The sequence below is a fragment of the Candidatus Syntrophocurvum alkaliphilum genome (assembly GCF_009734445.1).
Taxonomy (GTDB): domain Bacteria; phylum Bacillota; class Syntrophomonadia; order Syntrophomonadales; family Syntrophomonadaceae; genus Syntrophocurvum; species Syntrophocurvum alkaliphilum.
On sequence record NZ_CP046457.1, the window covers coordinates 461,372 to 519,042 of the forward strand.

Consider the following 57,671-nt stretch of genomic DNA (forward strand, 5'->3'; position numbering starts at 1 on the left):
GTAGATGTCAAGAAAACTGTCCAGCATATAATACAGGAAAAGCATTAAATCCAAAACTAACTCTAATACAAAAAATGAGAGAGCATATGCACGAAAAAGCTCCATATGTAATAGCGAATCAAGGTCATGAAGAAGATGTTGAAATGATGGCTATGACAGATGAGGCAGAAGAAGCAGTTAGCCCAATGGAACAGAGCTTACTATATGATGTAGTAACAACTGATGTGATATGGGATTGTACTAACTGTCGTGCATGTATGGAACATTGCCCAATGTTTATTGAGCATATTCCAAAGATTGTTGAAATGCGCAGAAACCTTGTTATGTGGCAAGGAGATATGCCTAATGAAGCACAAATGGCCTTTACAAATATGGAACGTAACTATAACCCATGGGGTGTAGGTTGGGCAAACCGTGCTGATTGGTTGAATGAAAGAGAAGTAAGAGATTTAGTTAATCTTGTACCTGAAGATGGTAAAGAATTTGAATATCTTCTTTATGCTGGTTGTGCAGTTTCATTCGACGACAGATTCAAGAAGGTTGGAGAATCATTAGTAAGACTACTTGATCAAGCTGGAGTATCCTTTGGATATTTAGGAACTGAAGAATATTGCTGTGGAGACTCAGCTAGAAGACTTGGTAATGAATATCTATACCAAATCTTAGCACAACAAAATATTGATTCCTTTAATAATTATGGTGTTAAAAAGATAATAGTTGTTTGTCCACATGGATATACTACTCTTAAGAATGAATATCCTCAAATGGATGGAAACTATGAAGTATATCATTACACTGAAATACTTGCTCAATTAGTTGCAGAAGGCAAACTAAGTGGAGGAAAATCATTAGGAATTAACCTAACCTATCATGATTCATGTTTCTTAGGCAGACACAATAACATTTATGATGCTCCAAGAAATGTGCTTAAAGCTGCAGGCGGTAATGTAATAGAAATAGATCAAGGTAAAGATTTAGGCTTCTGCTGTGGAGCCGGTGGAGGACGCATGTGGATGGAAGAAGATGCAGTTGAAGGATTTAAGCGTATCAATGATACTAGAACTGATCAACTTCTAAAACCTGCCCCTGAAATGATAGTTACCAACTGTCCGTTCTGCTTAACAATGATAGATGATGGTGTAAAAGGTGCAGAAGAAGAAGCACAAACTAAGGTACTTGACGTTGCTGAAGTGCTTTGGGATTCAATGAAAAAAGAATAATTTAAGTTAAAAAAAGACCCACTTTACAGTGGGTCTTTTTTTTTGTGTCTAAAAAATCAATAATAAGAAATATATGTAAAAAAGAAGGAATTTTATAACAAATAAAGAATAGATTGTAATATAATTAAATTACGCTTATAGTGAACGAATTTTGTCAGAACTTATTATAAATGTGATGTTCTGACTACGGGAGGTGGATAAACGTTAATAACGAGAGTTAATATTGAATAATTAATATAAAAATATATTAGGGGGTTAATTTAAATGACTAAAGAAGTAGTTTTGGTTGGTGCATGTAGAACACCTGTAGGATCATTTGGTGGCACATTAAAAGACGTAAGTGCTGTAGAACTAGGAAAAGTAGTAATGGAAGACAGTTTAAAACGAGTTGGATTAAAACCAGATCAATTAGATGAAGTAATATTCGGATGTGTATTACAAGCTGGTCAAGGTCAGAACGTGGCTCGTCAAGCCTCTATTCATGCTGGTATACCGGAAACCGTTCCAGCATATACAATCAATAAAGTTTGTGGTTCAGGACTAAAGTCAATTAGTATAGCTGCACAAGCTATAAAAGCAGGTGATGCAGATGTTATTCTTGCAGGTGGAACTGAGAATATGTCACTTGCTCCTTATGCACTAGAAAAGGCACGTTATGGATATAGAATGGGACCTGGAAAAATAGAAGACTTAATGATAAAAGATGGTTTATGGGAAGCTTTTAATAATTATCATATGGGAATAACTGCAGAAAATATAGTAGACGAGTGGAATATATCTCGTGAAGAACAAGATGCTTTTGCTTTTAGAAGTCAAGATCTTGCTGCTAAAGCGATAGAGGAAGATAAATTTAAAGATGAAATAGTACCAGTGGTAATTAAGACTAGAAAAGGTGAAACAGTTTTTGACAAAGATGAACATCCTAACTTAGCACCACAGGAGAAGTTAGCCAAAATGAGACCAGCCTTTAAAAAAGATGGTTCTGTTACAGCTGGAAATGCCTCTGGAATAAACGATGGTGCAGCAGCAGTAATAGTTATGTCTAAAGAAAAAGCAGACGAACTTGGCTTAGAGCCTTTAGCTACAATTTCAAGTTATGCATCAGGTGGTATTGATCCTAAGATTATGGGTATTGGACCTGTTCCTGCTACTAAAAAGGCTTTAGATAAAGCAGGATTAAATATAGAAGATATAGATCTTATAGAAGCTAACGAAGCATTTGCAGCACAGTCTTTAGGAGTATCAAAAGAACTTGGTTTAGAAAAGGTTATGGATAGAGTAAACGTAAATGGTGGAGCAATAGCAATTGGACATCCAATCGGAGCATCAGGAACCAGAATATTAGTTTCACTTCTTTACGAAATGCAAAAGCGTGATTCAAAAACAGGTTTAGCTACTCTCTGTATTGGTGGAGGACAGGGTATAGCTATGGTAGTTTCAAGATAAACATAAAATGAGGAGGATTTATAAATGAATTTTAGATTATCAGAAGAACATGAAATGTTTAGAAAAACATTTAGAGATTTTGCAGAAGGAGAAATAGAACCATCAGCTGCTGAACGTGATGAAGAAGAAAGATTTGATATGGATCTATTCCGCAAAATGGCTGATTTAGGCATGTGTGGATTACCGTGGGGAGAAGAGTACGGAGGAGTAGGATCTGACTTTCTAACTTATGTATTAGCGGTAGAAGAGCTTTCAAGAGTTTGCGGTTCTATGGGTGTTACTTTATCAGCTCACGTATCACTAGCTTCATGGCCAATTTGGAAATTTGGTACAGAAGAACAGAAACAAAAATATCTAGTGCCATTAGCTGAAGGGACTAAAATGGGGGCATTTGCAATTACTGAACCAACGGCTGGTAGTGATGCAGGTGGAACAAAAACAACTGCAGTACTAGATGGTGATGAATATGTCTTAAATGGAACCAAAGTATTTATAACAAATGCTTATTATGCTGAAACTTATGTTGTAATAGCTAGGACAGGACCTAAGGATCTTGGACATAAGAGTATAAGTGCATTTATAGTTGAAAAAGATACTCCTGGCTTTAGCTTTGGTAAAAAAGAGGATAAGCTAGGTATAAGATCATCAGCTACCTATGAGTTAGTATTCGAAAACTGCCGCATTCCAAAGGAAAACCTTCTTGGTAAAGAAGGAGATGGATTTAAAATTGGTATGATGATCCTAGATGGTGGAAGAAACGGAATTGCTGCTCAAGCAGTTGGAATAGCTCAAGGAGCATATGAATTTGCACTTAACTATTCAAAAGATAGAGTTCAATTTGGAAAACCAATATCTAAACAACAGGCTATCCAATTCAAATTAGCTGATATGGCAACACAAATAGAAGCTGCAAGATTATTAACCTATCAAGCGGCTTGGTTAGAAAGTCAAGGATTGCCATATGGTAAAGAAAGTGCAATGGCAAAACTGTACGCGGGTGATGCTGCAATGGCAGTAACAACAGAAGCAGTACAGGTATTAGGAGGATATGGTTATTCTAGAGAATATCCAGTTGAAAGAATGATGAGAGATGCTAAGATTACACAAATTTATGAAGGTACAAATGAAATTCAACGTGTAGTTATAGCAAGCAATATTTTAAAGTAAACATTACTTTAAATTAAACTAATAAAAAAAAGGTAATATTATCTTTTCATATAGCTGAAAATAAAAACACAGAAGAATATTCTGTGTTTTTATTTTTATTTAAAAAATAATTAAATTGCAGGATAAAACAAAGTTTGAGTAGAATTTTTTTATATTTGATATTGTAATAGATTTAATAAAACCAAAGGGGCGGATGTAATAATGAAAGTAGCAGTGTATCCAGGAAGCTTTGATCCTATAACAAATGGGCATATTGATATTCTTAATAAAACTAGTAAGCTATTTGATAAAATAATTGTTTCAGTTGTACATAATGTTACAAAAAATGCCCTGTTTTCTCTTGAAGAACGGGTTGAAATGATCAAAGAAAGTACAAATCATATGGATAATATTGAAGTAGATTCATTCAATGGATTATTGTCTAATTATTTACAAGAGAAACAAGCTATAGCTATAATTAGAGGTTTGAGAACGGTTAGTGATTTTGAATATGAAATGCATATGTCGATGATGAATAAAATGTTAATTCCTGAGGTAGATACGATATTTATTATGTCTGATAGTAAAAACATTTATGTTAGTTCTAGTGGTATAAAAGAGGCTGCACTACTTGGTGGGGATATTAGTTCATTAGTACCGAAAGCAGTTAATATGAGGCTAGGAGAAAAAATAAAAAAAAATGATTAATATAACATTGTTAGGATAGGGGGGGATAGGGTGAAAAGAATAGTTATTGTAGGTGCAGGTCAAGGAGGAACATCCATACTTAAATCATGCTTAGGAATAGAAAGTATAAAAATCGAAGGGATCTGTGATGCAAATTATGATGCACCTGGAATGGTAATAGCAAGAGAGAATAATGTGAAAACATTTTCAGATGTAGTGCAAGCAATTTCCTTACCTGGGATTAATGTAATTATAGAGGCAACAGGTAATGCTAAAGTAGAAGAAATTATAAATGAAAATAAAAGGGATGAAATTGCAGTAATTGATTCTCATGGTGCTGATGTAATGATGACAGTAGTTGAATCTAGAGAAGCAATGATAGAAACGTTACATAATGAATCAGAGAAGTTAGCTAATATTTCAATTGAACTTGCAGATACTATGGAAAATGTAACTAATAGGATTGAAGAGGTTAATAATTCGGCTAAATTAATGGCATCAAGAGGAAATAATTTAATAGATTCTGCTAATGATGCTACAGAACATCTTAATGAAACAGGGGAAGTTTTAGATTTTATAAATACTATTGCAAAACAAACTAAACTTTTAGGACTAAATGCAGCTATTGAGGCTGCTAGGAGTGGGGAGCACGGAAAAGGTTTTGCTGTTGTAGCGGAGGAAGTACGGAAACTAGCCGAAAACAGCACATTATCAGTTGAAAGAATTTCACAAATACTTAATAATATAGAAGAGTCAGTAAAAGTTATTACAACAGGTGTGAATGAAGCGGCATCAATAGTGGAAAATCAAGCGGAATTGACACAGACAGTTTCAACTAATGTTCAAGAGCTAGAAGCAATGTCTGAAGAATTGTCTTCATTAGCTCAGCATCTTGCCAGCTTAAGCTAAAAAAAACCCATATTTATTTGTTTGCTTAGCCGTATCTTTACATATAAATAAAGGAGTATCGGAATTATGGAGGGAGTATCCATAATTCCGTGTAAATAAAATTTTAGTTTACTGTGTTTTTTTATTTATTAATTTTATCTAATATAGTAACTTCAATATTTTGTATTCCCCAGCGTAGAGCTTCTTCATGAGTTTCAAAACATAGGTCTATTTTATTACCATTAATAGCTCCACCTGTATCAGCTGCTACGCCATATCCGTAACCTTCAACATATAATCTTGTTCCTAATGGGATAACATTTGGATCTACTGCAATAATACCTTTACCTAGTGGTAATCCAATATAGGATGGATAGCCTCCCCAAGGATAATTACATTGGTCACAAGGACAATAAGCAGTTGCAACCATAGTTCTTGTATTTGAGTTTTGAGTAATTTTATTTAAGCCTAAAGATGTCTTAGTTTTATGATCTACTACACCATCAACTGTAAGTTGTGCATCTTTTTGAAACTCCACTACAGCATTATATGTTCTTTCATCAAATACTCCATCAACAGTTCCTACTGCATATCCTTTACTATTTAATATCTGTTGCAGATCACGTACTTCTTGTCCACTTGAACCCCATTGTAATGGAGTAAAAGAATTATTTTTACTGTCCTCATTACTAGTAGCTACTAACCCTAGAGCTTGTCTTGTTTGGGGCCCTACAATTCCATCTACATTTATATTGGTATCTCTTTGAAAACTAACTACTGCATTAAAAGTAAGAGCACCAAAAATTCCGTCTACAGGTCCACATGAATATCCCTTTTCATTTAAAGTTTTTTGCACTAAACTTACTTCTGAACCAGTTGATCCCCATCTTAAGGTTTGTTGGTCTGCATAAATATTATCAACACTTAGTGTTAATAAACCTATTACAAAGAAACACAAAACAAAAAACGATAAGATATTATTTTTTACCATAAATAAAACTCCTTCCCAACAACTAATTACTGCATAGTAATACATTTAAATATAATGTATAGTGTATTCTTCTAACAAATAAAATTCAAACATCATAATGTAGTTTCTATGAGGAGATACTTGTTGGCAAAAAGTTAAGGAATCAAATTCAAAATCAATTATATATTTGATTAATTTTTCATTACCTTGGTATCTACCACCAAAGTTGGATAAATAATAAGAGGCTTATGAAACCATATTTAAGATTTAAGCAATAAGTTACTCCTTAATTAGCTTCAATTCGGTTTGGCAACATGCTGCGAGGTCGTGATAAATATTTACAGCTGCTTTATTATGTATAGCCATGTTATCTGTAACTTCCTTTACAACCTGAGCAGGATTACCCATAGCAAGCTTTTTTTCAGGAATTATCTTTCCTGGAGCTAAAAGGCTACCAGCTGCTAGCATACTACCAAATTCTAATGTACATCCATTACAGATAATAGCTCCCATACCAATAGCTGCCTCATCATTTATTGTACATGGACCATGTACAATTGCTGCATGACCTATTACTACATTATTTCCTATTAAAGCAGAAGTTGTGGGCTCAGTGTGTATTATACTACCTTCTTGTACATTAGTTTTGTTACCGATAACAATATTTCCATAATCGCCTCTTAAAATGCTATAAGCACCAATATAACAGTTATCACCTATCTTAACATCCCCAATAATTACTGCTTGGGGGTGAATAAATGATGATTTTGCTATAATTGGTCTATTGCCTTTGTATTCATAAATTGGCATTATAAGATCCTCCTTAAGTTTTTTGTAGTTATTTTTTGCAGCAAAATCTTAATGATATTTTAATTATAAGATAATAAAAATAAGGGTAACTTATTTGTCAGTGAAACTAAGATTTATTATAGTTTAATGGATTATTTGTATGAAAAAAATATTTATATGACTTATATTTATAAAATTATAAATATGGAAACAATTATATAAATGAAATAATTGCTAATGCACCTACAATTATTATATATTGAATGCTAAAATATTAAAAAATATTGAAAGGATTATTAACTTTGAAAGATTATTTATTATTAGCAACTGACAAAGCAAAGCAAGTAAGGGTATTTATAGCAAAAACAACTAATTTAGTAGATAAAGCTACTAAAAGACATAAAACATCAGCTACTGCATCAGCAGCGCTAGGTAGAGTTATAACAGCTGCTGCTATTATGGGCATTAGTGATCTAAAAAGTGAGAATAGTCGTCTAACTATTAGAGTTAATGGTAATGGCATTGCTGGTGCGGTTTTGGCAACAGCTGACAATAATGGTAATGTTCGTGGTTTAATATCAAACCCTAGTGCAGATTTACCATCTATTTCTCCAGGAAAGTTAAATGTTGGTGGAATTATTGGTAAAGATGGTAAATTAGAGGTAATTAAAGATCTTGGAATGCAACAGCCTTTTGTTGGAAGTGTTGCTCTTGTTAATGGCGAAATAGGTGAAGATTTAGCTCATTATTACTTAATGTCTGAACAACTACCTTCTTTAGTATCCCTTGGTGTACTTGTTGCCCCAGAATTAAGCATACAAGCTGCAGGTGGGTTAATTATACAAGCAATGCCTAATGCAGATGATGAATTATTGCGCACTATTGAAGGCAATGTTCTTAAGATGGGGACTATTAGCAAATTTATAAATGAAAAAGAAGACTTAAAAAGTATACTTGATATAGTACTAGATGGTATTGAATATGAAATAATTATTAAAGATAAACCACTTGCTTTTAGATGTGAGTGCAATAGAGAAAGATTACTATCAATTGTTGCAAGTATGCCTGAAAATGAAATAGAGGAAACATTTGAAGAGCAGGGTAAGCTAGAGATAAGTTGCAATTTTTGTAATGAAACTTACTTATTTACAAAGGATATTATCGAGGAGGCTAAAAAATAAAGAGCCTTAGCATTTTACTACTAAGGCTCTAGCATTTTATATAGCTCTTTGGACTTTGCCTGAACGTAGACAACGTGTGCAAACATAAATTTTCTTAGGTGTTTGTCCAACAACAACTTTGACCCGTTGTATATTTGGTTTCCATTGTCTGTTAGTTCTTATATGCGAATGGCTGTATTGTTTGCCAAATGATACACCTTTTTCACAAATTTCGCATTTTGCCATGGCTTATGCCCCCTCTCTATTACAGTTGACTTTTATATTTTAGCAAATAGGGTATAAAAGGGCAAGAAGAAGGAATAAATACTCTTTGAATAGAATTAAATTATATTAGCAAGGAGGAAATATAATGTTTATAATTAAAAATAATGACCTAGGGGAAATCACTGTAGCTAAAGATGTTATAGAAACTATTGCTGGTTTAGCGACTATTGATTGTTATGGTCTTGTAGGTATGGTATCTCAAAACATTCAGACTGAATTAACGAGTATTTTAGGATTAGAATCTATTCGTAAGGGTGTTTCTGTACGTGATTCAGAGGATGGCTTAATAGTCGATGTATATGTTGTAGTCGGTTATGGTATTAAGATATCAGAAGTAGCCCATAACGTTATGCAAAAAGTAACATATGTACTCGAGAATAATGCAGGAGTATCAGTAGCTTCAGTAAATGTCAATGTTAAAGGGATAAGAGTAATAAAAGAAAATAAGTAGGAGGCAAAAAACTTGAGTTTACAAAATATAACTGGCAACGATCTGGTGAGATTTGTCAAAGCCGGTTGCATAAGGTTAGAACACAATAGAGATGAAATTGATTTACTTAATGTTTTTCCGGTACCAGATGGAGATACAGGTACGAATATGTATTTAACTCTATTGGCAGCTGTAAAAGAAGGTGAAAAGAATAGCACAGCTCCTCTAGGGAAGGTAGCAAAATCCATATCAATGGGTTCACTTATGGGAGCAAGAGGAAACTCAGGAGTTATATTATCTCAAGTATTTCGAGGAATAGTTAAAGTTTTAGAAGGGAAAGAAAAAGCTAATGCTCAAGATTTGGCAAACGCTCTTAAGGTGGGTTCTGAAACAGCCTATAAATCAGTAATGAAGCCAGTAGAAGGGACTATTTTAACTGTAGTTAGGGAAGTTGCTCATGCTTGTGAAAGTTATGCGCGTACAGAATCAGATATAGTAGCTGTTCTTATTAAGGGAGTAGAAGTTGGTTATAAAACTTTGGAAAAAACTCCTCAAATGTTACCGATTTTAAAAGAGGCTGGAGTTGTAGATGCTGGAGGACAAGGATTTTTATACTTTTTAGAGGGTGCAATTGAAGGATTAGCACAAGAAAAAGATATAAAGTTAGATACATATAAAGAAGTTAAAACTGAAGCAAAAGGAGATAATAGCCTAAAAGAAATCGATATTGAATTTCAATACTGTACTGAACTTTTACTTAAAGGAAAAAAATTAAATACAGATGATATAAAAGATCATTTAAATCCCTTAGGTGATTCAATGATGGTTGTTGGCATGGAAGATATAGCTAAGGTTCATATTCATACTAATCATCCAGGTAAAGTTTTAGAAACATGCTTACAATGGGGACAATTAAGTGATATAAAGATAAATAATATGATAGAGGAAGCCCATGAACATTTAAATAATGTAGAATCACAACAACCTGAACCACAACCTATTAATGAGAAGGAAATAGGTATAGTCGCAGTTGGGATAGGTGAGGGTATAGTTCAAATTTTAGAAAGCCTTGGTGTAGATAAAGTTGTACAAGGTGGTCAAACTATGAATCCTAGTACAGAGGATTTACTCAATGCATGCGAACAAATTGAATCTAATAAAATCATAATTCTTCCTAATAACAGTAATATTATATTAGCAGCTGAGCAAGTAAAATACTTAACTGATAAAGAAATTGAAATTATACCTACAAAATCAATAATGCAGGCAATTACAGCTTTAATTGCTTATAACCCAGATGGAAGTATAGATGAAGTTGCGGAAAACATGAAAAAAGAAATTGAAGTTGTAAAATTTGCTGAAATAACTTATGCAGTTCGTGATACAACAATTAATAATCTAGATATAGTAGAAGGAGACATTATTGGCATTATAAATGGTGAAATATCAACAAAGGGTAGCGATATATCACAAACAATAAGTGATGTATTAGCAAAGATTGTAGATGATGAAATCGAACTAATTACTATTATATATGGAGATAGTATAACGGAAGAAGAAGCAATAAAGGAAAAACAACAAATAGAAAGCACATATTCTGATTATGAAATAGAAATGCATTATGGTGGGCAACCTCATTATCCTTTTTTATTAGCAGTAGAATAATTATATCAAGTTTAAAAAAAGCGGGGTTATCCCGCTTTTTATTGTATAAAGGGGAGAAAACAATGGATAGGTTGTTTAGTGATATTCAATTTGTAAAGGGTGTTGGACCGAAGAAAAGTAAAGCATTACATAAATTAAATATAAAAACAGTTTTTGATATATTGTGGTACATGCCAAGGGATTATTTTAATCGCAGTAATGTGGAAAAAATAGTTGAAATTAATAATTATGATAATGTAAACATAAAAGGTTTTGTCAAAAATACAAGCAGTACACGTACTTCACGTGGATTGAGTATTTTCAAAGCAATGATAACCGATAATTCAGGTTCAATTAATGCTATTTGGTTTAATCAGGCACATCTTAGTAAAAAAATTAAATCAGGTGATGAATTATTTCTTAGTGGTAAAATTAAACATACTTATGGAGGTAAAGAGTTATTTGTAAATGAATACGAAATTATTTCAGATAGTGATATGGAAAATAAAATTTTACCTATTTACTCTTTAACAGAAGGGATATATCAAAATTTTTTAAGAAAAATAATATTGCAAGTTCTTAATAATGAATTAAAAAATTATATTGATATATTTGATGAAAATACAAAGAATAAATATAAGCTTTGTGATATTCAATATGCATTTAAAAATATACATTATCCCGAAAGTAGAGAAGCATATATTAAAGCAAGAAGAAGACTAGCGTTTGAAGAATTATTCTTATATCAAGTAGGAATACATTCTTTAAATAAAAAGGCAAAGGTTGAAAATAATTATGTTGTACATAATGAAAAAACTAATTTAGTTAGTAAAGTATTAAATGAGTTGCCTTTTAACCTAACTAATGGTCAAAAAAAGGTTTTAGATCAGATATTTTTAGATATGGAATCTCCCAAAGCAATGAATCGGTTATTACAAGGGGATGTTGGTTCAGGAAAAACTGTTGTAGCTGCTTTAGCCTTAACAAAAGCAGTTGCAAGCGGCTATCAAACAGCAATTATGGCACCTACTGAAATACTTGCAGAACAACACTATAAATCAATATCAATGTTTTTAAGTTCAGATGTAGTAGTTGCATTGCTCACTGGCTCGACTCCTAATAATGAGAAAAAAATGATTTTAGAAGCATTGGATAAAGGTGATATCGATGTATTAATAGGTACACATGCATTAATACAAAATAACGTAAATTTTAAAAATCTTGGATTAGTCATTATAGATGAACAACATAGATTTGGTGTTAAACAAAGAGGGGCTTTGACTAAGAAAGGACAAACTTTAGATGTATTAATTATGACTGCTACACCAATTCCAAGAACTTTGGCATTAACTGTTTATGGGGATTTAGAGGTTTCGATAATTGATGAACTACCACCTGGTCGCAAGCCTATAAAAACCATATATATTAAACGTGAATTTAGGAATCGAGCTTATAACTTTTTAAAAGAACAATTAAAAAAAGGATCTCAGGCATATGTAGTATGTCCACTTGTAGAAGAATCAGAATTACAAGAGTTAAAGGCAGTAACTACTTTATATGAAGAATTAAAAGAAAAATTTAGTGAATATAAAATCGGTTTAATTCACGGAAGAATGCCTAGTAAGGAAAAAGAACTATTTATGAATCAATTTAAAAATGGCAGTTTTAAAATTTTAGTAGCAACAACTGTAATAGAAGTAGGTGTAGATATTCCTAATGCCTCAATAATGCTAATAGAACATGCTGAAAGATTTGGTTTATCACAATTACATCAATTGCGAGGCAGAGTCGGTAGAGGGTCTAAACAATCGTTCTGTATACTGATTGGTGATCCTAAAAATGATGAAGCTTTAAAACGATTAAAAACCATGGAAAAAACTAGCAATGGGTTTGTATTAGCTCAAGAAGATTTGAGCTTAAGAGGTCCAGGTGATTTTCTAGGAGTTAGACAACATGGGTTAAATGACTTAAAAGTTGCTAATCTAATATCAGATACTAAGATAATAGAAATAACTCGCAAACTAGTTAAGGAAAACCTTCAAACATATCAAAATTCAGAGATAATATTAAAAATTATTAAACATAAATTTAAATTTTATGGAGATATAGTAAAAAACTAAAAATTTATATGTTTACATGCCATAAAAGCATCAACTTGTCATAATAAAAAACGCTAAAGAAAGCATCCTAATATTATGAAAGGAGGTGCACTTTTTATGGCTAAAAAACAAAAACAAAATAAAAAGAAAAATCAAGATAATAATATAGAAAACAAACAAAACAATAAAAATAATAATAAAGATAAAAATGAATTGAAATAATTAAAGTAATTATAAATAAAGAACTGCAGGAGTTCCTGCAGTTCTTTTTATAGATGTACTTAGAAAGAACTTAAAACTATTGAAAATACTTCTAGGATATTAGTTTAATATCAGGTAAAAATAAGACTACACAAAAAAAGGAGGTGAAAAAAATGGCTCAACAACAAAACCAAATTTTAGTACCTCAAGCAAAAGCAGCAATGGATCAATTTAAGTATGAAGCAGCTCAAGAAGTTGGAGTAAACCTAAAGCAAGGTTACAATGGTGACTTAACTTCTCGCCAAGCTGGTAGTATTGGTGGACAAATGGTTAAGAAAATGGTTTATGCATATCAGCAAAACCAAGTTGGTGGTCAAGGACAACAAATGCAACAAGATGTAAATCAAATAAAGCAACAAAATCAACAATCTCAACAACAACAAGGCCAAATGCAATAATTCTTAAAAAGTAACATCTAATCATTCTATTAGAGGACAAGCGGATGGGCAACGATATCCGCTTGTTGTCACGTCAACTATAATTTATATTCACCAAATAAGTTAGATTATTAACTTACCATTAATCAGTCACTCACAATCTCTTTTTCACATTTTCAAGAAAAAAATTGATCTGCTGCAAAAAGTAACTAAAACTTAAGGCTGAGCTAACTTGTTTATTTAAGTCCTTAAGTAGCCAGGCATGGTGCATACTCAGCCGATTTCATAGTCTAAGATTAGCTTTTTGCAGTGAAATCAAAATTTTATTAAAATTATTAAATTGCATATAATTCTAGTTGTTCAGTTGAAATACCAGGGAAAAGGAAATGTCCTACCCCCATTGCCATAATTCTAGAGGTGTTTTCTACAATATCATCAATTTCTTTTGGAGTAACGGATAAACTACCGCCAAAATGAGAAAGTGTAGTTTTTATTGCTTCTGTAGATTGGTTTTCATTATACATTGCTCCTGAATCTAAGCAAAAGTTTTTTATAGCTTGATTTGCTATTACAGCTGCATTTACTATTGTTGGACAACCAATTGCAATAACAGGTACCCCTAAGCCTTCTTGATTTAAAGCATGTCTATTATTACCAATACCGGCTCCAGGTTGAATACCTGTATTTGACATTTGTATCGTAGTTCCAATACGGTCAACATTTTGGGCAGCTAGCGCATCAACTACAACTATCATTGCAGGATTTACTTTTTCTACTATGCCTTTAATAACTTCGAATGTTTCTAACCCCGTAACTCCTAATACACCTGGTGCAATACCACAACTTGGACGCATTCCTTCAACTAAAGCTTGGGGAGCGTATTGATGGTAATGTCTAGTTATAGGGCTATATTCAATAAATTTTGGACCGAGTGCATCAGGAGTTGCATGCCAGTTCCCTAAACCAACTAATAGTATGGTACTATCTGGAGCAATATTTGGTACCATGTTAGTTAGACTTTTACTCATAGCCGTAATAATTTCTTCCTTAACATAAGGATTATTAATTTTTAATGGTGGTGATTCTATTGTTACATAAGTACCCATAGGTTTACCCATAACACTTGCAGCTTCTTCATTCATTATTGTTATAGTAGTTATATCTATATTTTCCAAATTTTCTACTTCTTCTTCTACTCCAGATACTTCTATATTACTTTTACCGCGCACTATATCCCTAGCTTCAACTGCTAAGTCAACATTTAAACTAAAATAATTCAAAAAATCATTCATCTTTATTTCCTCCCTTTTTTATTAGTTTATTGTTAAAGGTAACATCCTTTTACAAATTGATCAGCATTTGGATATATTATTAGATTTAGATTAGGATAATATACGCTATATTTTTTAATAAAATTAAAATGGCGACCGAAGTCGCCATTTTGGGGAGAGGAGAATTTTGTAAAGTTGTTGGGGAGGGTTTGTTTACCAGATTTTTATCTGGTAATTATATCATTGCCTGTAGACAAAATTTATATACATTTTTTTAAAAATTTTTTTTTGTTATAATTATATTCAATAAAAGGTAAAAAGATATAATTATAGAAATTTTAAAGGAGAATATAAGCTTGAGAGTTATTGCAGGAAATGCTAAAGGTAGAAAACTAAAATCACCTCCATGTTTTAATACGCGTCCAATTACAGATAGAATAAAGGAAGCATTGTTTAATACATTATCAAACTCGGTTAAAGATGCTTTTTTCCTAGATTTGTTTGCTGGTAGTGGGAGTGTAGGTATAGAAGCTTTAAGTAGAGGTGCAAGTAAAGTTGTGTTTATTGACAATGATATAAATTCTATAAAGATAATTAATAAGAACTTAATTAATTGCAATTTTGTTGATGGATTCGAAGTTTATAGACAAGATGTTTTAAAAGCTATAAAGATTTTATGTAAACGCAATTTACTCTTTGATATTATTTATATTGATCCTCCTTTTACAAATGAAAAAATATTTTCACAAGTAATGAATGAAATTTCGAAATATAATCTACTTAATAAGAATGGTCAAATAATTATTAGAATACCTAAAAGTCTAGTTTTAAGCAGTGAATTTTATAATCTTAAATTATATAGAGAAAAAAACTATGGGGAGTCTACCTTGAAATATTATGAATTAAGTGAAAGTTAGGGAGGAAAAATATGATGGAAATATATAGTATACTTGATGAATTAGAGCATATTATCAAAGAAAGCAAAAAAGTGCCATTTTCTAATTCATTTGTTGTAATTGACAGTAATAATTTTTTAGACAGACTAGATAAAATTAGAGCAGTATTGCCTGAGGAATTAGAAATTGCCAAAAACATTATAACTGAAAAGGATAAAATAGTCGAAGAAGCTTGTGCAGAGGCAGAAACATTTATTGAGGAACATAAGGATAAAGCAGCAAAATTAATAGATAATAATGAGATAACACATAACGCAATGGTAGTTGCTGAAGATGTAGTCAATAAAGCAGAGATAACGGCTACAGAAATCAGAAGAGAGGCTAATGAGTATGCAGACGATGTATTAAAACATATTGAAATAGTTTTACAAAAAGGGTTAGATACAGTAAGTGAAGGTAGAAATGAATTGAAAAATGCTATTGATAATAATGATGTTTAGCGATTTTTTAGTAAGCTAATAAATAAAAGAAGCAAAATAAGAGTAAATCCAATAACAAGACAATATATTGAAAAAGTCCAAGCATCAAATCCATACAAAATTTTATATGTTGGGATAGTAACTGTTGGTACAGGATGAGATGTTAAAAAGAACATATGATATCCAACAAAGGTTATTAAAGCAGAAAAAAACATTTGAAGAATTCGCGAAGTTAAATAAAAAGATAATCTAATAGGGGTGCCATAAAGTATACTCATAATTTGGGTTATAATAGATAAACCACTAAATGCTAATATAATACTAACAATAATTAATTGTGTTAATAAGTCACTAGGGGCTGATACAACTGTTTTAGCCCCTAAAGTAATTTCGAAAAAGCCAATACATATTCCATAAGCAACATTATAAGAAACATTAATTAGCTTAGTTATGAAAATTGCCAATTTATCTAGTATTCCCCAAACAGTTAACATACGTGTTATAACAGAAAAAACCACGATAAATCCTGCTATGGCTAATATATTATTTATACTGTTTTTAATAGCATCACTTAGTGCCTTACCAATACTAATTGTGTCTTTATTATCTGCATATGATAATGTACTTAAAGCTTCTTGTATTAAAAGTTTCGACGAAGTACTCCTCAAACTTTGTTGTTTTACTGCTTTAAACCTCCAAACTATACCCACCATAATATTTGATAGGTAATGAGAGGCTGCTAACAAATAACCAACACTTGAAATACCAAACATACCTATACTTACAGCTCCTAAAATAAACAAAGGACTAGAATTATTAGTGAAAGATACGAGCCTTTCTGCTTCCTCGGCTGTTAGCATTTTCTCTTCATATAACTTCTTAGTTAAAAGAGCTCCAACAGGAAAACCAGATGTAAATCCCATAGTTACAACGAGCGAGCTACATCCTGGTAGTCGAAATAGTGGTCTCATTATAGGTTCTAAAATAACTCCTAAAAAGTGAACAAATCTTAGACTAACAAGTAACTCAGCTACAATAAAAAATGGAAAAAGAGCAGGAAGAATTATGATGTACCATATTTGAAAGCCATTTGATGCTGCTTTCACTGTTTCCTGAGGATTTATAACCATAAATACGGTTATAATCATAGTTATAACAACGAAAAAAAACTTAGAATAATAAGCCAAAAAATACACCTCTATATTTAGACTCTTTTATATATATGTTAAATTATTAAAATAAAGAAGGCTATTTACAGTACTTATTTATACTACAAAACTGACTGAGCTAGTTTTATTGTTTTCATCGGTTGTTAGTTCATATTTAGGCATAGAATTAATCAACTAAAAGGAATAATTTGAGTAAAAGTTGATTAGAGATTACCATTTTTTTTTAAATAGTTTTACGGTGGAGGTGAAAAATGAGCATGAAAGATAAAAAAGTAGCACTTGTCTTAGGTGCAGGTAGTGCTAAAGGTATAGCACATATTGGTGTAATGCAGGTTTTACAAAAACATAATATTAACTATGATTTAATAGTAGGTACTAGTATGGGGGCTATGGTTGGTGGGTTGTATGCTGCTGGTGCAGATTTAAATATAATGGGAAAAATGGCTTCAACAATGAATACTAATATCCTATATGATGTAAAGGTGCCTCGCCTAGGTTTTATTGCTGGAAAGAAAATTACTGATTTTTTAAACCTCTTAACCAAGAATAAAGATTTTAGTGAGTTGAACTTGCCTTTGTATGTTGTTGCAACTGATCTTTTATCTGGAGAAAAAATTATAATTGATGATGGATCTGTTGCAGAAGCAATTAGAGCTAGTATTTCAATACCAGGTATATTTTATCCTGTAAAAAAAGATGGCATGATATTAGTTGATGGAGCAGTAACAAGTAGGTTGCCTGTAGAGGTTGCTAGAGAAAAAGGTGCAGATTTAGTAATAGCTGTTGATGTTACCTTTGGTCAACCTAAAAAGCCAGAAATAACAAATGCTGTAGATGTAATAATGGCATCACTAGATATTTTACAAAAGCAAATTTTTAATGAAGTAAGTAGTCAAGCAGATATATTAATACAACCATCTGTATCCCACTTATCAATTAGAGACTTTGATAAAGCTTCTGAATTTATAAATTTTGGTAAAGTTGCAGCAGAAGAAAAAATTGAAGAAATAAAGGAGAAGCTTATGTAACTATAATGGGAGAGGTAGTAAAATCACCTCTTCCTTTTCTTTGTGTTGAATTAGGATAAAAGATAGAATAAATGTCTGTAGCTAAGATATCAAGTGCAATCATTTTACCTTTAATTGTAGTATTTTCTTTTTCATATATATTTTTCACATCACTGGCACGATTTAGAATACTTACTTCAGAATTATTTTTTATTTCTTGAAGGATTTTGCGACCTTTTGACGAAAAACCTAAAATATGTAAGTATAATGGACCGGATTTATCAAATTCTTCAATTTGTAATTTAGTAAGGTTAAAAAAGGTATATAAAAGCATACGATTAATTTTAGTTAAATTATATCTTTTAGTTTTAATATTTGTTCTTAGTTCTTGAAGTGTTTTGCTAATATATGCGGCTTGTTGAATTCTATATTCTAAGCCTTCTGTTACTTCATATATTGAATTCAATTCTCTAACTGATAAAGAACGCAGTTTTACTAATAATGATTGCTCAAAAGATTCTGGGAGTACTGGAGCTAAACCTAGTTTATAATCTCTTTTTAGTAAAGATAAACAACTTTCAGGTAAGCTATGACTAATTGTTTTAAAATCGTTATTTTTGGTTAAACTATTTCGGATAGCTGTTGCACTAGCATAATTAGAAAGTTGATTACTATGATACCCTGAACCAACCCGGTTAATAGTTATCGGATTAATTAGGCTATTTTCTTCAAGGATAGCCCGTAAGTATTCAATACCTAAAATATTATTAGGCTTATTAAGGAGAGTGATTAGCTCTGAGTCTTCAATTCCTAAAAAATTTTCGAGTGCTTTTGCTCTAGCTGAAGGAAAACTTAATCCTTGAGAAAGATATTCCTGTAAATAAAATTTATATTCTTGGGGTTCTTCGGATATTAATTCGGCTAGTTTCTTTAGCATACTTAGATTACCACTTTCGCTACCAAAAGCTATGTGAGTAGTTACACCGGTACGATTAAGAAGTTGTACTCCTCCTTTAGCAAAGAAATAAGCACTTCTAGTGGCGAAAGAAAAAGGAAGTTCGATGACTAAATCAACACCATTATGTAATGCCATTTCGGCACGAGTCCATTTATTACAAAAAGCAGGTTCACCGCGTTGGAGAAAGTTACCGCTCATTACACAAATTACAGCATCAAATTTATCATATTTTTTGGCTTCTTCAAGCATATGTAAGTGTCCATTATGAAAAGGATTGTATTCAGCTATTATTCCAAGTATTTTCACTAAAAAACTCCTTTTTGTTAATTTTAAATATAATAACATAAATTTTCCCACTACCAAATTATTTGTGCTAGAATATATGCAGTTAGAGGACTATCGGTTAAGATAGCTCAATATAAAAAAAAATGGGAGGTTGAAGAATGAGTCTAATAGCTCAAATCAAAGAAAAAGCGGCCCAAAATCAAAAGAGAATTGTTCTTCCTGAAGGTACAGAGGAAAGAACTCTTCAAGCTGTGAAAGACATTGCTCAAAGCAAAATAGCTGTTCCAGTTTTGATAGGTAATGAAAGCGAAATTAAAGGACAAGCTAGTAAGATTGGTGCAGATTTAACAGGAGCCGAAATAGTCGATCCAGCAAATTCTGATATGCTAGATGATTTTGTACAGGATTTTTATGAAATGAGAAAAAACAAGGGGATTGATCTAGATAAGGCTAAAACTAGTATGTTAAATCCACTTTACTTTGCTTCGATGATGGTTAAAAATGGTAAAGCAGATGGTAAAGTAGCTGGAGCTGAAAATACAACTGGTGATGTACTAAGACCTGCGTTGCAAATAATTAAAACTGAACCAGGCATATCTGCAGTTTCAGGTGCATTTATTATGATAGTACCTAATAGTGAATTCGGGGATAATGGCATATTTGTATTTGCTGATTGCGCGGTAACTCCGAATCCAACTGCAGAACAAATGGCTGAATTTGCTAAAGCCTCTGTCGGTACTGGTGTAGACCTATGTGGAATGAAAGAGCCTAAAATTGGAATGCTATCCTTTTCAACTAAAGGAAGTGCTAGCAATGAATTAGTTGATAAAGTTTCTAAAGCAACTGAGCTAGCTAAAGAAAGATTCCCTGAAATACAAGTTGATGGAGAATTTCAAGCAGATGCTGCAATAGTTCCAAAAGTAGGAGCATCAAAAGCACCTGGAAGTGAAGTTGCTGGACAGTGTAACATTTTAATTTTCCCAGATCTTCAATCAGGAAATATCGGATATAAATTAGTACAAAGATTAGCTAAAGCTGAAGCAATTGGTCCTATACTACAAGGTATTGCAAAACCAGTTAATGATTTATCAAGAGGATGTAGTGTAGAAGACATTATTAACGTTGTTGCAATGACAGCAGTAAGAGCATAGTTAGTGAAAAGAGATAACTCTTTTCAAATAAATTTAATATAAACTAAGGGAGGTATATTTTAAATGAAAATTCTCGTGGTTAACGCTGGTAGTTCATCAATCAAGTATCAAGTTGTTGACATGACTGATGAATCACTTTTAGCAAAAGGTTTAGTAGATCGTGTAGGGATTCCAGGAACAACATTAGAGCATGAGCCTGTAGGCAAGGATGAGGTTGTAATCAAAAAAGATTTACCTGATCATACAGAGGGAATGAAATTAGTTTTAGAGGTTTTAACTAATGAAGAATATGGTGTTGTAAAGAGCATGGATGAAATCGGTGCTGTAGGACATCGTGTTGTACATGGTGGAGAAGATTTTTCTGAGTCAGTAATAATTGATGATAATGTAGTAAAGGCAATCAGAGATTGTTTTGATATTGCTCCTTTACATAATCCTCCAAATTTAATGGGAATAGAAGCATGTCAAAACTTAATGCCTAATGTAAACCATGTGGCTGTTTTTGATACAGCTTTCCATCAAACTATGGAACCTGAAAATTATATGTATGCACTACCTTATGAAGCATATGAAAAATTTAAAGTTAGAAGATATGGTTTCCATGGAACTTCTCATAAATATGTAGCAGACAGAGCTGCTTCAATGCTAGGTAAACCATATGAAGATTGTAAGGTTATAACATTACACTTAGGAAATGGTGCTAGCATGGCTGCGATAGATGGTGGCAATGTGGTTGATACAAGTATGGGCTTTACACCATTACAAGGTCTAGTAATGGGAACTAGATCTGGAGATATAGATCCAGCTATAGTATTTTTCTTAATGGAAAAACTAGGCTTAGATTTTTCAGAAGCAAACAATTATTTCAATAAAAAATCAGGAATGTTAGGAGTATCAGGTGTATCTAATGACCTAAGAGATATCCTTGAAGCAGCTTCATCTGGTAATGAAAGAGCTCAATTAGCATTAGATATTTACTATAACCGAGTAAAATCATACATTGGTTCATATATGGCAAAATTAAATGGATGTGATTGCTTAGTATTTACAGCTGGTGTAGGTGAAAATGGTTATGATATCAGAGAAAATATATGTAAAGATTTAGAGTTCTTAGGAATTAAGATGGATACAGAGAAGAACAAAGTTAGAGGGAAAGAAGTAGATGTAGCAACTGAAGATTCAAAGGTAAGAATTCTAGTCATACCAACTAACGAAGAATTAGTAATTGCAAGAGATACTTATAATTTGTCTAAGTAATCTTAGTAATCTAAATTAATTAAAAAAAAGGCGAGTTTTTGATACTCGCCTTTTTTTATTAATACTAAAATGTTCATTTATTGACAATAATATAATGATAAGATTATAATAAAATCGGTATAATTATGGGAAGTGTTTGTAATGAAGATAAATTTAAGGAATCTAAGTTTACAACCAAGGACTAGTGAAAAATTTACTTTTGAAGAAGAAGGCGACTCAAACTTGATAAAAGATATGGGAGCTAAGTTCGTAGAGACTTTAAAAGTAGAGTTTATAGTTGAAAACACAGGTAGAAGCTATATTGGAAAAGGTAATATAGAAACAAATTTAGAGTTACTTTGTGCACGTTGTTTAGAAAATATAATTTTTTCGGTAGAGTCTGAGTTTTATGTTACAATAGTTGAAGTTGCATATAAAGATAGATTTTTTAGTGAAGAGGAAGATATTGTTTTTATTAATGACTATGATATAGATATCACACCTTTTGTTAATGAAGTTTTATTAATTAGTATTCCCATTAACCTAATATGTAAAGAAGATTGTAAAGGATTATGTTCAAAGTGTGGTATCAACAAAAATAATAGCTATTGTGAATGTGAAGAAAAAGATATTGATCCTAGGTTAGAAAAATTGAAAAAACTGAAATAGGGAGGAGGTTTATATAAATGGCAGTACCCAAAAGAAGACAATCACATTCCCGTAAAAATAAACGTCGTTCTGAGTGGAGAAAGATCGACAAACCTGGACTTGTTGAATGTCCACAATGTCATGAATTAAAAAAGTCTCATAGAGCTTGCTTAAACTGTGGTCATTATAAAGGTAAGAATGTGATGTAATTAATAAAATTATCAAAAAGTAAGGAAGGAGTTCAAATTAGCTCTAGACTTACTTTTTGTTTTTTGTATCTATATATATTTGAACTGGAGGTTTAAAAATGAAGATTGCAGTAGATGTAATGGGTGGAGACCATGCACCACACGAGATTATTTTAGGTGCTATAAAAAAGGCAAAACAAACTGATTCAGAACTTATTTTAGTTGGAGATGAATCGACAATTCAAAAAGAATTAGAAAGATATGTAGTTAGATTAAATAATATATCAATAGTCCATTCAAATGAAGTAGTAGAAATGCAAGAATCTGCTACTGTAGCTTTGAGAAAGAAAAAAGATTCATCCATAGTCGTAGCAAATCAGCTAGTAAAAGAAGGGAAAGCAGATGCTGTTGTATCCTGTGGAAATACAGGTGCACAAATGGCTGCTGCTATATTTATTTTAGGAAGATTAAAAGATATTGATAGACCACCTATAATTGCTTCAGTTCCGACAATAAATGGAGAGGATTCTTTTCTTATAGATGTTGGTGCTAACGTAGATTGTAAGCCTAAACAACTTTTACAGTTTGCTCTATTAGGGCAAGTGTATTCATCTTTAATTAAGGGAAAAAGTGACCCTACTATAGCATTATTAAATAACGGAGAAGAAGAAGGCAAAGGTAATAACCAGCTTATAGAAACATATGAACTGTTTAAAAAGCAAAAAGACTTAAACTTTATAGGTAATATTGAAGGTCGAAATATATTTAATGGAAAAAGTAATGTTATAGTGTGTGATGGGTTTATTGGTAATGTGTTATTAAAAACTATAGAAGAAATGGCGATAATGATGACTGATTTGTTCAAGCAAGAAAATAATAAACTTCCAGAGTTTTTAGAGAGATTAGATTATACAAAAGTGGGGGGAGCACCGCTTTTAGGAATAGATGGGATAAGTATTGTTGGTCATGGTAGTTCAAAACGTGAGGCTGTTTTTAATGCAATTGGAATTGCAGAGGACTGTATTAAAAAAGAAGTAGTAAAAATACAGAACCTAGCATTAGATAATAGTATATAATGTAATGAAACCTTAATGTTAGGAGGCTTAACTATGCAAGAACTTTTTGAATTAGGGGCCAAGATCTTATCTGAACAATTAAATATAGAAGTAGATAATATCACAATGGAAACAGCATTTGAAGATATAAATGCTGATTCTATTGATGTTGTCGAAATGATTATGGCTATAGAAGATGTATATGATGTGGAGTTTCCTGAAAGTGATTTAGAAGACTATCCAACAATGGGTTCATTAATAGAAGCTTTATATACTTTTTTGAAGAGAGAGAAAAATGAGTAGTCAATCAATAATAAAGGAATTTATGCAAAAAAACAATTTAGATTTTGTAGATATTAATGTAATAAAAACTGCCTTAACTCATCCATCATATACACAAGAATACAATAATAATAACAATCAAAGGTTAGAATTTTTGGGGGATGCTGTTCTAAACTTTATAGTAGCTGAATATCTTTATACGCGCTTTTCTGATAAGCCGGAGGGGGATTTAACGAAGATAAGAGCTCGAGTAGTAAGTGAAAAAGCTCTAAATAATTTTGCTAAACAAATAAATATTGGTGCTTACTTACTTCTTGGCAAGGGTGAAGAAATGTCAGGTGGACGAAAAAGAAAATCTATTTTGGCTGATGCAGTTGAAGCAGTAATTGGTGGTATATATTTAGATCAAGGCATGGAAAAAACAAGAAAATTTATTATAGATAATATTGAACATTTTATAATAGAAACTGCAAATGGAAACTACCAAGATTATAAATCTAAGTTACAAGAATTAGTTCAAAGCAAGGGTCAAGATAATGTTAATTATAAAATAATAAAAGAAACTGGACCAGCTCATGCAAAAAGCTTTGTAGCAGGAGTCTATTATCAAAATCGTTTACTAGCCTATGGAGATGGGAAAAGTAAGAAGGAAGCAGAGCAAAATGCAGCTGAAAATCTTTTGAAAAACAACGAACTTCTTGAGGAGATAGGTTAGAGGAAAAATGCGTCACTATAATATACCAATATTTATACCTCATTTAGGTTGTCCGTTTGATTGTATTTTTTGCGATCAAAAAAAAATATCTTCTACACTAGAAATACCTAATGTAGAGAATATAAAGACGATAATTGAAAATCATTTAAAAACCATACCATACAAGGACAGTTATGTTGAGCTAGCTTTTTTTGGAGGAAGTTTTACTGCTATTGATGAAAATTTGCAAAATGATTATTTATTAGCTGTACAAGAGTATTTAGAACAAAAAAAAATAAAAGGTATAAGAATATCAACTAGACCTGATTTTATAGATGAAAGTATATTAAAAAGATTAAAATCTTATGGGGTTATAACTATAGAATTAGGTGTTCAATCATTAGTTGATGATGTTTTGGAAAATTCTGGTCGTGATTATAATAGTGATACTGTTAAAAGAGCTTGTAATATTATAAAAGAATATGGCTTTACATTAGGTGTTCAACTAATGATTGGGTTACCTGGTGATAGTAAAGATTTATCGATTAAAACTGCCAAAGAAGCAGTAACATTAAATCCTGATATGGTCAGATTATATCCTACCATTGTTATTGCCAATACAACCTTAGACGAGATGTTTAAAGAAAAAAAATACAATCCACTAACTGTAAATGAATCAGTAGAAATATGTAAGAAAATGCTGTTGATATTTGAAGTTAATAAAATAAAGGTTATACGCCTAGGACTATATCCAGGAGAGGACCTTAGAACAGAAGGCGTAATATCAGCAGGGCCGTTTCATCCTAGCTTTGGGGAAATAGTAGAACAAGAAATTTACAAAGATCAGCTAGCAATGTTAATTGATATGTTTTTTACAAAATATCACAAATCAAAAATTATTAAAATACATGTAAACCCTAGAAATATTTCTAAATTGGTAGGCAAAAAACGAAGAAATATAACCATATTAATGGAGAGATACAAACTAAAAAATATACTTATTAATCAAAATGAAGATATAGATAATAATACTATAGGAATAGGTTTTCAAGACAAATCAGAACCTTTAATGCAATTAAGTAGGAATGAATTTGTTAATCTTGCTTAGTTTATTAGTTTTCTATTTAGTAATTATTATTTTAAATTAGAAATAAAAGGGTGGAGAAAAAAAGGACTTCACCCTTTTTATGTATAATAAATATTTGTAAATAAATACCACGAAAGGATATAAAAAGAAAGAGAAAATAATGCGTAATAATATATTAAATTACTTTCTAAAGTATTCTAATGAATATATTTCAGGTAGTTACCTTGCAAAACAATTAGGGATTAGTAGAGTAGCAGTATGGAAGCATATTGAAGCTTTAAAAGACGAGGGATATGATATAACTGGTATTAGTGGGAAAGGGTACAAGTTAGCAAACCCCTATAATGTTATATCAGCTGATTACATAATGAAAAATGTGCAAACAAAGCTTTTTGCCAAAAAAACTATGTATTTAAAGATAGTAGATTCTACTAACAATAAAGCAAAAAGATTATTCGAAGAAAAAGTTTTGGAAGAGGGTACTGCAATAATAGCTAAAGAACAAACTAATGGTAAAGGTAGAGTAGGGAGAAAATGGGAGTCACCTAGTGGTGGATTGTGGTTTTCTATAGTACTAATACCTAATTTAACTATACAAGAAATAGCCTTGCTTTCTCTAGTGTTTTCACATGCAGTTTCTAACGCCCTTAACAGTTACTTACCAACCAAATGTAATATTAAGTGGCCAAACGATATTTATTATAATAATAAAAAAATAGCAGGTATATTGCTAGAAATGTCGGGAGAAATAGATGAAATAAACTATTTGATTTGCGGAATTGGTATTAATGTTAATAATAAATCAGAATTACTAAGTGATAATATAAACCGTATTTCAACATCTATTATTGAAGCAACTGATATTCATATAAATTTAAATAATATTTTCCTAGATGTGATTTATTATTTAGAGAAAAATTATTATTTATTTTTAAATTATGGTTTTGAAAGCATAAAAAAAGGATACATTAAAAATTGTTTGCATATAGGGCATGAAATAATAATTGAACAAAAAGGAAGAACAATAAAAGGGAGAAACATTGATATAGATAATATGGGTAACTTAATAATAGATACTGGTAAAAGATTAGAACGAGTAAATACTGGAGATGTTGTACTGTTATAATAGGAGGAAATTCAATGTTATTAAAAAGGCTTGAAATAAAAGGTTTTAAAACTTTTGCTGATACTACTGAGATAAGCCTTAAGCCTGGCATTAATGTAATAGTCGGTCCTAATGGGTGTGGTAAAAGTAATATTGTTGATGCTATTCGTTGGGTTTTAGGAGAATCAAACATAAGAAATTTAAGAGGAGAAAAAAACGAAGATGTAATATTTAATGGTAGTGATAAAAAAAGACCGTTGAGTATGGCTACAGTTCAACTTACCATAGATAATGCTGAAAACTCCCTTCCTATAGACTATACAGAAGTTACAATGGGGAGAAAAGTTTTTCGTTCTGGAGAGAGTGAATTTGCTATAAATAAATCGAAAGTTCGTTTGAAAGATATGAGCAATCTTTTTGCTGGCACAGGATTAGGTAAAAAAGGATATTCTATTATAAGTCAAGGGGAATTAGAGCAGGTTTTAAATGGACAAGGGTTTGATAGAAGACTAATTTTAGAAGAAGCTTCGGGAATTATCAAATATCGTTATCAAAGAGATGAAGCCCAAAAGAGAATTATGTCTACTCAAAATGATATAATAAGGGTTTCTGATATCCTACAAGAGCTGGAAGCAAGAAAGGAAGACTTAGGTCAAAAGGCTGAAAAAGCTAAAACATATATAGAGTTATCTGAAAAACACCAACAATTAGAAAAAAAATTTCTAAGTCACCAGATTAAAAATTCTAAAGAAACATTAAAAGAGAAAAAAGAGTCTTTATTAGTGATAGAAAATACTATAAAAAGTAAATACGATATTTTGCAAGAGCATCAAGAAATGTTGTTAAATATGGAAAAAGATTTAGAAGAGAAACGTAAATCTTTTAATAAAGCTAAGGAAAAAAAGCATGAATTAGAAAACATGATTAATAATTGTAAAGCAGATATTAATTTGAGTAATGAAAGACTTAACAATTCTTGCGAAAGGCAAAATAATGCAGAAGAAGAAAAAACCAAATATTCTGTATTAATTGAAAAAGTAGCTTTGGATTTAGAATCAGCTGAAAATGATTATAGTACTGAGGAACAAAAATATTTTAATTTAAAAAGTAAATTAGATAACCTAACTGAAGAGATAAAGGATTTAGAAATTAAAATAAATAACAAAAATGATAAGTTTGAATACGAAAAAAATCAGGTTTTTGACATCCTTAATAAAGAGACAGAAATAAAAAATAAAATTACTAAAAGTGAGGAAGAAGCTAAAAGACTAAATGATAAAAAACAGAGATTAAAAAAGAATATATATGATTTAGAGGAAAAGCAAAAAAACTTGCTTGAAAGTCAAGAGAATATAAAATCTAAGATAAAAGTAGAAGATCAAAAAAGAGAAAAGGTTAATCAAAACATTATTAAATTGAAATCTTCTAGAGATGAAATAGTTGCTGAATTAAATATTGTAAAAGATACAGAACAAGATTTAAACTCTCAAAATAATAGATTAAATACAAAGCTATTAACATTACAGGATATGGATAAAAATTTTGTTGGGTACTCTGAAGGGGTAAAAGCTATAATAAAAGCTAAAAACAAAAAAGAAATTATAGGATTAATAGATGTAATAGGGAATTTAATTGATGTTCCTAATGGTCTTGAATTAGCTGTTGAAACAGTAGCGGGAAGAAGCTTAGAAAATGTAGTTGCTCAAGATAGTAATGCAGCAAAACAAGCTATAAAGTTTTTAAAAGCAAACAATTCAGGAAGAGTTACGTTTTTACCTTTAGACAACCTAAGAGTACGCCCACTACCTAATGAAGCAATAAAAAAATTAATGAGTTATCCAAAAGTAATAGGCTTAGGTTCTACTCTCATAAAGCATAAAGCTAGCTATGCAAAAGCTATACAATACTTATTTGGTCGTGTTCTTTTTGTTGAAGATATAAACACTGGTATGGATATTTTTAAAAACACAAATTATGCAGTTAAAATCGTTAGCAAGGAAGGTGACTTGATTACTGTAAGTGGAGCTTTAACGGGTGGTAATCATAAAAAGAGTAAAGTTAGTCCTTTTCAACGTAAAAAAGAGCAAAAAGAAATAAATGAATTAATGACTAAATGTAAAGCTCAAATAGAAACAAATAATTCAAAAAAGCAAGAACTGTTAAGCAGATTAAGTGAAATAGATGAAGAGCTAACAAATACAAAAAATAGTATTAATGAAATAGATTTTTTACTAGAAATAAAAAACAATGAAAAACTAAAGTTAAAACAAGATATAAACAATATAGTACAAGATAAACAGGTTAAACTACAAGAACTAAAATCTACACAAAATAATATAAATCATATTACAAAAATTATTGATGAACTTAAAGATGAATATAAGATCAGAATTAATGAAAGCCAAGGACTAACTGAACATATAGAGGAGTTAAAACAAGAAATAAATGATTATAAAAGCAATTATGAAATAATAAAAGAACGGAAGTTATCCTTAGCTGAACAGATAGAGATGAAAAGTAAAGAATTATCTATTCTGCAAAAGAATATTACTCAATACAAAGAACTGAAAAGCTCATATAAACAGTCTATAGAAAAAGCAAATGAAACATATACAAAAAGTACAGATGAAATTAATAAACAAATGGTAAAAATAAATAAACATAATAAAGAATTAAAAGAATATCATGAACACTTAAAACAATATACAGCTTACATAGAAAAACAAGAACAAAACATAAAAAATATTTATAAAACTGTAAATGATAAAAAAGAAGAAATAGATCCATTAAATAAAGAAATTAAATATTACGAAAATCAAAAACAAAATATTAAAATTAAGGTTGCTAAATTAGAAAATGAACTAGAGTATTTAACAAACAACTGGGAAAATAAATTTAAAAATGATATTCCTATACAAGATGGATTAAACGCAAAAGAGATAAAGGAATATAGTTTATTATTAAAAAATTTAGAAATAGAATTAGAAAATCTAGGTTTAGTAGATGTGGCAGCTATAGATGAGTATAAAGAGTTAATAGAACGTTATGATTTTCTTATTAAACAATATAATGATTTAAATAATGCTAAGGATTCACTCAAAAATCTACTCAAAGAAAATGAAAAATTAATGAATAACTCATTTAAACATTTTTTAAAACAAGCTAATGAAAGTTTTAGGCAAACTTTTATAGAAATTTTTAATGGTGGTGATGCCAGTTTAAATATTGATTTAAATGAAAATCTTTTGGAAGCTGGTATTGATATAGTTGTAAAAATGCCAGGTAAAAGAAACCAACCATTAAACTTACTGTCTGGTGGTGAAAGAGCATTAACTTGTATAGCATTTATATTTTCTTTGCTAAGATTAAAACCAGCCCCTTTCTGTTTATTAGATGAGATAGATTCTGCATTAGATGAGACAAACTTATTAAGATTTTCTAATTTTTTGCAGAAAATGTCTACAACAATTCAATTTATTGTTATTACTCATAGACAGGCAACAATAGAAGCAGGAAAAATGATCTATGGTATAACAATGCCTGAAGAGGGGGTATCATCTGTTTATTCTTTAGACATATCTTCTGCACAAGATATTGCAGGATAGATAATCAAAAATGTTGGGATGTGAATATTAGTGTCTTTTTTAGATAGATTTAAAGGCAAAAAGAAAGATAATAGTCAAAACAATGAAAATATGAGTTCTAAACAAACACTAGAGGAAGAATCACTTTCTGGGGCTCCATTGCAAGAACAAGGCATAGAAAACAAAAATGAAGAAAAAGTAGGTTTTTTTGAAAAATTTAAAAAAGGTTTGAGTAAAACAAGAAAAAATTTAGGTGGAAAAATTGATGAGTTAATTAAAAGCAATAAAAAGCTTGATGAAAATTTTTATGAAGAATTAGAAGAAATACTGATTCAAGCAGATATTGGTGTTAATACGTCATTAGAGCTAGTAGAAAATATAAGAAAAAATGCTAAGAAAAGAAAATTAAGTGATTCAAGTCAAGTATATGAATTAATTAAAGAAGAAATAACAAACATTTTAAATAATAATAATGAAGGTATAGATCATATAACTGAAACTAAACCTGAAATTATTTTAGTGGTGGGTGTTAATGGTGCTGGTAAAACTACTTCTATAGCTAAGTTAGCTTATATGTTAAAGAATGAGAATAATAAAGTATTATTAGCAGCAGGTGATACTTTTAGAGCAGCTGCTATAGATCAACTTCAGACTTGGGCAGATAGGATAGGAGTTGAATTAATAAAGCATCAAGAAGGTTCTGACCCCGGTGCAGTTGTTTATGATGCTATTAATGCAGCAAAATCAAGAAAAGCTGATTATTTAATCGTAGATACTGCAGGTAGGCTGCAAAATAAAACTAATTTGATGAAAGAATTAAGCAAAATTAGAAAAGTTATAGAAAGGGAGACACCTGAAGGTGTACAGGATGTATTATTGGTTTTAGATGCTACAACAGGGCAAAATGCAATTAGTCAAGCGAAAATTTTTGAAGAAGCGACTGGAGTGAGTGGAATAATACTTACTAAGCTTGATGGAACTGCCAAGGGTGGAATTGTAATTGCAATAGCCAAAGAATTAAATATACCAGTAAAACTGGTTGGTATTGGTGAAGGACTAGAAGACTTAAAAGAATTTTCAGCATCAATATTTGCTGAAGCACTTTTTGAAAATAAGGAGGAGTAATAATGCCCAAAATAGCTATTATTGGTGGAACAGGAATATATAATCCCAAACTTCTAGATAATGTGAAAGAAGTTGAACAAAAAACGAAGTATGGAGATGTAAAAGTATTAATAGGTGATTATAAAGGAATAGAAATTGCTTTTATTCCTAGACATGGTTCCAAACATAGTGTGCCACCTCATCTTATTAATTACCGTGCTAATATAATGGCTTTACATCACTTGGGAGTTAAAAACATTTTAGCTACAGCAGCAGTTGGGTCGTTAAATTATGAATTTAAACCAGGGCAATTTGTATTAGCTGATCAGTTTATTGATTTTACTAAATCTAGGCAAAATACATTTTTTGAAGGTGGTGATGAAGGAGTAATACATTGTGATATGACAGTACCTTATTGTCCAGATTTAAGGAAAGCAATAAAGCAAGCTGCACATAATAAAAATATAGATATTCAAGATAATGGTGTTTATGTTTGTACAGAAGGCCCACGTTTTGAAACTGCAGCCGAAATTCAAATGTTTAAAATGATGGGTGGTCATTTAATTGGCATGACTAGTGTGCCTGAAGTTTGTTTATCGCGAGAACTGGGTATGTGTTATGCTAATATATCAATTATTACTAATTTTGCAGCCGGTATTTCAACTCAAGCATTGACCCATGCGGAAGTCGTCGATATGATGAGGAGCCGTGTAGCAGACGTAAGACAGTTGGTAATGGAAACTCTTTTATATGTTTTTAATGATAAAAATTGTGATTGTACTAAAATTTTAGATGAAATTGGTGTTAACAAATGATAAAAACCGTTTCCTATGAAAATGGTATTTTAACTATTCTTGATCAAAGCAAATTGCCTGAAAAAGTTGAATATCTTAGATGCCATACTCCAGAAGAAGTTGCTGATGCGATACTTGACCTAAAAGTTAGAGGTGCTCCATTAATTGGAGTAACAGCAGCTTATGCACTTGCATTAGGTATGGTCAATTATCACGGAAATAATAAAATAGAATACTTTGAAAAGATATATAATTTACTAGCTTCAACCAGACCTACTGCAGTAAATTTATTTTGGGCAATAAACCGGATAAAAAAAATCTTTTTAGAAAACAGTTCTTTAGATAATACAAAACTTGCAAATATATTAATTAATGAAGTAAATAAAATGTTTAAAGAAGATATAAATACTAATAAGTTAATAGGGGAACATGGCGAAAAACTATTAAATTTAAATTCTAAAGTTCTTACTATATGTAACGCAGGTGCATTAGCTACATGTGGATATGGTACAGCACTAGGTGTTATTAGGACGGGATTTAGAGAAAATAAAATTAAGAATGTATGGGCATGTGAGACTAGACCTGTACTTCAGGGCTCAAGGCTAACAGTATGGGAACTTTTAGAAGACAATATACCAGTTACACTTATTACTGACAGTATGGCTGCTTATATAATGAGTTTAGAAAAGGTCGATGCTGTAATAGTAGGGGCAGATAGAATAGCAGCAAATGGTGATACAGCAAATAAAATTGGTACTTATTCATTAGCTATTGCTGCACATTATCATTCTATACCTTTTTATGTGGCAGCACCAACCTCCACAATAGATTTAACTTTAACCTCTGGTACTTTGATTCCAATAGAACAACGAAATGCAGATGAAATAAGACAACTAGCTAACTATCCAATTACCCACCAGGATGTAGAAGTTTTTAATCCATCTTTTGATGTTACTCCGAATGAATTTATCACGGCTATAATTTGTGAAAAAGGTATAATTAAAAAGCCCTTTAAACAAGAGATAATTAATTTTATGGGAGAGGAAGAATAATTAATGCAACATCAAAAAGAGCGTGAAAAACTACTGAAAATTGCGCTGGAAATATATGAGAGCAAAATGGTTACTGGTACCTGGGGTAATGTAAGTGTAAGGGTAAATAAAAATAATATGTTGATTACTCCAAGTGGGATGGATTACAGATTACTAAAACCTGATGATATGATTTTATTAGATTTTAACTTAGAAATTATTGAAGGCAATTATAAGCCTTCTATTGAGAGTCCAATGCATAGAGATGTTTATTTAAAACGTGAAGATGTGAATGCGGTTGTTCACGTTCATAGTAATTATGCTTGTGTTTTTGCAGTTGCAGGGGAAAGTATCCCTGTTGTTTTAGAAGAAACAGCACAAATAATAGGTCACCCTATTGAGGTTGCACCATATGCACATTGTGGTTCTAAAGAGCTTGCTAGTAATGTTGCTGACCATATTGCTGATAATAATGCAGTTCTTTTAGCTAATCATGGGTTAGTTGGTGTAGGTAAATCATTAAATCAAGCATTAAAAGTTTGTTATATTGCAGAAAAAACTGCAATGGTGGCATTACATGCGCAACAAATTGGAAAAGTAACTTCATTATCACCAGAACAAATAGATATTTTACGTAAAGATTTACATAAATATGGACAGAGTAAAAACTAAAAACAGGTGTCACTGGCAAAAAAAACTTAGACTACCTACAAACATAAATATGTGTATATCTTTGATTATAGGAGGATTAAAATGAGTATACTTATAAAGAATGTAAGTATAGTTCCATTAACAGAAAACAATAAGATAATAGAAAAAGGTTACATAATAATAGAAAATAATATGATTAAGCAAATAGGGGAGGGGAGTGCACCTGATGATAATTATGTTGAAGTAATAGATGGTACTAATAATATTGCTTTACCTGGATTTATTAATACCCATACTCATGCTGCTATGACTTTATTAAGAGGATATGCAGATGACTTACCATTGATGGAGTGGTTAGAAACTAAAATATGGCCTTTAGAAGCAAAACTAACAGCTGAAGATATATATTGGGGTACAAAGCTTGCTATTGTAGAAATGATAAAATCAGGTACTACAACATTTACAGATATGTATTTTCACATGGATAAAGTAGCAGAAGCTGTTAAAGATTCTGGTATAAGAGCAGTTCTATCTAGAGGTATGATAGGCATAGGACCTGAGAGTGATACTGCTATTGAGCAAACTAGAACTTTAGTTAAGAATTGGCATAACCAAGCTAATGGGAGGATAAAATTTGCTCTTGGACCTCATGCGCCTTATACATGTCCACCAGACTATCTTAAAAAAATTACTTCACTTGCTAATGAATTAAATGTAAGTATAAATATTCACTTAGCTGAAACTAAAGGTGAATTTGAAGATATTAAAAAACAATATGATAAAACTCCAATTGCTCTTATGGAGCAAATAGGACTATTTAATCATCATGTGATAGCAGCCCATTGTGTACATATAACAGAAGAAGATATAGATATTTTAAAAAAATATAATGTTGGTGTGGCACATAATCCAGAAAGTAATATGAAACTAGCTAGTGGTATAGCCCCAGTATCAGAGTTGCTTTCAAAACAAATTGCAGTTGGCTTAGGAACCGATGGGGCTTCTAGTAACAATAACTTAGATATGCTTGAAGAAATGAGATCAGCAGCCTTATTACATAAAGTAAATACAATGAACCCAACAGTTATTCCAGCCTATCAAGCTTTAGAAATGGCTACAATAAACGGGGCCTTAGTTTTAGGTTTAGATGGTGAAATTGGTCAGCTAAGAGAAGGCTTAAAGGCTGATATCATAATGGTTGAAGCAGATAAAGCGCACATGATACCAAGATATGATTTAATTGCAAATTTAGTTTATTCAGCTCAAGGATCAGATGTAAACACAGTCATAATAGATGGGCAAGTGATAATGAAAGATGGTAATATTGTTGTTTTTGATGAACAAGAAGTTCTTAATAAATGTAAAGATGTAGCAGAACGCTTAATGAAGGAGTTTTAAGTGTTTTATGAAAATAATATCATTTGTAGGAAGACATAATTGCGGAAAAACAACATTATTAACTAAAATAATACCTCTTTTAAAAAAAGAAGGTATTAATGTAGCAGTAGTTAAGCATTCTGCAAAGGAAATTCATGAACTGCCGTCTGATAAGGACTCTGATAGACTATTTAACTCAGGCTCTGATGTTGTCTATTTTGTCTCTCCAAAGTTATCTGTGTATTACTCTAAGGATAAAAAGGAAAAATCATTAAATGATGTATTAAACAGTATACCCAATAATATAGATTTAGTCATAATAGAAGGTTACAAAAAAGAAGACTATCCTAAAATTGAAGTTATAAGAAAAGATATAGATGCATTACCTATAAAAGGGCTTACTAACGTTATAGCTAAAGTAACTGACTGTACAATTGACAGCCAGTTACCTGTTTTTAGCTTTAATGATGAGGATTTAATTACTAGGTTTATCATTAAGTGGTTAAGTAAATAAATAGTATTCATATCTAGAGATGCATTAATTAAACACAGTTAGCTCAATCGAGTCTATTGTTTTTATTATATATAGTCTGGTAAATATGAACGGTAACCCCCACTAATATTCTTACAATTATATCCGTTTTGTAATAAAATGCGATTAGCTATATAACTTCTTAGTCCTTGTTGACAGTATACTAATATCTCTTTGTCTGAAGGTAATTCTTTAATTCTATCTCTTAAGCTATCCAGTGGTATATTATAAGATTTTTCTACTGTTCCTGCCTCTACTTCTGAGGTGGTACGCACATCTAAGAGAATTGCTCCTTGAGCTAACTTTTCAGCTACTTCATCCCAATAAACAATTTTAATATTATTTTTAATTATATTAGATGCTACATAACCTAACATATTTACTGGATCTTTTGCTGAAGAAAATGGAGGTGCATAAGAAAGTTCTAGTTCCTGTAAATCAGAAACTGTCATGTTGGCCCTAATAGCTGTTGCAAGAACATCTATACGCTTATCAACTCCATCATAGCCAACTATTTGTGCACCTAGTATTTTACCTTTATCAGGAGTAAATAACAATTTTAAGCTCATATCTGTTGCTCCAGGGTAATAAGTGGCACGCGAGCTAGGATGAGTATGGCATGCTATGAAATCTATTCCTAATTTTTTTAGAGTTTTTTCATTAAGACCAGTTGAGGCAACAACCATATCAAAGATCTTTACTATTGATGTTCCCTGAACTCCTTTGTATTTTATATCCTCATTAACAATATTATTAGCAACTATCCATCCTTGCCTATTAGCAGGTCCGGCTAAAGGTATGTGGGTATCATAACCTGAAACAAAGTCTTTTACTTGGATAGCATCACCAGCGGCATAAATATATGGATTTGATGTTTGCAAATACTCGTTAACCAATATTCCGCCAGTTTCTCCAATTTCTAAATTAGCATCTTTTGCTAACTTACTATTAGGTTTTACCCCCATTCCTAAAACAATAAGGTCTGTATTAATTTCTTGTTCATTTTCTAAGACCACTGTATCAATGTATTCTTGTCCCTTAAATGAAGCTACTTTACTATTTAAATATAAATTTATTCCATTGGAAATAAGGTAACGATTTACTATAGCTGCCATTTCAATATCTAAAGGTTGCATTATTTGAGGAGCAGCTTCGATAACAGACACATTTAATCCAGCAAAATGGAGCATTTCCGCCATTTCTAATCCTATAAAACCTCCACCTATAATAGTGGCATTAGAAGGATTATTATTCTGAATATAAGACTTAATAGTATCACTATCAGGTATGTCTCTTACTGTAAATACATTAGGTTTATCAATACCTGTAATAGGTGGTGTAATAGCTGAGGCACCTGGGGATAAGACTAAATAATCATATTTTTCACGATATTTTTCACCCGTGTTTAAATTTTGTACTTCTACTTCTTTAGCATCTGGTTGTATACTAACAACCTCATTAAAAACTCTAATGTCAATTTTAAATCTACGCATCATAGCGTTAGGAGTTTGAACTAATAGGCGCTTACGTTTTTCTATAACACCACCAACATAATAAGGAAGTCCACAATTAGCAAAGGATATATGTTCACCCTTTTCAAAGACAATAATTTCTGCAAATTCATCTATTCTCCTTAATCTAGCTGCAGCACTTGCTCCTGCTGCAACTCCACCAACAATTAATATTTTTTTTCCCATATTTATCCCGCCTTTTTTAAACAATTAGTAAATTTATATTAGTATAACAAATATGTATATTAATGTAATTATATCTAAATCAATATTTAATATGTTTATAAATTATTTTTATTTTAAGAATAGGTGAAGTTTATTTAGTTAAATGTTATTGTTGTTATACAATAAAAAATATAATCATAAATAATATTATATGTTTTATTAACATAAAAAAATTTTATATCAAAAAACAATATGTTTACTCATAACAAATGGAGTGCCTAATCTCCGTTAATTCGTAATAATTAATATAGTTTAATCATAATCTCAACAACTATGATTTATAATGGCGATTAATAAAAGTTATACTAGAGCTATTTAGCAGGAATTTAGCTACATAAATTGAATTTATATAATGGTATTAAGATATTGATGATGAGCGTGATTAACTTAAATCATAACAATTAAAAAGGGAGGAGGGAAAATATGTCTAACTACAAGGATATTATTGCTAGCAACAAAGATAAAAAAGGAGGGATAATAGAAGCCTTTCATGCAATTCAGCGTGATTATAACTATATACCAGAAGAAGCATTAAAAGAAGCTGCAAAAGTATTTGGTGTTTCTGAAGCTAAAGCATATGGTGTAGCAACATTCTATTCTTATCTTTCAGTTGCCGAAAGAGGGAAGTATATTATTAGAATGTGTGAAAGTGCTCCCTGTCACATAGCTGGTGCAGATGAAGTATTAAAAGCATTTGAAAACATACTAGGTATTAAGGCTGGTGAAACAACCGCTGATGGGAGATTTACTCTTGAATTAGCTGAATGTGTTGGTCAATGTCAAGGTACACCAGTTGTAACAATTAATAGTAAGCCTATATTAAATGTACAACCCAATGATATACCTAATATATTAGAAAACTATAAGTAAAGCGGAAAGGAGGGAACTTAAGATGGCAGAAGAAATGCGCGTATTATTAAAATATGCTGATCAAATAAATCCTGAAAGTGCAGATGATTATATTAAAGTTGGTGGATATAAAGGTTTAGAAAAAGCGCGAAGCATGGATAGAAAAGCGCTTATTGAAGAAGTGAAAAGTGCGAACCTTCGAGGTCGTGGTGGAGCTGGATTTAATGCAGGCTTGAAATGGAGTTTTGTACCAGAAGCTGAAGTTAAATATGTAGTTTGCAACTTAGATGAAGGTGAACCAGGAACGTATAAAGATAGAATTATATGTCAAAAAAATGCTCAGGCTTTACTAGAAGGTATGGCAATATGTGGAGCAGCTATAGGTTCAAACATAGGTTATATCTATTGTAGAGGTGAGTATCCATTTATTGTTGAACTTTTAAATAAAGCTATTGAAAATGCAAAAGCTAGTGGAGCTTTAGGTGAATTTAATATAGAAGTAAGAATGGGTGCAGGAGCATATGTATGTGGAGAGGAAACAGCTCTAATTGAATCATTAGAAGGAAACAGAGGAGAAGCACGTTTTAAGCCACCATTCCCAGGAGTAGAAGGAGCATGGGGTGCACCGACTGTAGTTAATAATGTAGAAACTCTTGCTTATCTACCTTATATACTTACTAATGGTGCTGAGTGGTTTAGAAACTTAGGTGCTGAAAATTATCCTGGAACTAAAATAATAACATTAACAGGTGATATTGAATATGCTTCTTATTTTGAAGTGCCAACAAATTACACATTAAGAGATGTTATTTATAAACTAGGTGGAGGAATAAAGAACGGAAAGAAATTTAAAGCCGTTCAAGTTGGTGGAACCTCAGGTGCATTTATACCTGAATCACAATTAGATACACCTATAGATTTTGATTCAATGTCATCAATTGGTGCAGCGTTAGGTTCTGGTGCTGTCTTAGTCCTAGATGAAACTAGAGATATAGTAGATGTAGTTACTAGAATAGCAAAGTTCTTTGAACATGAATCTTGTGGAAAATGTAATCCCTGTCGTGAAGGAACCTTCCGCCAATATGAGATAATGAAACAAATAAATAGCGGTAAAGGAACAGAGAAAGACTTAGAAAAGTTTTTAAGATTATCTAAAGTAATGCAAAATGCTGCGCTCTGTGGATTAGGACAGGCAGCACCTGTTCCGATAGAATCAACTATAAAACATTTTGAGCATGAGTATAGAAGAAAACTAACTATTTAAGGGAAAGGAGGATAATTGCATGATAAGCCTCACAATTAATGGCAAAGAAATACAAGTGCCAAAGGGCACAATGATTTTAGATGCTTGTCGTCAAGCAGGAGCAGACATACCAACTTTGTGTTATGACCCTGAATTAAAGCTTGCAGGTTCTTGTCGCATGTGTGTAGTAGAAGTAAAAGGACGCTGGAACCTAGTAGCAAGTTGTGTGATGCCTGCTGATAATGGAATGGTTATAGACACTGAAAGTCCAGATGTTATAGAAGCTAGAAAAGTGATTTTAGAACTTTTATTAGCAAGACATGAATTAAAATGTCATACTTGCGAACGTGATGGAGATTGTAAATTACAAGAATATTGCTATAGGTATGGTGTAGAAGATTCTAGTTATATGGGGGAAGGGCCTGATTTTGCTAAAGAAGACCCAAATCCATTTATAAAAAGAGATTACAACAAATGCATAATGTGTACAAAATGTGTACGTGCTTGTGATGAAATTACTGGAGCTCAAGCAATTGATGTTAAAAATAGAGGACACGAGGCAGTTATATCAACTGCTTTTGACGGTAAATTAGCGGATTCTACTTGTGTATTTTGTGGACAATGTATGATGGTTTGTCCTACAGGAGCTCTAACTAGCAAGGTTTCAGCTGGAAAAGGCAAACCATTTGAAACGGAAAATGTTTTAACTACTTGCACATACTGTGGAACCGGTTGCACCCTAGAACTTAATGTTAAAGATGATAAAGTTGTAGGTGTAACTTCTAATAGAGATGAAAAAGTAAGTCCTGTTAATAAAGGTGCACTTTGTGTCAAAGGTCGTTTTGGATGGGACTTCATTGACTCAGAAGACAGACTAACAACACCGTTAATTAGAGAAAATGGTGAATTGCGTCCTGCTACTTGGGATGAAGCTTTAGATTATACTGCTAATAAAATTAAAGCTATTAAAGAAAAAGATGGAGCAGATTCTGTAGCTATGTTTACCTCTGCTAGAATCACTAATGAGGAAAACTATTTAGCACAAAAATTAATGAGAGCTGCACTTGGTACCAACAATGTTGACCATTGTGCTCGCCTCTGACACTCCGTTACTGTCGCCGGTCTGGGGGCAGCATTTGGTAGTGGAGCTATGACAAATAGTATTAATGAGCTAGAAAATGACTCCAAAGCCATATTCTTAATAGGAACTAATACCACAGAAAACCATCCAGTTATTGGTTATAAAATTAAACAAAATGTACGTAATAATGGTGCAAAATTAATTGTCGCCGATCCTCGTAGAATTGAATTAGCTGATATGGCTGATGTATATATGAGATTTAAGCCTGGTACTGATGTAGCACTAATTAATGGCATGATAAACGTAATTATTAATGAAGAATTAATTGATAAGGAATTTATAGATAATAGAACAGAAGGTTATGAGGAGTTGAAAAAATCAATAGAAAAATACACTCCTGAATATGTATCAGAAATAACTAGAGTACCAGCTGAAGATATTAAAAAGGCAGCAAGAATATATGCTGAAGCAGAAGCTGCTGCTGTATGTTACGCAATGGGAGTGACTCAGCATAGTACAGGAACAGATAATGTAAAATCAATAGTCAATTTGGCACTAACAACTGGTAATTTAGGAAAACCAGGTTCAGGTGTTAACCCACTACGTGGTCAAAATAATGTTCAAGGTGCTTGTGACATGGGAGGACTCCCCGTTGTATTTACAGCCTATCAAAAGGTAGTAGATGAAGCAGCTAGAGAAAAATTTGAAAAGGCATGGGGTGTAAAAATACCAGAACAAAATGGATTAACACTTACTGAAGCTATAAATAAGGCTTATGATAAAGAACTAAAAGGTTTAATGGTAATAGGTGAAAATCCAATGGTTAGTGATCCAGATTTAAAACATGCTGATGAAGCTTTAGATAATTTAGAATTTTTAGTAGTTCAGGACATTTTCTTAACAGAAACAGCACAAAAAGCTGATGTTGTGTTACCTGGTGCTTCATTTGCAGAGAAAGATGGTACATTTGTTAATACAGAAAGAAGGGTTCAAAGAGTTAGGGAAGCAATAAGTCCAAGAGGAGATTCTCGCCCTGATTGGGAGATTATAGCTGAATTATCTACCAGATTAGGTTATGAAATGAACTATAACTCTCCAGAAGAAATATTCGAAGAAATTAGAACTGTTACTCCATCTTATGCCGGAATTACCTATGATCGCATTGAGGAAACTGGTTTACATTGGCCATGTCCAACTGAAGATCATCCAGGTACTCCAATTCTGCATACTGAGAAATTTAATCGAGGTTTAGGGTTATTCCATGTGGTAGATTTTATTGGAGCAGCTGAACAACCAGATGAAGAATATCCATTAATTCTAACTACAGGAAGAAATCTATATCATTATCATACTGGTACAATGACTAGAAAATCTAGTGCATTAGATGAATATTCACCTTATAATGAAGTTGAAATTAGCTATAAGTTAGCCGAAAAAATGGGAATAATAGATGGTGAAATGGTTAGGTTAAGTACTAGAAGAGGTAGTATTGAGTTAAGAGCAAAATTAACCGATATAGTAGAAGAGGATGTAGTTTTCACAACATTCCACTATCAAGAAGCAGCAGCTAATATACTAACAGCAGCTGAACCTCTTGATCCAGTTGCAAAAATACCACCTTTTAAAGTATGTTCAGTTAAGTTAGAAAAAATATAACAAACAAAAAAAGCCCGGGATTTTATAAAAATCCCGGGCTTTTAAATTTTTAAGTTCTAGATTACTTTTAATGGAGAAAACTTAATTAGTAGTGGGTGAATTACTGTAACCTTTCTCTTCAGCTAACATATCTAAATATATCGTTTCTATATTAGCAATAAATAAATCTACTTCTCTACCACTAGGTCTTTCATCATAGGTTTTTACATAACAATTACACTTTTCACATATATATAATTGATAGGATTCATCATTTTCTACTGTAAAGTATTTAATTGTTTTAGGCTCATCATTTGTACAGTGGATACAGTAGAGGTAACGGGTTTCCCATTCGGTAAAGCATCTTTCACAAAACATAAATCTACGACCATCACTGGCTCTTAGACGACAAAAATTTGATTTACTACTACATATTGGACATATCCCTGAATTACTCCATGCTTGTAAATCATCTTCACCAATATTTTCATTAAAAGGCTTAGCATAAGCTCTTAAAAATGGTCGCATTGTGTGATCTACTGTAAATATAAGAAAATCTCTAGATACTCCAATATCTTCACTTAATTTATTAAAATATGCGTAATCATCATCAAGCACTTTATTTGCTAAATTTTCAAAATCAATAAGATTAATATTATCAGATATCGCTTTAATTAGAGGGGATACACTTGGCCTTGCTTTATCTAAGAAAGCTAAGAATTCAAGGTAAACATTTTCAAACGTATCTTTATTAATAGTAAAATCTATGATTTTTATAAGAGATTTTTCATTATTTGTGAGTATAGTATTAAGATCAACTTCATCTCTAGAATAAAGCTTATTTAATTTTACCTGTGTTTCATTTTGCCATGTTTCTAAATCTTTATAAAACTCTACATACCCTTCTGGTAATTCTACTGGAACTTTTCTAACCATATAATAATCCCCCTAAAATAATTTTAGTAGTATATATTATACTACTAGTAACAGTATTAGTAAAAGAGAATTAAAAAAGGGGAGTGTTACCCCCCTTTTTTTTGGATAATCTAGTTATTCTTTTTTAGAATCAGCATCTTCTCCGTATTGCTCATCATACCAAACTTTATGGTGATGTTCTGCCCAATCAGCTCTTACAGTACCTTTCCACATTCCCCAGAAGGATTCACCTGAACCAGGATGGAAAGAACCTAGGTATGCATGCATACATACCATACAAGTAGCTATTATAGCAGCAATACCATGAATTGGATAGCTTAATAGAACTATACTTTGTGAAAAGATGTCGGGGAACCACATAATATATCCGGTTAAACCTAATACTATTACTGATGTTGAAGTTACTATTGAGTTCATTTTTTCTCCACCATTGAATTTAGTTTGAGGTGGAATCTTTACATTAACTCCTAAGAACTCTAATGGAAACTTCATTAAGAAAATAATATCATTTTTACCAAAACGGAATAGATCTTTAACCCATCTAATTAGTGATTTAAAACCACAAACAACAAATAGTAAAACAAATATTGTTAAACCTACTGCTCCTATTTTATGAACTAAGTCTGCACCTGAATATCCGCCAAAAATAGCAGCTAACCATGGTGCATCTAAGAAAAACGCAAGCCCAGTAAATAGACATAGCAAGAAGGTCACTGTGTGCCCCCAGTGTGTTAAACGAGCAATATAGCTAAATCTCTCGACCCTTTTAACATCTTCTCTATATTCTGGTAATAATTGCATTATTCATGACCTCCTTCCCCATGATCTCCACTCTTATTTTGTAATAAGCGAGTAGTTACAAAACTTACTGCGGATCCTGCAAGTGCTAATGGCATTAGCCAACCAAAGTATGGTTGAACAATATCTTGCCAGAATCCAACTGTTCCGGATACCGTAGGATTAACTGGTAGATCAAACTTATCTGGTGTATCTGTTAATACATAAAGTTTATTAAGTCCACCTAATTCGTGTCTACCATAGATAGTTGCATTTGGATATCCATTTGCACGTAGATATTTGACTCTTTCTTCTGCTTGCACTAGCAATTTATGACGCTCACCAAATGTTAGTGCACCAGTAGGACAAGTTCTAGAACATGCTGGTGTAGCTCCATTTTCTACACGATCATAACAGTACGTACATTTGGTTACCATATCTTCTCTACCTGAATATTTTGGTACCATAAATGGACATGAATATTCACAATATCGACAGCTAACACATTTTTGGCTGTCTTTAATAACAGCACCCCATTCAGTTATGAAAAATGCATCACTTGGACAAACTTTTTTACATACTGGATCTGAACAGTGCATACATTGATATTTTAGGAAATTCCATTGTATATCTTCAAGTGCATCTTCATGCTCAATAAATTTTACGATTGTATAGGTGTCAGGATCTACATCCTCATGGGTTGAGTAATTTCCTTTGAAAGGCTTAATTACTGCAGGCAACTTATTCCAATCCTTACACGCTACCATACAACCACGGCATGCTGTACATTTACTTACATCATATAAATTTGCCATTCTCGCCATAGTTTAAGCCCTCCTTACGTCGCAGAGAAATGCTTTATATTCAGGACACATTACAGTTGCATCACCAATGTGTGGTGTTAACCAGTTAGCGGTATCACCTTTAGCATAACCATTAAATCCAAAGTGCCAGATTATACCAACTTGATGCACACTTTCGCCACTAACTATCATTGGTTTTATTCTCTTGGTTACACACGCAACTGCTTTCATATCTCCTCTAGTAGTAGTAATAATAACATTGCTGCCATTATTAATACCTTTTTCTCTGGCAAGTTCTTCACTGAGTTCAACAAAAACATCAGGTACTAATTCAGCTAACCATGGCAGTGTTCTTGTCATTATACCAGATTGCCAATGTTCTGTTACACGATAAGTTGTTGCTAATAATGGATATTTATCAGCTTTACCTCGCTTATCAGGCTCCCAAACATATACGGCAGGGTTATATTCAACTTTATTTAAAGTTGATTTAACTGGACTTTCCCATGGCTCATAGTGCTCTGGGAATGGACCATCAACCATATTAGCAAATAGACCACCTACACCAGTAGCTTGCATAATAAATGCATCTCTACCAGTAGGGCTATTTGGATCATTGGTTGGAGCAAAATCAGGTACGTCATTTCCTACCCATCTTTCTCCATCCCACCATATTACTGGTTCATCAGGATTCCATGGCTTACCCTCAGGTGTACAGGAAGCACGGTTGTAAAGTATACGGCGATTGAGAGGCCAACACCAACTCCAATTGGAATAACTCTTTACTGAATTTACTCCTGAATAATGAACGTCAGTGTTATCTCTACGTTTAGTTAAGTTTTTACCTTCTTCTGGATAACTCCCACAATAAATCCACATTCCACATGCTGTTGAACCATCATCTTGCAATTCTCCAAAACCACCAAGTTGTTTTCCTGGTCTACCATTTTCAACACTATAGCCATTAATTTCTTTAGCTATAAAATCTAAGTCAGGATAATCACCTTTTGGACCATAGTCCCAGGTTAAACGGTTAATAGGTTCATTTTCTGGTGTGTCTTTTGATGCATAGTATTCTTTAATACGTAGCATTATTTCATTCATCATAACACTATCAGATTTTGAATCACCTACACCATCTGCGGCTTTCCAACGGTATTGAGCCCATCTTCCACTATTTGATACTGCTCCTTCTTTTTCATATGAACAAACAGCAGGCATGAAAAAGACTTCAGTATCAATATCGCGAGGGGTTTTATTTCCATATGGGTTTACATTATTTGGACGATTCCAGGCATCATAGCTCCAGAATTCTGAAGTTTCAGTTTTCCATATATCAGCTACTACTAACCATTTTAGGTTAGCTAAGCCTGCTAATTCTTTATTAGCATTAGGTCCACCAACTACAGGATTTCCACCCCATACAAAAAGCCCTTCCATTTCACCATTATACATAGCTTCAAACATAGCCATATGAGAATAGTTTTTTCCATCTACACGTTTAGGTAGATAATTATAAGCTTTTTCAGGTGTATCATCCATCCACCATGCCTTTAGAAGACTTGCTAAAAACTTAGGCTTGTTAGTCCAGTAACCACTAGCAGGTGTTTCAACTGCATTATAGGCATCTAGGTCAGGATGTGCTTTTGCTACAGGAGATCCTATATATGCAGGGATGATATGAAATAGCAATGCACTATCAGTAGCACCTTGAACATTACATTCACCACGTAAAGCATTTATTCCACCACCAGCTTGCCCAACATTTCCTAGTAAAAGTTGTATCATACCATAACTTCTTACATTTTGTGCTCCAACAGTATGCTGGGTTGTACCCATTGCGTACAAAATAGTACCAGCTTTACCAGGTTGACCTGTTGCACCAAAAGTTTTACATGTTTCAAGGAATTTGTTTTCTGGTGTTCCAGTTAAATTACAAACTGTTTTTACATCATATCTAGAGTAGTGCTTTTTCAAGAGCTGAAATACACAGCGTGGATGCTGCATATCCATATCTTTCACAAAGTCACCATTTTCTTCTGTTTCAAAAGCCCATTTACTTTGGTCATAAACACGATTGTCCTCATCATATCCTACAAAAAGACCATCATCGAAAGAATAATCTTCATTTACGATAAATGTGGCATTAGTGTACCATTTAACATATTCTTCATTATAAAGATTATTTTCAAGAATATAATTAATCATTCCACCGATAAAGGGTATATCGGTTCCTGATCTCATTCGAGCATAAATATCAGATCGTGCAGAAGTTCTTGTAAAACGTGGATCTACACTAATGATTTTTGCCCCTTTATTTTCTTTAGCTTTAGTAAGCCATTTAAAAGTCATAGGATGATTTTCAGCAGCATTACTTCCGATGATTAAAGCACAATCAGTAAACTCCATATCATTAAAATGATTGGTCATTGCTCCACGACCTACTGTTGGTGCCAGACCGGCAACCGTCGAGGAGTGTCAGATACGGGCTTGGGTTTCAAGATAAACTGTACCAAGCGCTCTCATCATTTTACTTAATATATAGGTTTCTTCAGTATCTAATGCTGATCCCCCCATACTTCCTATGGTTTCACAGCGGTTTACAGTAATACCATTTTCATCTTTGTGTTCGAAGGTTCTATCTCTAGTATCTACTACTCTTTTAGTAATCTCATCGAACATCCAATCCCAATCTTTTTCTTCCCACTTTTCACTACCTGGAGCCCTATATAGTGGCTTTGTAGGTCTTAGTGGATTAATTTTTTGTTCTCCTGTTTTTGGATCATAAATCTCTCTTAAATTAAATAGAGCAGAACCCTTACTGCATGCTGTACCACGATTAATTGGATTATCAGGATCGCCTTGGACACTTATCAAATAAGTTCCGTTGTTATCGGCTTCTTCTCTAGCATAAACAACTAGTCCACATCCGCATCCACAGTATGGGCATATGGTCGGAACCGGTTTTACACCATCGGTGCGTAAACCTTTAACACTACTAGCAGTTGCAGTCATATCAAATCCTAAATCAAGGACTGCAAAACTGGCTGCAGTAGCTCCGGTTACCTTAAGAAATTGTCGACGGGTAACCTTTGCGCTCATCACACACTCTCCTTTCCCCTTAGCTATAAATTTTGTTACGAACCCTCTTAAATAATATTATACCATCAAGGATAAAAGCAAGTGCAAAAAAATTACTATATAAACGCACAGTTTTTTTTGCTCTTAAACTCGATTAACCCTCAGGTTTAAAAGGATTCGTTTGCCACAACATTAAAAACTTTTATGGCTTGCACCATTGGTAAAGTGCTAAATGCACTTTATGTTGCCTTATGTTTAAGGCAACTATTTAAAAATTATTCCTAACATGTTAATTTTCTATATTAATGAGAAAAACCCTTGTATTTTTTTGAATACAAACATAAATAACCCTAAAGTATAAGTTGCATAAAACAAAGTTATTTATTGTTATTTTGATAAATAATATTGCCAGTTATATCTACACCATATCCACCAAAACTATTAACTCGGTTTTTAAACTCATTACTAGAAATAGCTTCTAATAAATACTCTAAATAATGCTTATTCATAAGATCAGATAAAATACATAAATCATAGTTTTCTTCTGCAAGTGGGATGAAATCTAAGTTAAATGCTTTTGCACTTGCATATATGCCCATACCTACATCGCAGGTATCATTTTTCACTGCAGCTGCAACTGAAAGGTGGGTATATTCTTCGCGATTATAACCGTTAATGTTAGCGCTGTCTATATAATTTTGTTTTAATAAATAATCTAATAAAATCCTTGTACCAGATCCACGCTGTCTATTTATAAACCGTATTTTTTTATCTTGTAAATCATTTATGGAGTTTATATTTAATGGATTATTCTTTTTAACAATCAATCCCTGTTCTCTTTTTACAAGGTTTACTAAAAGAAATTTTGTATCTTTAAGATATTTATCTAAAAATTTCACATTATATTTACCAGTTTCTTCATCTAATAAGTGTATACCAGCCATATGAGTTTCTTTTCTCATTAAAGCCATAACTCCTGCCATACTTCCAACATTAGTAGAAGCAAGTCTAATATTGTGATTTTTCTGTAAAAGATCCCAGAGGATATCCATACAAATATCGTGGCTACCTATACTAACTATAGTATTATCTATACTGTTTTTATCTCTATTAATTGAAATTTTCATGGGGGTACTTGGATTTACTCCTTCTGATTCTTTTGCAATTTGCATTAATCCATCAGATTTTACTAAACTAGAGGTTATTCCTGCACCTCTATTAAGTGGATAAGCAATATAAGAATTACCAACCTTAGCTATATTAACATTTATAAATTCATCAACACCCATATTTGAAGCAATTTTTTTTGAAACAAGAGATTCTAATTCCGGTGGGGTAGGAGTAAATAAGCCTTGTTTCTTATATATAAGAGGTTTGGCAAAAAGATTAAATACTAGATTTGCCGAAACGGGATAACCGGGGACTCCTATTATAGGTTTTTTATCAATTATTCCAAGTATTGCGGGTTTCCCTGGCTTAATAGCAACTCCATGTATAATTAATTCTCCGAGTTCTTCAACAATTACAGAAGTATAATCCTCTCTACCTGCTGAAGAGCCTGAACAAACAATAACTAGATCTGCTTTTTCTGTGCTCTTTAAAACAGCTTTCTCTATAAGTTCTTTATTATCGGGAACAATAGGATGAATTATTGTTTCAGCTCCCCATTCTTGGCTTAAATAAGCAAGCATTTTACTATTTGTATCAACTATTTTACCTGGTGGTATTTCTTCATAACCCCTTTCAATTAGCTCTGTGCCGGTAGGAATTATAGCAACAATTGGTTTTTTAACTACGTTTACAGCTTGTATACTAGCACTTAAAATAGAGGCTATTTCATAGGCGCCTAATATATTAAAACTAGGTAAAATTAGTTCATTAGCAACTAAATCTTCACCTATAGAGCGAATATGTTGCCAAGGAACAGCTGGCTTTATTATTTGAGCAATATCATCATAAAAATTAACATCTTCAACCATAATTACAGAATCATATTCAGGTGGTATATAATCACCAGTATCAGCTAGGATATAATCAACATCTTTGTCAAGATTGACAGGATTATTTTCATGGGCACCAATAGTTGATTCAGCTTTTACTGCTATACCATCCATAGCAGAGGCTGGATAATGTGGTACAGATTGTTTTGCTATAACAGGTTCACTTGTAATTCTTCCATAAGCATTTAACAAATCTATTTCTTCAGATGTTACATTAAAATATTCATATTCATTAAGTTTTTTAATAAATGTTTCAATAGCAGCCTCGTAAGGTGTATTTTTTATGTATATATTTCTTTTCATTAATTAATCTCCTTTACAATAACCTTTTCCTTATTTTATAAAAACAAAAGGTAAAAGACAAAAAGATATTGAAAATAACTATGTGATAAAAATGTTTGCTCATCCGATTCCATAGTCTAAGTTAAGCTTATCGCAAAAACCACTATTATTATTTGTTAGTTGTAAGTTTAAAAAGTATAATATGGAAAAATACTTTTGAGGTGAGTTTTATGGGTGAATTTTTAAAAGTAGTTAATTATAAAGATGCAATAAAATTAATAAAAGACAATCTACCACTTAAAAAAACTAAGACAGTAACCTTGCTTGATTCATTAAATCATGTTTTAGCACAGGATGTAGTTAGTACGGAAGATATTCCGGCATTTAATAGGTCTACTGTAGATGGATATGCTGTAAAAGCAGAAGATACATATGGAGGAAGTGAATCTTCTCCACAATTCTTAGATTTTAAAGGTAGTTTACAGATTGACCAGGAAAGTGTTATCAAAATCAATAGTAATGAGTGTCTTTGGATACCTACAGGTGGCATGCTACCTGTAGGGGCTGATGCAGTTGTCATGGTTGAATATACAGAAAAATTAGGAGACGATACTGTATTAATATTTAAACCGGTTAGCCCATCAGAAAATGTAATACAAAAAGGTGAAGATGTAAACAAAAAGCAAACTATATTTACATCAGGCATAAATATAAAACCCCAAGATATAGGAGTTTTAGCCTCAGTAGGTATTACAAGCTTACAAGTATACGAAAAATATAAAATTGGAATTATTTCTACAGGAGATGAAATAGTTCCTATAGAACAAAAGCCAGAATTAGGACAGATAAGAGATATTAATTCCTACACTATTGCGTCAGCTTTAAAAAAGATTGGCAACACACTTAGACTTTATCCAATTGCAAAAGATGATTATAATGAATTAAAATTATCAATAGAAAAAGCTTTATCAGAAAATGACTTATTAATAATGTCTGGTGGAAGTTCAGTAGGTACTATGGATTTAACACTTGATGTATTACTTTCTTTTGAAGAAGCACAAATGTTGTTTCATGGAGTTGCAGTAAAACCAGGTAAACCTACCATGGTTGTAAAAATTGGTGATAAGATTGTTATTGGTTTACCAGGTCACCCAGTATCTGCTTTGATGATGCTTTATATCCTTTGTTTACCTATACTGGGAGTATCATCAATAAATACTATAGAAGCAGTTATAGATATAAATTTACCATCACAAGCAGGAAGAGATGATTTTATACCAGTAAAGCTAATTCAAACAGAAAGTGGTACAACAGCAACCCCTTTAATAGGGAAATCTGGTTTAATGACTTTACTTTCTAATGCAGATGGATATATACATATTGAAGCTGAGCAGCAAGGAGTGATAAAAGGGGAGTTAGTCAAGGTTTATAAATTTAATTAATGAATGAGTGGTGTGATAAACATGTTTGCTCAGCCGATTCCATAGTCTAAGTTTAGCTTTTTTAGTGGAATCAATTAATAGATTAATGATATTTTGTATAATGAATACTGTATTCTACAAATTTATAAGAAAAAACTATAGAGTCATTGATAATAAATAAGTTAAAATAATAATTAAAATATTAAGTATTTTAAACACTTAAAGTTAGGGGATGGAATAAATATGCAGGCTAATTTTAAAGTTGAAAAAAATAATATGCCAAAGCAAAAACCGGATGAAAAGAGTCTAGGTTTTGGACAATATTTTACAGATCATATGTTTGTTATGGATTATACTGAAGGTAAAGGATGGCATGATCCAAGAATTGTACCATACGGAGATATTGCATTAGATCCAGCAACTATGGTTCTACACTATGGACAAGCTATATTTGAAGGTTTAAAAGCGTATAAATCAGATGAAGGAAAAATATTACTATTTAGACCTGAAAAAAACATGGAAAGAGTAAATATTTCTAATGAACGTTTATGTATCCCTCCTATAGATGTTGACTTAACTGTGGAAGCAATTAAAGCGATAGTTGAAATGGACAGTGATTGGGTTCCATCAGCAGAAGATACATCACTGTACATAAGACCATTTATAATTTCTACAGATCCATTTTTGGGGGTAAGACCATCATTTACTTATAAATTTATGATTATACTATCTCCAGTAGGTGCTTATTATCCAGAAGGAATCAACCCTGTTAAAATATATGTAGAAAACAACTATGTAAGAGCGGTAAAAGGTGGAGTTGGTTATGCTAAAACTCCTGGTAACTATGCTGCTAGCTTAAAAGCCCAAATGGAAGCACAAGCTAAAGGTTATACTCAAGTTTTATGGTTAGATGGTCTGGAGAAAAGGTATATAGAAGAAGTTGGTACAATGAATGTATTTTTCAAGATAGATGGTGAGGTAATAACTCCAACATTAGAAGATGGCAGTATACTTGGTGGAATCACTCGTGAATCTACAATTCAACTTCTTAGACATTGGGGAGTAAAAGTAACCGAAAGACGTATAAGTATTGAAGAAATTTATCAAGCTCATGAAGATCAAAAACTTGAAGAAGCATTTGGCACAGGAACAGCTGCAGTAATATCTCCAATTGGAGAATTAAACTGGAATGAAAAAATAATAAAAATCAATGATGGTAAAACAGGAGAATTATCCAAAAAAATATATGAAACTATAACAGGTATTCAATACGGAAAAGTAAAAGATGAATTTGGTTGGATACAAGAAGTTTAAAAAAAAAGTAGAATCAAAACCCGGTTTATTTCTAAAACCGGGTTTTTTGTTTTAAAATAGGTTTAGTAGTTTGTCATGTAATTCCTTTCGAAGGATACTTATGCTGTCAAAATTCATAGCAGGTATATAATAAGCTTCTAAATCATCATGATATTTTTTGGCTTGATTAATAAATTCAATAGCTTCATTCAAGCCTGAGCGAAAACGAGATTCAGCTTTAGCTATATTATTAGTATATTTCTTTATTATTGGTGTTTTAATAAAATTATTAAAATCTAAATATCTTTTATAGTTTATTCCATTTAAGTGTTTTTCATAATCCACTATTAAAGTAGAGATATCAATAACTGCAGTTTTACTATGAGGTACAACTATTATGTCAATATCTTCCGGGTCAAAGGGATTATGGAAAAATTCTGCATATACACCTGTTAACTCTATTAACTCTTGAGTATATTTAAATAATCTTTTACTTCCTATTCCGGGACTTCCCTTAATTGCACAAATACGAAAATCTTTATCAATTAAACTATTTACTTTAGTAACTATACCGTTAGGGGTAATAGCTGCTCCAAATAAATGTCTTGGTTGAATATACGAAGTCTGACTATTTTGAAGTAAAAATTCAGCTAATTCTAAAACATTTCGATGCACTGCATTAATGTCCGTACACTCCTCATAATAACTTTTAAGCTCATTTAAAGCCATTTTACATTCTTTTAACCTGATATAAGCTCTACTAAAACAAAGGCTTTTGCTATTGGTTAGTCTAATGATGTGTTCTTTATTAACTTGTATTTTTTCCTCATACCAATAGTCACCAAGATTAATAATTTCGTCAACTGCGCCAGGATAACGAGGGTCGACTTTATGAGGATCAGTACCATCTAATATACAAATTTCTTGATCACCAAATACTACTGCATCTAGTGATTCATTATCAGCTGAACACCAATGATATTCGAGTTTTTGATTTTGCTGATTCAAATCTTCTGCTAAAGCTTTCATAAAGGTAGATTTTCCTACACCAGGTCCTCCTTTGAGTACAATTTTTTTTCGTGCATTATGTGGAACAATATAATCATAAAAGGAGTAAAAACCATAACAGGTATTACCACCTGGAAACATATGTCTAATTTTTGTCAATTATTACACCTCCAAAAGTAAAAAGCTATTGGCTTTTCTATATAAAATATATATGTTCAACTATTATTAATGCTAACAGGATTAATGTGGAATTATTTGAAAACTTAGTTAATCTGTAATTGCTTAGAACGTCTGGGATAGATAATTAAATAAAAAACAGTCTTTAGAAGATATTAGTTAAATTATATAATAGTTGTGTTGGCATAGAATAATGTCTAAATTTCTTGATTAAGTGGTAAGGCGATAACCCATATATTTGAGTTTGGGAGTAGGAGAAAAAATTGATAAATAATTTTAATATTAAAAGTGATAATTTTAGATATTACATCATGGGGATGTTGTTTGTAATTTGGTTAATTATTTATTTTCAAAGAATAAATGTTAGTATATTGTTGGTTGATCCCATATTTTTAACCGAAATGGATTTAATAGGGCAAAACTCAAAACAAGGGTTATTAATGACTTTGTTTTTGATATCTTATTCTATTACAAACATGATTGCTTCACCTATAGGTGATTGGATTGGTCCTAGAAAAGGGATGATTATTGCACTATCATTGGCTTCAATTTCATTATTATTTGGTGGACTTGCAACAGGTATTATGGGGATATTAGTTGCACGTGTTTTGCTTGGTGTAGGGCAGGGTATTTATTTTCCTAACCAAAGTATAATAATACGTAACTGGTTTCCGCCTATAGAGCGCGGAAAAGCTAATGCTATTTATGCCGTTGGGGGTTGTGTTGGACCAATTATAGCAATGCCATTCTTTGTTTTTATAGTAACACAGTATAATTGGCAGGCTTCTTTTTACATTATAGCTATACTTAGTTTTATGACTTTAATACCATTATTATTTAATATGGTGTCTGATAACCCTATAATTAGTAAATTTTCAACAGAGAAAGAAAAGGAATTTATTATAAGAGAGCAAAATGACATTAAAGTGACAAATAAGGAATCACGTTTTATATTATTTAAAAATCTATTAAGTTCATTAGATTATTGGTTGGTATGTGTTTCATTTATCTGTTTTACAACAATCTGGTGGGGGTTACTAACTTGGCTTCCTAAATATTTAGTAGAGGTAAGATTATTTGATTTAGAAGCATTAGGTTGGGTAGCAACTTTACCATATATGCTTGCTGCTGTAACTGTGATATTAGGAGGAGTATTATCCGACCGGGTAGGAAAAAGAGCTATTTTCGGAATAGTTGCATTTACAGGTGCTGCACTTTCACTTTTAGTAGCACTTTTTGTTCAAAGCAATATAATTTGTCTTGCTTTATTAACCCTTTGTGGAGGCTTTAGTATGCTCTATTATGCTCCTGTATGGGCTCTTTTGCAATCACTATTACCTTCTAACTTAGTTGGAACAGGCTCAGGGGTTATGAATGGTATTTGCAACTTAATTGGGGGAGCTTCTCCATTTATTATCGGATTTTTAATTGATTTAACCACTCATTATTCTATAGGATTTTCATATATGGTTGTTTTTGGTTTCTTAGGTACGATTACTTGTACTATCTTATTAAAACGGTCTCATTAATTAGAAATTATAAAAGGTTGTAGCTTGAACTTTTTACACTACAATCAATTTTTAGTTTATAATTATTTAAAATATTACAACTTGGGGAGTATCTATGAATTTTGAACATATTTGGAATTTAAGAAAAAATAATCGAGATGCTGCAGAAAGCTTAAGCAAAAAACTAAATATTTCATCTACTTTAGCATCATTATTAATTCATAGAGGAATAACAAAAGAAAAAGATGCACAAATGTTTTTATATGGAACCATTGAAAACTTATCAGATCCATTATTATTAAGTGGAATACAAGAAGCAGTAAAAAGAATTGAAAATGCAATAAGAAATAAAGAAAAAGTTGTTATTTATGGTGATTATGATGTTGATGGGGTTTGCAGTATAGTTTTACTCAAGGAATGTTTTAGGCTGTTAGGACATGAAGTGGACTATTATGTTCCTAATAGATTTACAGAAGGGTATGGTTTGAATATTGAAGCCATAAGACATTTAAATGATCAAAAATATGAGCTTATTATAACAGTTGATTGTGGGATTAGCTCTTTACAGGAAGTTGAACTAGCAAATGAATTAGGGATTGATGTTATTATTACAGATCATCACACCCCATCAGAAATACTTCCAGAGGCACTTAGTATAATAAACCCAAAATTAGATAATGAACAAAAAGAGGTGGTTGATTTAGCTGGAGTTGGAGTAGCTTATTATTTGGCTCGAGCACTATGTAAAAACAAGGTATCAGATGAAGAACTTTATAGGTGGCTTGATTTAGTTGCTTTAGCAACAGTTGCAGATATTGTTCCATTATTAAGAGATAATAGACTATTAGTAAAAGCCGGACTAAATGTTATGCAAGACACTAATAGAGTTGGCTTAAAAGCTTTAATTGATAAATGTGGACTTACAGATAAGGTGTTAACTAGTTGGCATATAGGTTTTATACTTGCACCTAGATTAAATTCTGCTGGTAGATTAGAAAATGCTAAAACAAGTATAGAATTGCTATTATGTGATGATTATGAAAAAGCAAAGTTCATAGCGGATAACCTATGTACTATGAATAATAATCGTAAGACCATTGAAGAGCAAATTTATAAAGAGGCAGTATTTCGTATAAATAATAATGTAGATTTAGAAAATGAACCTGCAATAATTTTAGCAGACGATAATTGGCATCATGGGGTTTTGGGCATTGTAGCTTCAAGACTTGTAGATCGCTTCAATCTTCCCACAATACTAATATCTTGGGAAGGAGAGGAAGGGAAAGGGTCTGGTAGAAGTGTAAATAATATAAACTTACATAGCTCACTGGCAATGTGCTCTGAACATTTGGAGAAGTATGGTGGCCATAAGATGGCTGTCGGCCTAAGTATTAAAAAAGTCAAATTTAATGTATTTAAACAAAAAATTTATTCTATTATCGATGAAAGTAGAAGTGAAGATCAAAAATATAAAACAATAGATATAGATGCAGAGTTAAATACAGAGCAAATTACACCCCAGCTTATAGATGAGATACGTTTACTTGAGCCTTTTGGTGAAAAAAATTCATTTCCTATATTTGTTCTAAGAAACACGGAAGTATATGATCAAGACTTAGTAGGTAAGAATAAGGAGCATATAAAATTTAAAATTGGTCTAAATAAAGTTGATGGAATTGGCTTTTATAAGGCTGAATTTCATAGTTTACCTACACACCTTACAACAGTAGATATTGTAGGTGAACTGAATGAAAATGAGTTTAGAGGTAATAAAAACATTCAAATAAAAGTTTTAGATATGAAAAGTAGTTATATACCTGATGGTTTTAATTATACCAAGGTAAACCAAATTATA

48 protein-coding genes and 1 pseudogene (2 of these 49 running past the window's edge) are annotated in these 57,671 nt (G+C 31.9%); 36 read left to right on the top strand and 13 right to left on the bottom strand.

Annotated elements, in window-relative coordinates:
• The 5 genes from SYNTR_RS02260 to SYNTR_RS02280 all read left to right on the top strand — a co-directional run.
• On the top strand, positions 1-1,220 hold the 3' portion of the coding sequence (locus SYNTR_RS02260; RefSeq protein ID WP_156202994.1) for a (Fe-S)-binding protein. It extends 922 nt beyond the left edge of the window; the window shows 1,220 of its 2,142 coding nt (coding positions 923-2,142); its start codon lies off the left edge, out of view; it ends in the stop codon at positions 1,218-1,220.
• Between the two features lie 264 nt (positions 1,221-1,484).
• Positions 1,485-2,666, top strand: coding sequence for an acetyl-CoA C-acetyltransferase (locus tag SYNTR_RS02265; protein WP_156202995.1), 1,182 nt, complete (start codon positions 1,485-1,487; stop codon positions 2,664-2,666).
• 24 nt (positions 2,667-2,690) lie between these two features.
• Positions 2,691-3,833: an acyl-CoA dehydrogenase gene (locus SYNTR_RS02270; RefSeq protein ID WP_156202631.1), complete on the top strand. Its 1,143-nt coding sequence runs from the start codon at positions 2,691-2,693 to the stop codon at positions 3,831-3,833.
• 201 nt (positions 3,834-4,034) lie between these two features.
• Positions 4,035-4,520, top strand: coding sequence for a pantetheine-phosphate adenylyltransferase (coaD, locus tag SYNTR_RS02275; protein WP_156202996.1), 486 nt, complete (start codon positions 4,035-4,037; stop codon positions 4,518-4,520).
• Positions 4,521-4,550: 30 nt separating this feature from the next.
• Positions 4,551-5,408: a methyl-accepting chemotaxis protein gene (locus SYNTR_RS02280; RefSeq protein WP_156202997.1), complete on the top strand. Its 858-nt coding sequence runs from the start codon at positions 4,551-4,553 to the stop codon at positions 5,406-5,408.
• A gap of 121 nt (positions 5,409-5,529) precedes the next feature.
• On the opposite strand, the gene SYNTR_RS11695 is transcribed toward SYNTR_RS02280, so the two are convergent.
• Positions 5,530-6,378 carry a peptidoglycan-binding protein gene (locus tag SYNTR_RS11695; RefSeq protein ID WP_197079158.1) on the bottom strand — a complete coding sequence of 283 codons (849 nt, stop codon included), beginning with the start codon at positions 6,376-6,378 and terminating at the stop codon, positions 5,530-5,532.
• Between the two features lie 258 nt (positions 6,379-6,636).
• Entirely contained in the window at positions 6,637-7,167 is a 531-nt protein-coding gene (locus SYNTR_RS02290) for a gamma carbonic anhydrase family protein (RefSeq protein ID WP_156202999.1), read from the bottom strand.
• 281 nt (positions 7,168-7,448) lie between these two features.
• Between SYNTR_RS02290 and hslO the strand changes: the two genes are divergently transcribed.
• Complete coding sequence (gene hslO / locus SYNTR_RS02295; protein ID WP_197079159.1) at positions 7,449-8,327, top strand: Hsp33 family molecular chaperone HslO; 879 nt, start codon at positions 7,449-7,451, stop codon at positions 8,325-8,327.
• 36 nt (positions 8,328-8,363) lie between these two features.
• Here hslO and rpmB read toward each other — a convergent pair whose 3' ends face one another.
• Positions 8,364-8,552, bottom strand: a complete 189-nt coding sequence (rpmB, locus tag SYNTR_RS02300) for a 50S ribosomal protein L28 (RefSeq protein WP_156203001.1) — start codon at positions 8,550-8,552, stop codon at positions 8,364-8,366.
• Positions 8,553-8,676: 124 nt separating this feature from the next.
• On the opposite strand from rpmB, the gene SYNTR_RS02305 reads away from it, so the two are divergent.
• The 4 genes and pseudogenes from SYNTR_RS02305 to SYNTR_RS02320 form a co-directional block, all read left to right on the top strand.
• On the top strand, positions 8,677-9,042 hold the full coding sequence (locus SYNTR_RS02305; protein WP_156203002.1) for an Asp23/Gls24 family envelope stress response protein: 366 nt from the start codon (positions 8,677-8,679) through the stop codon (positions 9,040-9,042).
• Positions 9,043-9,054: 12 nt separating this feature from the next.
• Positions 9,055-10,686, top strand: a complete 1,632-nt coding sequence (locus SYNTR_RS02310) for a DAK2 domain-containing protein (RefSeq protein WP_156203003.1) — start codon at positions 9,055-9,057, stop codon at positions 10,684-10,686.
• A gap of 62 nt (positions 10,687-10,748) precedes the next feature.
• A complete protein-coding gene (gene recG, locus SYNTR_RS02315; protein WP_156203004.1) occupies positions 10,749-12,785 on the top strand; it encodes an ATP-dependent DNA helicase RecG in 2,037 nt (678 codons plus the stop codon).
• Positions 12,786-13,138: 353 nt separating this feature from the next.
• Positions 13,139-13,327: pseudogene (locus tag SYNTR_RS02320) on the top strand (alpha/beta-type small acid-soluble spore protein); the annotation flags it as partial.
• A 410-nt stretch (positions 13,328-13,737) separates the two neighbouring features.
• On the opposite strand, the gene gpr reads toward SYNTR_RS02320, so the two are convergent.
• Positions 13,738-14,694 (bottom strand): GPR endopeptidase, encoded by a 957-nt coding sequence (gpr, locus tag SYNTR_RS02325; RefSeq protein ID WP_156203006.1) that lies wholly within the window; start codon positions 14,692-14,694, stop codon positions 13,738-13,740.
• 329 nt (positions 14,695-15,023) lie between these two features.
• Here gpr and rsmD point away from each other — a divergent pair, with 329 nt between their 5' ends.
• On the top strand, positions 15,024-15,590 hold the full coding sequence (gene rsmD / locus SYNTR_RS02330; protein ID WP_279285961.1) for a 16S rRNA (guanine(966)-N(2))-methyltransferase RsmD: 567 nt from the start codon (positions 15,024-15,026) through the stop codon (positions 15,588-15,590).
• An 11-nt stretch (positions 15,591-15,601) separates the two neighbouring features.
• A complete protein-coding gene (locus tag SYNTR_RS02335) occupies positions 15,602-16,069 on the top strand; it encodes an ATPase (protein WP_156203008.1) in 468 nt (155 codons plus the stop codon).
• Here SYNTR_RS02335 and ylbJ read toward each other — a convergent pair.
• Positions 16,066-17,235 (bottom strand): sporulation integral membrane protein YlbJ, encoded by a 1,170-nt coding sequence (ylbJ, locus tag SYNTR_RS02340; RefSeq protein ID WP_156203009.1) that lies wholly within the window; start codon positions 17,233-17,235, stop codon positions 16,066-16,068. The genes SYNTR_RS02335 and ylbJ overlap by 4 nt on opposite strands.
• A gap of 233 nt (positions 17,236-17,468) precedes the next feature.
• Between ylbJ and SYNTR_RS02345 the strand changes: the two genes are divergently transcribed.
• Positions 17,469-18,245, top strand: a complete 777-nt coding sequence (locus tag SYNTR_RS02345) for a patatin-like phospholipase family protein (RefSeq protein ID WP_156203010.1) — start codon at positions 17,469-17,471, stop codon at positions 18,243-18,245.
• Here SYNTR_RS02345 and SYNTR_RS02350 read toward each other — a convergent pair.
• On the bottom strand, positions 18,238-19,488 hold the full coding sequence (locus SYNTR_RS02350; protein WP_197079161.1) for a nucleotidyltransferase: 1,251 nt from the start codon (positions 19,486-19,488) through the stop codon (positions 18,238-18,240). The genes SYNTR_RS02345 and SYNTR_RS02350 overlap by 8 nt on opposite strands.
• 137 nt (positions 19,489-19,625) lie before the next feature.
• Between SYNTR_RS02350 and pta the strand changes: the two genes are divergently transcribed.
• From pta to mobB, 16 genes are all read left to right on the top strand, one after another.
• Positions 19,626-20,618, top strand: coding sequence for a phosphate acetyltransferase (gene pta / locus SYNTR_RS02355; protein WP_156203012.1), 993 nt, complete (start codon positions 19,626-19,628; stop codon positions 20,616-20,618).
• Between the two features lie 63 nt (positions 20,619-20,681).
• Positions 20,682-21,875: an acetate/propionate family kinase gene (locus SYNTR_RS02360; RefSeq protein ID WP_156203013.1), complete on the top strand. Its 1,194-nt coding sequence runs from the start codon at positions 20,682-20,684 to the stop codon at positions 21,873-21,875.
• Positions 21,876-22,016: 141 nt separating this feature from the next.
• A complete protein-coding gene (locus SYNTR_RS02365; protein WP_156203014.1) occupies positions 22,017-22,523 on the top strand; it encodes a YceD family protein in 507 nt (168 codons plus the stop codon).
• Between the two features lie 17 nt (positions 22,524-22,540).
• Positions 22,541-22,711: a 50S ribosomal protein L32 gene (gene rpmF / locus SYNTR_RS02370; protein WP_156203015.1), complete on the top strand. Its 171-nt coding sequence runs from the start codon at positions 22,541-22,543 to the stop codon at positions 22,709-22,711.
• 98 nt (positions 22,712-22,809) lie between these two features.
• Positions 22,810-23,766, top strand: coding sequence for a phosphate acyltransferase PlsX (gene plsX / locus SYNTR_RS02375; RefSeq protein ID WP_156203016.1), 957 nt, complete (start codon positions 22,810-22,812; stop codon positions 23,764-23,766).
• Positions 23,767-23,799: 33 nt separating this feature from the next.
• The gene (locus SYNTR_RS02380; RefSeq protein ID WP_156203017.1) at positions 23,800-24,048 is read left to right on the top strand and encodes an acyl carrier protein; all 249 of its coding nucleotides are present in this window, start codon (positions 23,800-23,802) and stop codon (positions 24,046-24,048) included.
• Positions 24,041-24,742: a ribonuclease III gene (rnc, locus tag SYNTR_RS02385; RefSeq protein ID WP_156203018.1), complete on the top strand. Its 702-nt coding sequence runs from the start codon at positions 24,041-24,043 to the stop codon at positions 24,740-24,742. The genes SYNTR_RS02380 and rnc overlap by 8 nt, the downstream gene beginning before the upstream one ends.
• Positions 24,743-24,749: 7 nt before the next feature.
• Entirely contained in the window at positions 24,750-25,829 is a 1,080-nt protein-coding gene (locus tag SYNTR_RS02390) for an elongator complex protein 3 (RefSeq protein WP_156203019.1), read from the top strand.
• 139 nt (positions 25,830-25,968) lie between these two features.
• Positions 25,969-26,934, top strand: a complete 966-nt coding sequence (locus tag SYNTR_RS02395) for a biotin--[acetyl-CoA-carboxylase] ligase (RefSeq protein WP_156203020.1) — start codon at positions 25,969-25,971, stop codon at positions 26,932-26,934.
• Between the two features lie 14 nt (positions 26,935-26,948).
• The gene (gene smc / locus SYNTR_RS02400) at positions 26,949-30,518 is read left to right on the top strand and encodes a chromosome segregation protein SMC (RefSeq protein WP_156203021.1); all 3,570 of its coding nucleotides are present in this window, start codon (positions 26,949-26,951) and stop codon (positions 30,516-30,518) included.
• 30 nt (positions 30,519-30,548) lie between these two features.
• A complete protein-coding gene (gene ftsY / locus SYNTR_RS02405; RefSeq protein ID WP_243140220.1) occupies positions 30,549-31,622 on the top strand; it encodes a signal recognition particle-docking protein FtsY in 1,074 nt (357 codons plus the stop codon).
• 2 nt (positions 31,623-31,624) lie between these two features.
• Entirely contained in the window at positions 31,625-32,416 is a 792-nt protein-coding gene (mtnP, locus tag SYNTR_RS02410) for an S-methyl-5'-thioadenosine phosphorylase (protein WP_243140221.1), read from the top strand.
• Positions 32,416-33,447 carry an S-methyl-5-thioribose-1-phosphate isomerase gene (gene mtnA / locus SYNTR_RS02415; RefSeq protein ID WP_197079224.1) on the top strand — a complete coding sequence of 344 codons (1,032 nt, stop codon included), beginning with the start codon at positions 32,416-32,418 and terminating at the stop codon, positions 33,445-33,447. Before mtnP ends, mtnA begins: the two co-directional genes overlap by 1 nt.
• Before the next feature lie 3 nt (positions 33,448-33,450).
• Positions 33,451-34,098 (top strand): class II aldolase/adducin family protein, encoded by a 648-nt coding sequence (locus tag SYNTR_RS02420; RefSeq protein WP_156203024.1) that lies wholly within the window; start codon positions 33,451-33,453, stop codon positions 34,096-34,098.
• 81 nt (positions 34,099-34,179) lie between these two features.
• Complete coding sequence (locus SYNTR_RS02425; protein ID WP_156203025.1) at positions 34,180-35,475, top strand: amidohydrolase; 1,296 nt, start codon at positions 34,180-34,182, stop codon at positions 35,473-35,475.
• Positions 35,476-35,482: 7 nt separating this feature from the next.
• On the top strand, positions 35,483-35,968 hold the full coding sequence (gene mobB / locus SYNTR_RS02430; protein WP_156203026.1) for a molybdopterin-guanine dinucleotide biosynthesis protein B: 486 nt from the start codon (positions 35,483-35,485) through the stop codon (positions 35,966-35,968).
• A gap of 65 nt (positions 35,969-36,033) precedes the next feature.
• Here mobB and SYNTR_RS02435 read toward each other — a convergent pair whose 3' ends face one another.
• The gene (locus SYNTR_RS02435; protein ID WP_156203027.1) at positions 36,034-37,683 is read right to left on the bottom strand and encodes a CoA-disulfide reductase; all 1,650 of its coding nucleotides are present in this window, start codon (positions 37,681-37,683) and stop codon (positions 36,034-36,036) included.
• A 462-nt stretch (positions 37,684-38,145) separates the two neighbouring features.
• Here SYNTR_RS02435 and SYNTR_RS02440 point away from each other — a divergent pair, with 462 nt between their 5' ends.
• From SYNTR_RS02440 to fdhF, 3 genes are read left to right on the top strand one after another with little or no spacing between them, the layout of a single operon-like run.
• Positions 38,146-38,592 (top strand): NADH-quinone oxidoreductase subunit NuoE family protein, encoded by a 447-nt coding sequence (locus SYNTR_RS02440; RefSeq protein WP_156203028.1) that lies wholly within the window; start codon positions 38,146-38,148, stop codon positions 38,590-38,592.
• Between the two features lie 22 nt (positions 38,593-38,614).
• Complete coding sequence (locus tag SYNTR_RS02445) at positions 38,615-39,835, top strand: complex I 51 kDa subunit family protein (protein WP_156203029.1); 1,221 nt, start codon at positions 38,615-38,617, stop codon at positions 39,833-39,835.
• A 19-nt stretch (positions 39,836-39,854) separates the two neighbouring features.
• Positions 39,855-42,551, top strand: a complete 2,697-nt coding sequence (gene fdhF, locus SYNTR_RS02450; protein ID WP_156203030.1) for a formate dehydrogenase subunit alpha — start codon at positions 39,855-39,857, stop codon at positions 42,549-42,551.
• Between the two features lie 81 nt (positions 42,552-42,632).
• On the opposite strand, the gene SYNTR_RS02455 is transcribed toward fdhF, so the two are convergent.
• From SYNTR_RS02455 to SYNTR_RS02475, 5 genes are all read right to left on the bottom strand, one after another.
• Complete coding sequence (locus SYNTR_RS02455) at positions 42,633-43,466, bottom strand: formate dehydrogenase accessory protein FdhE (RefSeq protein WP_156203031.1); 834 nt, start codon at positions 43,464-43,466, stop codon at positions 42,633-42,635.
• A gap of 114 nt (positions 43,467-43,580) precedes the next feature.
• Positions 43,581-44,267 (bottom strand): formate dehydrogenase subunit gamma, encoded by a 687-nt coding sequence (locus tag SYNTR_RS02460; RefSeq protein ID WP_156203032.1) that lies wholly within the window; start codon positions 44,265-44,267, stop codon positions 43,581-43,583.
• Complete coding sequence (locus SYNTR_RS02465) at positions 44,267-45,067, bottom strand: 4Fe-4S dicluster domain-containing protein (RefSeq protein WP_156203033.1); 801 nt, start codon at positions 45,065-45,067, stop codon at positions 44,267-44,269. The genes SYNTR_RS02460 and SYNTR_RS02465 overlap by 1 nt, the downstream gene beginning before the upstream one ends.
• Positions 45,068-45,070: 3 nt before the next feature.
• Complete coding sequence (gene fdnG / locus SYNTR_RS02470) at positions 45,071-48,148, bottom strand: formate dehydrogenase-N subunit alpha (protein ID WP_156203034.1); 3,078 nt, start codon at positions 48,146-48,148, stop codon at positions 45,071-45,073.
• A 356-nt stretch (positions 48,149-48,504) separates the two neighbouring features.
• Entirely contained in the window at positions 48,505-50,430 is a 1,926-nt protein-coding gene (locus SYNTR_RS02475; RefSeq protein WP_156203035.1) for a molybdopterin biosynthesis protein, read from the bottom strand.
• A 209-nt stretch (positions 50,431-50,639) separates the two neighbouring features.
• Between SYNTR_RS02475 and SYNTR_RS02480 the strand changes: the two genes are divergently transcribed.
• Positions 50,640-51,851, top strand: a complete 1,212-nt coding sequence (locus SYNTR_RS02480) for a molybdopterin molybdotransferase MoeA (protein ID WP_156203036.1) — start codon at positions 50,640-50,642, stop codon at positions 51,849-51,851.
• 222 nt (positions 51,852-52,073) lie between these two features.
• On the top strand, positions 52,074-53,144 hold the full coding sequence (locus SYNTR_RS02485; RefSeq protein ID WP_156203037.1) for a branched-chain amino acid aminotransferase: 1,071 nt from the start codon (positions 52,074-52,076) through the stop codon (positions 53,142-53,144).
• A 51-nt stretch (positions 53,145-53,195) separates the two neighbouring features.
• Here SYNTR_RS02485 and SYNTR_RS02490 read toward each other — a convergent pair whose 3' ends face one another.
• Entirely contained in the window at positions 53,196-54,290 is a 1,095-nt protein-coding gene (locus tag SYNTR_RS02490; RefSeq protein ID WP_156203038.1) for a hypothetical protein, read from the bottom strand.
• Between the two features lie 281 nt (positions 54,291-54,571).
• On the opposite strand from SYNTR_RS02490, the gene SYNTR_RS02495 reads away from it, so the two are divergent.
• Both SYNTR_RS02495 and recJ read left to right on the top strand, forming a co-directional pair.
• Positions 54,572-55,837: an MFS transporter gene (locus SYNTR_RS02495; RefSeq protein WP_156203039.1), complete on the top strand. Its 1,266-nt coding sequence runs from the start codon at positions 54,572-54,574 to the stop codon at positions 55,835-55,837.
• Between the two features lie 94 nt (positions 55,838-55,931).
• On the top strand, positions 55,932-57,671 hold the 5' portion of the coding sequence (gene recJ / locus SYNTR_RS02500; protein ID WP_156203040.1) for a single-stranded-DNA-specific exonuclease RecJ. 1,083 nt of this gene lie beyond the right edge of the window; 1,740 of the gene's 2,823 nt are visible here — the first part of the coding sequence; the start codon lies at positions 55,932-55,934; its stop codon lies beyond the right edge, outside the window.

Bases quoted from the DNA above. Each gene is read 5' to 3' on its own strand.
- SYNTR_RS02270 (WP_156202631.1), top strand. From the start codon at position 2,691: ATGAATTTTAGATTATCAGAAGAACATGAAATGTTTAGAAAAACATTT.
- SYNTR_RS02335 (WP_156203008.1), top strand. From the start codon at position 15,602: ATGATGGAAATATATAGTATACTTGATGAATTAGAGCATATTATCAAA.
- SYNTR_RS02305 (WP_156203002.1), top strand. From the start codon at position 8,677: ATGTTTATAATTAAAAATAATGACCTAGGGGAAATCACTGTAGCTAAA.
- pta (WP_156203012.1), top strand. From the start codon at position 19,626: ATGAGTCTAATAGCTCAAATCAAAGAAAAAGCGGCCCAAAATCAAAAG.
- SYNTR_RS02440 (WP_156203028.1), top strand. From the start codon at position 38,146: ATGTCTAACTACAAGGATATTATTGCTAGCAACAAAGATAAAAAAGGA.
- SYNTR_RS02390 (WP_156203019.1), top strand. From the start codon at position 24,750: ATGCGTCACTATAATATACCAATATTTATACCTCATTTAGGTTGTCCG.
- coaD (WP_156202996.1), top strand. From the start codon at position 4,035: ATGAAAGTAGCAGTGTATCCAGGAAGCTTTGATCCTATAACAAATGGG.
- SYNTR_RS02445 (WP_156203029.1), top strand. From the start codon at position 38,615: ATGGCAGAAGAAATGCGCGTATTATTAAAATATGCTGATCAAATAAAT.
- SYNTR_RS02425 (WP_156203025.1), top strand. From the start codon at position 34,180: ATGAGTATACTTATAAAGAATGTAAGTATAGTTCCATTAACAGAAAAC.
- SYNTR_RS02455 (WP_156203031.1), bottom strand. From the start codon at position 43,466: ATGGTTAGAAAAGTTCCAGTAGAATTACCAGAAGGGTATGTAGAGTTT.
- plsX (WP_156203016.1), top strand. From the start codon at position 22,810: ATGAAGATTGCAGTAGATGTAATGGGTGGAGACCATGCACCACACGAG.
- SYNTR_RS02460 (WP_156203032.1), bottom strand. From the start codon at position 44,267: ATGCAATTATTACCAGAATATAGAGAAGATGTTAAAAGGGTCGAGAGA.
- SYNTR_RS02345 (WP_156203010.1), top strand. From the start codon at position 17,469: ATGAGCATGAAAGATAAAAAAGTAGCACTTGTCTTAGGTGCAGGTAGT.
- SYNTR_RS02395 (WP_156203020.1), top strand. From the start codon at position 25,969: ATGCGTAATAATATATTAAATTACTTTCTAAAGTATTCTAATGAATAT.
- SYNTR_RS02465 (WP_156203033.1), bottom strand. From the start codon at position 45,067: ATGGCGAGAATGGCAAATTTATATGATGTAAGTAAATGTACAGCATGC.
- rpmB (WP_156203001.1), bottom strand. From the start codon at position 8,552: ATGGCAAAATGCGAAATTTGTGAAAAAGGTGTATCATTTGGCAAACAA.
- SYNTR_RS02265 (WP_156202995.1), top strand. From the start codon at position 1,485: ATGACTAAAGAAGTAGTTTTGGTTGGTGCATGTAGAACACCTGTAGGA.
- SYNTR_RS02360 (WP_156203013.1), top strand. From the start codon at position 20,682: ATGAAAATTCTCGTGGTTAACGCTGGTAGTTCATCAATCAAGTATCAA.
- SYNTR_RS02475 (WP_156203035.1), bottom strand. From the start codon at position 50,430: ATGAAAAGAAATATATACATAAAAAATACACCTTACGAGGCTGCTATT.
- recG (WP_156203004.1), top strand. From the start codon at position 10,749: ATGGATAGGTTGTTTAGTGATATTCAATTTGTAAAGGGTGTTGGACCG.
- mobB (WP_156203026.1), top strand. From the start codon at position 35,483: ATGAAAATAATATCATTTGTAGGAAGACATAATTGCGGAAAAACAACA.
- mtnP (WP_243140221.1), top strand. From the start codon at position 31,625: ATGCCCAAAATAGCTATTATTGGTGGAACAGGAATATATAATCCCAAA.
- rpmF (WP_156203015.1), top strand. From the start codon at position 22,541: ATGGCAGTACCCAAAAGAAGACAATCACATTCCCGTAAAAATAAACGT.
- SYNTR_RS11695 (WP_197079158.1), bottom strand. From the start codon at position 6,378: ATGGTAAAAAATAATATCTTATCGTTTTTTGTTTTGTGTTTCTTTGTA.
- SYNTR_RS02435 (WP_156203027.1), bottom strand. From the start codon at position 37,683: ATGGGAAAAAAAATATTAATTGTTGGTGGAGTTGCAGCAGGAGCAAGT.
- SYNTR_RS02480 (WP_156203036.1), top strand. From the start codon at position 50,640: ATGGGTGAATTTTTAAAAGTAGTTAATTATAAAGATGCAATAAAATTA.
- SYNTR_RS02380 (WP_156203017.1), top strand. From the start codon at position 23,800: ATGCAAGAACTTTTTGAATTAGGGGCCAAGATCTTATCTGAACAATTA.
- rnc (WP_156203018.1), top strand. From the start codon at position 24,041: ATGAGTAGTCAATCAATAATAAAGGAATTTATGCAAAAAAACAATTTA.
- SYNTR_RS02365 (WP_156203014.1), top strand. From the start codon at position 22,017: ATGAAGATAAATTTAAGGAATCTAAGTTTACAACCAAGGACTAGTGAA.
- smc (WP_156203021.1), top strand. From the start codon at position 26,949: ATGTTATTAAAAAGGCTTGAAATAAAAGGTTTTAAAACTTTTGCTGAT.
- SYNTR_RS02485 (WP_156203037.1), top strand. From the start codon at position 52,074: ATGCAGGCTAATTTTAAAGTTGAAAAAAATAATATGCCAAAGCAAAAA.
- gpr (WP_156203006.1), bottom strand. From the start codon at position 14,694: ATGAATGATTTTTTGAATTATTTTAGTTTAAATGTTGACTTAGCAGTT.
- SYNTR_RS02290 (WP_156202999.1), bottom strand. From the start codon at position 7,167: ATGCCAATTTATGAATACAAAGGCAATAGACCAATTATAGCAAAATCA.
- SYNTR_RS02420 (WP_156203024.1), top strand. From the start codon at position 33,451: ATGCAACATCAAAAAGAGCGTGAAAAACTACTGAAAATTGCGCTGGAA.